Annotated in this window: 47 protein-coding genes, 1 tRNA gene and 1 riboswitch (1 of these 49 cut by a window edge); of the genes, 18 read left to right on the top strand and 30 right to left on the bottom strand. The window is 62.7% G+C overall.

Features of this window, described 5'->3' with window-relative positions:
• A protein-coding gene (locus tag J9889_RS11450; RefSeq protein WP_210556722.1) for an alpha/beta fold hydrolase crosses the window boundary here: on the bottom strand, positions 1–619 show its 5' portion. 176 nt of this gene lie to the left of the window's left edge; the window shows 619 of its 795 coding nt (coding positions 1–619); its start codon is at positions 617–619; its stop codon lies beyond the left edge, outside the window.
• A 106-nt stretch (positions 620–725) separates the two neighbouring features.
• On the opposite strand from J9889_RS11450, the gene J9889_RS11445 reads away from it, so the two are divergent.
• Genes J9889_RS11445 through J9889_RS11435 form a run of 3 tightly spaced genes read left to right on the top strand, consistent with a single transcriptional unit; the run spans position 726 to position 1,976 of the window.
• On the top strand, positions 726–1,097 hold the full coding sequence (locus J9889_RS11445; RefSeq protein ID WP_039038958.1) for an MmcQ/YjbR family DNA-binding protein: 372 nt from the start codon (positions 726–728) through the stop codon (positions 1,095–1,097).
• 3 nt (positions 1,098–1,100) lie between these two features.
• Positions 1,101–1,580 carry a GNAT family N-acetyltransferase gene (locus tag J9889_RS11440; RefSeq protein WP_128274285.1) on the top strand — a complete coding sequence of 160 codons (480 nt, stop codon included), beginning with the start codon at positions 1,101–1,103 and terminating at the stop codon, positions 1,578–1,580.
• A gap of 60 nt (positions 1,581–1,640) precedes the next feature.
• Positions 1,641–1,976 (top strand): DUF3802 family protein, encoded by a 336-nt coding sequence (locus J9889_RS11435; protein WP_210556721.1) that lies wholly within the window; start codon positions 1,641–1,643, stop codon positions 1,974–1,976.
• Positions 1,977–2,279: 303 nt separating this feature from the next.
• On the opposite strand, the gene msrA is transcribed toward J9889_RS11435, so the two are convergent.
• Complete coding sequence (msrA, locus tag J9889_RS11430) at positions 2,280–2,912, bottom strand: peptide-methionine (S)-S-oxide reductase MsrA (RefSeq protein WP_198497484.1); 633 nt, start codon at positions 2,910–2,912, stop codon at positions 2,280–2,282.
• Between the two features lie 251 nt (positions 2,913–3,163).
• On the opposite strand from msrA, the gene argA reads away from it, so the two are divergent.
• Both argA and lysC read left to right on the top strand, forming a co-directional pair.
• Entirely contained in the window at positions 3,164–4,492 is a 1,329-nt protein-coding gene (argA, locus tag J9889_RS11425; RefSeq protein ID WP_041215931.1) for an amino-acid N-acetyltransferase, read from the top strand.
• A gap of 109 nt (positions 4,493–4,601) precedes the next feature.
• A riboswitch (Lysine riboswitch) is annotated at positions 4,602–4,827 on the top strand.
• A gap of 87 nt (positions 4,828–4,914) precedes the next feature.
• On the top strand, positions 4,915–6,267 hold the full coding sequence (gene lysC / locus J9889_RS11420) for a lysine-sensitive aspartokinase 3 (protein ID WP_010674363.1): 1,353 nt from the start codon (positions 4,915–4,917) through the stop codon (positions 6,265–6,267).
• Positions 6,268–6,383: 116 nt separating this feature from the next.
• Here lysC and J9889_RS11415 read toward each other — a convergent pair whose 3' ends face one another.
• Entirely contained in the window at positions 6,384–7,478 is a 1,095-nt protein-coding gene (locus J9889_RS11415; RefSeq protein WP_010674362.1) for a hypothetical protein, read from the bottom strand.
• A 251-nt stretch (positions 7,479–7,729) separates the two neighbouring features.
• Here J9889_RS11415 and J9889_RS11410 point away from each other — a divergent pair, with 251 nt between their 5' ends.
• The gene (locus J9889_RS11410; protein WP_053288510.1) at positions 7,730–10,000 is read left to right on the top strand and encodes an LTA synthase family protein; all 2,271 of its coding nucleotides are present in this window, start codon (positions 7,730–7,732) and stop codon (positions 9,998–10,000) included.
• A 479-nt stretch (positions 10,001–10,479) separates the two neighbouring features.
• Here the strand turns inward: J9889_RS11410 and J9889_RS11405 are convergent, their stop codons facing one another.
• The 6 genes from J9889_RS11405 to J9889_RS11380 form a co-directional block, all read right to left on the bottom strand.
• A complete protein-coding gene (locus J9889_RS11405; RefSeq protein WP_010674360.1) occupies positions 10,480–10,797 on the bottom strand; it encodes a heavy metal-binding domain-containing protein in 318 nt (105 codons plus the stop codon).
• Positions 10,798–11,176: 379 nt separating this feature from the next.
• Positions 11,177–12,469: an NAD(P)/FAD-dependent oxidoreductase gene (locus tag J9889_RS11400; RefSeq protein WP_042015040.1), complete on the bottom strand. Its 1,293-nt coding sequence runs from the start codon at positions 12,467–12,469 to the stop codon at positions 11,177–11,179.
• Positions 12,470–12,543: 74 nt separating this feature from the next.
• Positions 12,544–13,083: an alpha/beta hydrolase YcfP gene (gene ycfP / locus J9889_RS11395; protein WP_005331594.1), complete on the bottom strand. Its 540-nt coding sequence runs from the start codon at positions 13,081–13,083 to the stop codon at positions 12,544–12,546.
• Positions 13,084–13,267: 184 nt separating this feature from the next.
• The gene (locus J9889_RS11390; protein ID WP_210556719.1) at positions 13,268–15,076 is read right to left on the bottom strand and encodes a M3 family oligoendopeptidase; all 1,809 of its coding nucleotides are present in this window, start codon (positions 15,074–15,076) and stop codon (positions 13,268–13,270) included.
• A 78-nt stretch (positions 15,077–15,154) separates the two neighbouring features.
• Positions 15,155–16,945, bottom strand: coding sequence for a M3 family oligoendopeptidase (locus J9889_RS11385; protein ID WP_210556717.1), 1,791 nt, complete (start codon positions 16,943–16,945; stop codon positions 15,155–15,157).
• 169 nt (positions 16,946–17,114) lie between these two features.
• Positions 17,115–18,026, bottom strand: coding sequence for a DUF808 domain-containing protein (locus J9889_RS11380; protein ID WP_039038966.1), 912 nt, complete (start codon positions 18,024–18,026; stop codon positions 17,115–17,117).
• A gap of 206 nt (positions 18,027–18,232) precedes the next feature.
• Between J9889_RS11380 and J9889_RS11375 the strand changes: the two genes are divergently transcribed.
• Positions 18,233–18,835, top strand: coding sequence for a DUF924 family protein (locus J9889_RS11375; protein ID WP_210556716.1), 603 nt, complete (start codon positions 18,233–18,235; stop codon positions 18,833–18,835).
• A 55-nt stretch (positions 18,836–18,890) separates the two neighbouring features.
• Here J9889_RS11375 and J9889_RS11370 read toward each other — a convergent pair whose 3' ends face one another.
• From J9889_RS11370 to hinT, 10 genes are all read right to left on the bottom strand, one after another.
• On the bottom strand, positions 18,891–20,510 hold the full coding sequence (locus J9889_RS11370) for a methyl-accepting chemotaxis protein (RefSeq protein WP_210556715.1): 1,620 nt from the start codon (positions 20,508–20,510) through the stop codon (positions 18,891–18,893).
• A gap of 249 nt (positions 20,511–20,759) precedes the next feature.
• Complete coding sequence (gene secF / locus J9889_RS11365; RefSeq protein ID WP_029314368.1) at positions 20,760–21,674, bottom strand: protein translocase subunit SecF; 915 nt, start codon at positions 21,672–21,674, stop codon at positions 20,760–20,762.
• A gap of 109 nt (positions 21,675–21,783) precedes the next feature.
• The gene (gene secD / locus J9889_RS11360) at positions 21,784–23,586 is read right to left on the bottom strand and encodes a protein translocase subunit SecD (RefSeq protein WP_029314367.1); all 1,803 of its coding nucleotides are present in this window, start codon (positions 23,584–23,586) and stop codon (positions 21,784–21,786) included.
• A 148-nt stretch (positions 23,587–23,734) separates the two neighbouring features.
• On the bottom strand, positions 23,735–24,202 hold the full coding sequence (locus J9889_RS11355) for a hypothetical protein (RefSeq protein ID WP_041212852.1): 468 nt from the start codon (positions 24,200–24,202) through the stop codon (positions 23,735–23,737).
• 106 nt (positions 24,203–24,308) lie between these two features.
• A complete protein-coding gene (locus J9889_RS11350; RefSeq protein ID WP_182935557.1) occupies positions 24,309–25,169 on the bottom strand; it encodes a DUF6279 family lipoprotein in 861 nt (286 codons plus the stop codon).
• A gap of 51 nt (positions 25,170–25,220) precedes the next feature.
• Complete coding sequence (locus J9889_RS11345; protein ID WP_203762242.1) at positions 25,221–26,084, bottom strand: phosphotransferase; 864 nt, start codon at positions 26,082–26,084, stop codon at positions 25,221–25,223.
• A complete protein-coding gene (gene lpoB, locus J9889_RS11340) occupies positions 26,074–26,670 on the bottom strand; it encodes a penicillin-binding protein activator LpoB (RefSeq protein WP_010674346.1) in 597 nt (198 codons plus the stop codon). Before lpoB ends, J9889_RS11345 begins: the two co-directional genes overlap by 11 nt.
• Positions 26,670–27,068 (bottom strand): YcfL family protein, encoded by a 399-nt coding sequence (locus tag J9889_RS11335; RefSeq protein ID WP_039038972.1) that lies wholly within the window; start codon positions 27,066–27,068, stop codon positions 26,670–26,672. Before J9889_RS11335 ends, lpoB begins: the two co-directional genes overlap by 1 nt.
• Before the next feature lie 68 nt (positions 27,069–27,136).
• On the bottom strand, positions 27,137–28,558 hold the full coding sequence (locus J9889_RS11330; protein WP_182935555.1) for a hypothetical protein: 1,422 nt from the start codon (positions 28,556–28,558) through the stop codon (positions 27,137–27,139).
• A complete protein-coding gene (gene hinT / locus J9889_RS11325; RefSeq protein WP_010674343.1) occupies positions 28,558–28,908 on the bottom strand; it encodes a purine nucleoside phosphoramidase in 351 nt (116 codons plus the stop codon). Before hinT ends, J9889_RS11330 begins: the two co-directional genes overlap by 1 nt.
• Positions 28,909–29,164: 256 nt before the next feature.
• Between hinT and J9889_RS11320 the strand changes: the two genes are divergently transcribed.
• Positions 29,165–31,177 (top strand): methyl-accepting chemotaxis protein, encoded by a 2,013-nt coding sequence (locus J9889_RS11320; protein ID WP_201894746.1) that lies wholly within the window; start codon positions 29,165–29,167, stop codon positions 31,175–31,177.
• 70 nt (positions 31,178–31,247) lie between these two features.
• Here the strand turns inward: J9889_RS11320 and J9889_RS11315 are convergent, their stop codons facing one another.
• On the bottom strand, positions 31,248–32,132 hold the full coding sequence (locus tag J9889_RS11315) for a 6-carboxytetrahydropterin synthase (protein ID WP_210556714.1): 885 nt from the start codon (positions 32,130–32,132) through the stop codon (positions 31,248–31,250).
• A 79-nt stretch (positions 32,133–32,211) separates the two neighbouring features.
• On the opposite strand from J9889_RS11315, the gene J9889_RS11310 reads away from it, so the two are divergent.
• On the top strand, positions 32,212–33,555 hold the full coding sequence (locus tag J9889_RS11310) for a dihydroorotase (RefSeq protein ID WP_039038976.1): 1,344 nt from the start codon (positions 32,212–32,214) through the stop codon (positions 33,553–33,555).
• Here the strand turns inward: J9889_RS11310 and J9889_RS11305 are convergent.
• Positions 33,545–33,859: a hypothetical protein gene (locus J9889_RS11305; RefSeq protein WP_139700317.1), complete on the bottom strand. Its 315-nt coding sequence runs from the start codon at positions 33,857–33,859 to the stop codon at positions 33,545–33,547. The genes J9889_RS11310 and J9889_RS11305 overlap by 11 nt on opposite strands.
• A 33-nt stretch (positions 33,860–33,892) precedes the next feature.
• Here J9889_RS11305 and J9889_RS11300 point away from each other — a divergent pair.
• The 3 genes from J9889_RS11300 to J9889_RS11290 all read left to right on the top strand — a co-directional run bounded on the left by J9889_RS11300 (position 33,893) and on the right by J9889_RS11290 (position 36,029).
• Positions 33,893–33,969: transfer RNA gene (locus tag J9889_RS11300), tRNA-Pro, on the top strand.
• 120 nt (positions 33,970–34,089) lie between these two features.
• Positions 34,090–34,566, top strand: coding sequence for a hypothetical protein (locus tag J9889_RS11295; RefSeq protein ID WP_041212844.1), 477 nt, complete (start codon positions 34,090–34,092; stop codon positions 34,564–34,566).
• A 203-nt stretch (positions 34,567–34,769) separates the two neighbouring features.
• Complete coding sequence (locus J9889_RS11290) at positions 34,770–36,029, top strand: dicarboxylate/amino acid:cation symporter (RefSeq protein WP_045525467.1); 1,260 nt, start codon at positions 34,770–34,772, stop codon at positions 36,027–36,029.
• A 73-nt stretch (positions 36,030–36,102) separates the two neighbouring features.
• Here the strand turns inward: J9889_RS11290 and J9889_RS11285 are convergent, their stop codons facing one another.
• On the bottom strand, positions 36,103–36,549 hold the full coding sequence (locus tag J9889_RS11285; RefSeq protein WP_010674336.1) for an isoprenylcysteine carboxylmethyltransferase family protein: 447 nt from the start codon (positions 36,547–36,549) through the stop codon (positions 36,103–36,105).
• Between the two features lie 179 nt (positions 36,550–36,728).
• Between J9889_RS11285 and alr the strand changes: the two genes are divergently transcribed.
• Entirely contained in the window at positions 36,729–37,955 is a 1,227-nt protein-coding gene (alr, locus tag J9889_RS11280) for an alanine racemase (protein ID WP_039038980.1), read from the top strand.
• Positions 37,956–38,009: 54 nt separating this feature from the next.
• On the opposite strand, the gene J9889_RS11275 is transcribed toward alr, so the two are convergent.
• From J9889_RS11275 to J9889_RS11245, 7 genes are all read right to left on the bottom strand, one after another.
• Complete coding sequence (locus tag J9889_RS11275) at positions 38,010–38,954, bottom strand: TerC family protein (protein ID WP_029314355.1); 945 nt, start codon at positions 38,952–38,954, stop codon at positions 38,010–38,012.
• A 436-nt stretch (positions 38,955–39,390) separates the two neighbouring features.
• Positions 39,391–40,386: a murein tripeptide/oligopeptide ABC transporter ATP binding protein OppF gene (oppF, locus tag J9889_RS11270; RefSeq protein ID WP_010674333.1), complete on the bottom strand. Its 996-nt coding sequence runs from the start codon at positions 40,384–40,386 to the stop codon at positions 39,391–39,393.
• Positions 40,387–41,367: an ABC transporter ATP-binding protein gene (locus J9889_RS11265; protein ID WP_039038983.1), complete on the bottom strand. Its 981-nt coding sequence runs from the start codon at positions 41,365–41,367 to the stop codon at positions 40,387–40,389.
• Positions 41,368–41,475: 108 nt separating this feature from the next.
• Entirely contained in the window at positions 41,476–42,387 is a 912-nt protein-coding gene (gene oppC / locus J9889_RS11260; RefSeq protein WP_010674331.1) for an oligopeptide ABC transporter permease OppC, read from the bottom strand.
• A 14-nt stretch (positions 42,388–42,401) separates the two neighbouring features.
• Positions 42,402–43,322 carry an oligopeptide ABC transporter permease OppB gene (oppB, locus tag J9889_RS11255; RefSeq protein WP_128313283.1) on the bottom strand — a complete coding sequence of 307 codons (921 nt, stop codon included), beginning with the start codon at positions 43,320–43,322 and terminating at the stop codon, positions 42,402–42,404.
• Positions 43,323–43,419: 97 nt separating this feature from the next.
• Positions 43,420–45,039: an ABC transporter substrate-binding protein gene (locus J9889_RS11250; protein WP_041212840.1), complete on the bottom strand. Its 1,620-nt coding sequence runs from the start codon at positions 45,037–45,039 to the stop codon at positions 43,420–43,422.
• Between the two features lie 280 nt (positions 45,040–45,319).
• On the bottom strand, positions 45,320–45,955 hold the full coding sequence (locus J9889_RS11245) for a YchE family NAAT transporter (protein WP_010674328.1): 636 nt from the start codon (positions 45,953–45,955) through the stop codon (positions 45,320–45,322).
• An 832-nt stretch (positions 45,956–46,787) separates the two neighbouring features.
• On the opposite strand from J9889_RS11245, the gene adhE reads away from it, so the two are divergent.
• The 5 genes from adhE to J9889_RS11220 all read left to right on the top strand — a co-directional run bounded on the left by adhE (position 46,788) and on the right by J9889_RS11220 (position 55,338).
• Positions 46,788–49,463, top strand: coding sequence for a bifunctional acetaldehyde-CoA/alcohol dehydrogenase (adhE, locus tag J9889_RS11240; protein WP_128313284.1), 2,676 nt, complete (start codon positions 46,788–46,790; stop codon positions 49,461–49,463).
• A gap of 328 nt (positions 49,464–49,791) precedes the next feature.
• A complete protein-coding gene (locus J9889_RS11235; protein ID WP_109113273.1) occupies positions 49,792–51,027 on the top strand; it encodes an HD-GYP domain-containing protein in 1,236 nt (411 codons plus the stop codon).
• A gap of 352 nt (positions 51,028–51,379) precedes the next feature.
• Entirely contained in the window at positions 51,380–53,071 is a 1,692-nt protein-coding gene (locus tag J9889_RS11230; protein WP_041212838.1) for a sensor histidine kinase, read from the top strand.
• Positions 53,068–53,772, top strand: coding sequence for a two-component system response regulator BtsR (gene btsR / locus J9889_RS11225; RefSeq protein ID WP_041215425.1), 705 nt, complete (start codon positions 53,068–53,070; stop codon positions 53,770–53,772). The genes J9889_RS11230 and btsR overlap by 4 nt, the downstream gene beginning before the upstream one ends.
• 144 nt (positions 53,773–53,916) lie before the next feature.
• On the top strand, positions 53,917–55,338 hold the full coding sequence (locus tag J9889_RS11220) for a carbon starvation protein A (protein ID WP_010674323.1): 1,422 nt from the start codon (positions 53,917–53,919) through the stop codon (positions 55,336–55,338).
• 62 nt (positions 55,339–55,400) lie between these two features.
• On the opposite strand, the gene J9889_RS11215 is transcribed toward J9889_RS11220, so the two are convergent.
• Positions 55,401–57,044: a mechanosensitive ion channel domain-containing protein gene (locus J9889_RS11215; RefSeq protein WP_053288523.1), complete on the bottom strand. Its 1,644-nt coding sequence runs from the start codon at positions 57,042–57,044 to the stop codon at positions 55,401–55,403.
• Between the last annotated feature and the right edge of the window lie 419 nt (positions 57,045–57,463).

Below are 57,463 nucleotides of genomic sequence, written 5' to 3'. Positions count from 1 at the left end.
CCATCACGTAGAGGGTGGGAATAGGCAGGGCCCGCTCGCGAAAGTAGCGCATCAGGGGGTTCACCTCGGTGGCGAGACGGAACCAGCGCTTGAACTCCTTCTGGCAGAGCTTGCGAGCCTCGCGCACGAAGAGGTTGCGGGACTCCTGATGGTGCTGGCGCGGCATGATGATGAAGGCGAACAGGCGGTAGAGCCACATGTAGGGCAGGAAGTGCTGGCCGAGGCGGCCAAGCTGTACCAGTACCCGGGAGCGGATGTCGAGACGCAGGATGGCGCCGCCGAGCACCATGCTCTTGACCCGCTCGGGGCGAAGCTCCGCCAGGTGGCGGATGAGGATGGTGCCAAGGGAGATGCCGACAAAATGGGCGTGGGGGATGCGCAGGTGATCCAGCAGGCGCAGGATGTCCTCGGTCACGGCCCGAAAGCTGTAGTGCCCCTTTACCACCTGCTGCAGCTGGTTGGACTGGCCGTGACCGCGAAGATCCAGCAGCAGCACGTTGAAGTGCTCCCGGTAGGCCCGCAACTGCTTGAACCAGATGGAGGAGCTGCCGCCCGCACCGTGCACGAACACCACCCAATCCCGATCGGGACCCAGTTCAAAGGCCTTGTGGTACAACATCTCATGGGCTCCCGGGGTGATGGGGGGTATACTCGGCGCGCATATTAACAGAAGGCTCACCCCGGTGAACATGCTTCCACCATGATCGGACCAGCCTGGAGTCCCCATGACCCTCGTTCAATTGCGTGAATTTTTGCTCAGCCAGCCCGGCGCCACCGAGGACACCCCCTTCGGCCCGGAGATCCTGGTCTACCGCATCGCCGGCAAGATGTTTGCCCTGGTGGACTGGCAGGCGGAGCCCCTCTCCATCAACCTGAAGTGCGAACCCGAGCTCGCCCTGCTGCTGCGGGAGATCCACCCCGAGGTGAAACCGGGCTGGCACATGAACAAGCAGCACTGGAACACGGTGACCCTGAGTGAAGGCCTGTCTGACGATCTCTGGCAGGGCTGGATAGTCCACTCCTATGAGCGGGTGGTGGCGGGTCTGCCCAGGGCGAAGCGGCCCCAGGCCCCCCGCGCGACCATCAGGGAGGGTTGACCCATGCCGTCTCTTTCTTCTTCTCGCATCGTCCCCCTCGAGGAGGCGCACATACCAAGGCTGCTGGATCTGTTCGAGCAGTCGGTACGCCGCCTGGGGCCTGCACACTACAGCCCGGAGCAGGTGGAGCAGTGGGCCAGGGGCGCCCATCACCCGGGGCTTGCCAGCCAGTTGCGCGAGCACCATGGCTGGGTCATCGAGCAAGACGATGTGCCCCTTGGCTTTGCCACCCTGAGCGATGACGGTCATCTCAGCCTGCTCTACGTGAGCGCGGATCATCCGCGCCAGGGGCTTGGCACCCTGCTGCTGGAGCGGGTGCTGGCAGCCGCCAGCCAGATGGGGCTTGGCAGCCTCACCACGGAGGCGAGCGCCTTCAGCCTCGCCCTCTTCCTGCGTCACGGCTTCCTGCTGACCGGATTGGAGACAGTGGAGCGCGGCGGTGTCCAATTTATCCGCCATCGGCTCCACTGCCGCTTGCCATGACGGGTTCAGCCACTAAAATACGCACCATTTCCCCAAGGCAATGAAGAAAGGGCAGCCATCATGGTGGTAGAGAGCGACGGTTACATTGCGCTGATCGAGTATCTGGTAGAGAGTCTGGGTCTGTTCGAGAGCCAGCAACAAGGCGGCGGCGCCCAGACCATCGAGGATCTGGTGAGCGGCCGGGTGGCCGACAACCTGATGGCCATCTGCGAGCAGAACCCCCAGCTCGACCCCAAGGTGCGCTTCCTGATCATGCAGGAGGCCGATGCCGTGGTCGCCGATCTGGAAGAGGTGCTCTCCGCCGTCTGGTTGTCCGCCCCCAGCGAAGCCCAGCAAGCCTTCCTCATCGAGTTCATCGACCTCATCAAGAACCTGTTCGACAGCACCATCAGCTGACCCCACCCCTGCCGTGACGGCAAGGGGACGAGATGCAATAAGGCGAGGAGTGAGGCAGGACGCCCAATGAAAAGGGCCGCCTCATCGGGCAGCCCTGCTTGCTAGCATTGTCAATTCATCGCGCTTGTCAGAGTAATGAATATCGGGGCAAAAAAATGTGTCTGGTCTTGGCAACCATCCGTGGTCGCTACCCTCTTGGTCAGCCAGGGTTCAGTTTAGTTCCCCACCTGACGCATTTTTTTCAATTATTTTTCATCACAATGACACGGGGGCCTGATGGCCCCCGTGGTATGCAATGACGCCTCAGCGATTCAGGCTGGGAGGCAGGCAGACGCCAATGCCCCCCAGGCCGCAATACCCCTCGGGATTCTTCTCCAGATATTGCTGGTGATAATCCTCGGCATAGTAGAAGGGGGCCAGCGGCAGGATGCGGGTGGTGATGGTGCGCCCGTCACCGCTCGCCGTCATGGCCTGCTGGTAGGCGGCCAGGCTCTGCTGGGCAATCGCCTCCTGGGTGTCGTCCCCGACGAAGATGACGGAGCGATACTGGGTGCCGATGTCGCCACCCTGGCGCATCCCCTGGGCCGGATCATGGTGTTCCCAGAACAGCTTGACGAGACCCCCGTAGCTGATGACCTTGGGATCGAACACCACCTGCACCGTCTCGGCGTGGCCGGTCAGGCCGCTGCACACCTCCTTGTAGGTGGGATTGGGGGTCAGCCCCCCCTGATACCCGGCGGCGGTGGAATAGACCCCGGGCTGCTGCCAGAACAGACGCTCCACCCCCCAGAAACAGCCCATGCCGAACCAGGCAAGCTCCATCCCCTCGGGCCAGGGCCCCTGGGTCGGGTGGCCGTTTACTGCGTGCACCTGGCCAATCTCCAGCGCTTCCCGCCGTCCCGGCAGCGCCTCTGCCGGTGAAATAATCTGCTCCATATGCCCTGTCCTTGTATAAAACCCCGCGCAATGCGGCTGACGAAAAGGAACACCGAAGATATCAGGTTATTAGCCCGGATCAACCAGGGAGCGGCCCCCGGGGCGACCCTCCCGCCCTCGCCTGCGTCTTCCCCCCCCACCCGCACTGGTCAAAATGGCGACAAAAAAACATCAAGTCGATATTTAGTCTTGATTTGTGAATTTATTTTCATATATTGGGCGAATTGCTGCTTTTTTATGGAATGAAACACGTGCGTGAACGCGAACCCAGCCTGGTCCATGCCTTTAGGCAATCCACCCCCTATGTCAATGTGCACCGGGGTGCCACCTTCGTCCTGATGATCGGCGGGGAAGCCATTTGTCACCCCAATTTCGCCAACATCGTCAGCGACATCGCCCTGCTGCAGACCTTGGGGATCCGCCTGGTACTGGTGTTTGGTTCGCGTCCGCAAAATGACGAGGCCCTGGCCCGCGCCGGCATCCAGGCCCAGTATCACAAGCGGATCCGGGTCACCGACGATGCCAGTTTCGCCATCATCAAGCAGGTGTGCGGCGGTCTGCAATACGACATCACCGCCCAGCTCTCCATGGGCCTCGCCAACACCCCCATGCAGGGGGCCCGCATCAGCGTGGTGAGCGGCAACTTCGTCACCGCCCAGCCGCTGGGTGTGGATGACGGCATCGACTTCTGCCACAGCGGCCGGGTGCGTCGCATCGATGTGGAGGGGATCACCCGCCAGCTGGATCAGCACGGCCTGGTGCTCATCTCCCCCATCGGCTGCTCGGTCACCGGCGAGAGCTTCAACCTGAGCTCGGAAGAGGTAGCCCGCCGGGTGGCGGTGGATCTCAAAGCCGACAAGCTCATCTGCTTTAGCAGCACCCAGGGGGTAATGGACAGGCACGGGGAAGCCATCTCCGAGCTCTTCCCCGAGCAGGCCGAAGAGCTGCTGGTGGCGCTGGAGCAGGCGGGGGAAGAGATGTCAGGCACCGCCCGCTACCTGCGCGCGGCCATCGCCTCCTGCCGGGGTGGCGTACCCCGCTCCCACCTGGTGAGCTATCAGGACGACGGCGCCATGCTGCAGGAGCTGTTCAGCCGCGAGGGGCTGGGTACCCAGATCGTGCGCGAAAGCGCCGAGCGGGCCCGGGCCGCCACCATTGAGGACATCGGCGGCATCCTGGATCTCATCCGTCCGCTGGAGGAGGAAGGGATCCTGGTGCGCCGCTCCCGGGAGCAGCTGGAGATGGAGATAGACAAGTTCACCATCATCGAGCGGGACGGCCTCATCATCGGCTGCGCGGCGCTCTATTGTTTCATGGAAGAAGCCATGGCCGAGATGGCCTGCGTCGCCATCCACCCGGAGTATCGCAACTCCAACCGGGGGGACACCCTGATCGCCAAGGTGGCCGAGCGGGCCAAGCGGCTCGGCATCCGTCGCCTGTTCGTGCTCACCACCCGCTCCATCCACTGGTTCCGGGAGCGGGGCTTCGATCCCCTGGAAGTCGAAGATCTGCCGGTGGAGCGCCAGCGCTTCTACAACTGGCAGCGTCGCTCCAAGGTTTTGTCCAAGACCATTTCGTAACTGATTGATCTTGTGCCTGGTTACCGTCAATTTTGTTCTTTTTTACGAACTCGATTGACAGTGCAATCCAGACCAAGGTATTTGTACATGCACGCCACCTGTCACAGGTGGCACCAGAAGAGGAGCGCTGCCCAGGCAGCCCAGGGGAGGACACCAGTGTCCGGTGAACTTGGGTCAGGGGGAGCAGCGCCGAGACGAGGCGAGTGACTGGACACCGCCACGCCGGCTGCGGGGGCTGAATCCCCCGGGTTGTCATCGGTAGTGGTCATCCCACACCGCGCCCCACCTTGGGGCGGGTACGGGATGGGCTCTGCAGGTGGAGTGCTTCTGGCCGGGATCCTCGCGTTTTCCTGCCATTTTTTGCCTCCTCCTCTCTATTTGCCCGATGAAACCGGATTTTCACCTTGAGACAGGAGTATGCAATGAACCCGATCAATGTCGCCAAGTTTGGCGGAACCAGCGTCGCCAATGCCGCGGCCATGAACCACTGCGCCGACGTGGTGCTGGCCAATCCGGCGACCCGGGTGGTGGTGCTGAGCGCCAGCGCCGGCGTCACCAACCTGCTGGTGAGCCTGGCTCAGGGTGAACTGGACGAAGCCGGACAGGATGCCCAGCTTGCCAGGCTTGCCGACATCCAGCTGGCCATTCTGGCCGCCCTTGGCAACCCGAGCGACGTGAGCGCCCTCATCCATGCCCAGCTCGGCGACATTCGCACCATGGCCCGTCAGGCCAGTCAGCACACCGACGCCGAACTCGCCGATCGCCTCATCGCCTGCGGCGAGCTGATGTCCACCCGTCTCTTCACCGAACTCCTGCACCAGCGCGGGGTCAAGGCCCAGTGGCAGGATGCGCGCCAACTGCTGCGCACCGACAGCCGCTTTGGCAAGGCCACCGTGGATCTCGCGGCGACCCGCGCCCTCTGCCAGCAGGCGGTGGGCCCGTTGCTGGGTGACAGCCTGGTCATCACCCAGGGCTTCATCGGTGCCGACGGCGATGGTCGCACCACCACCCTCGGCCGTGGCGGCTCCGACTACAGCGCGGCCCTCCTGGCCGAGGCACTGGACGCAGGCAGCATCGAGATCTGGACCGACGTGCCCGGCATCTACACCACGGATCCCCGCCTGGTTACCCGCGCCCGCCCCATCCCCGAAATCAGCTTCGTGGAGGCGGCGGAGATGGCCACCTTCGGCGCCAAGGTGCTGCACCCGGCCACCCTGCAACCCGCGCTGCGCCAGGACATCCCGGTGTTCGTGGGCTCCGCCAAGGACCCCGCCGCCGGTGGCACCTGGATCCGCGCCACCACCCGCAGCAACCCGCTGTTCCGGGCCGTGGCCCTGCGCCGCCAGCAGGTGCTGGTAACCCTGCACAGCCTCAACATGTTCCACGCCTACGGCTTCCTGGCCGAGGTATTCGGCATCCTGGCCCGTCACCGCATCTCGGTGGATCTCATCACCACCTCCGAGGTGAGCGTCTCCCTGACCCTGGATCACACCGGCAGCCAGAGCAACGGCGAACCCATCCTGAACGACAAGGTGCTGGCGGAGCTCGGCCAGCTGTGCAAGGTGGAAGTGGAGACCGGTTTCGCCCTGGTGGCGCTCATCGGCAACCGCATGAGCGAGGCGGCCGGGGTAGGCAGCCAGGTGTTCGACGCCATCCGCGAGCACAACATCCGGATGATCTGCTACGGCGCCAGCGCCCACAACCTCTGCTTCCTGGTCAAAGAGGACGAGGCGGGCCACATCGTCAATTGCCTGCACCGGGAACTGCTCGACTGAGTCGCCCCGGCGCTGGCACACCACAAGCCTCCTCCGCCCCATCACACCCGGGGCGGCCTTCCCCACTCAGCAAAGAGGGGCGCCGCGGCGCCCCTCTTGTCACTCTTCTTCCACCATCAGCTGGTGACCAGGGTGGCCCGGGTGGGCAGCAGATTGGCCCGGATCTGCTCGCGCAGCCCTCCCAGCCGTTGCAGCAACCCGGCCTGACCGAGCCCCGCTTCGTCAGGGGCCAGATTGTCCACCAGGGCCGGGAAGTGCTCCCGTACCGCCTGCTCCAGCCAGTCGAGGCGGCGCAGGGTGAGCGGGCCGCAGCTCTTGCCGCTGAGATCGTCCAGGATGTCGAGCCGATGGCTGCGGTACATGTCGCGCCACCAGTTGGCCGCCAGCGCCTCGTCGCTTGCCAGCGCCGCACTCCACTCCCCCACCAGTCCCTGCATCCGCGCCAGCACGGGGGCGCTCGCCCCCTCCCGCGACAGGTATTGCAGCTCTCCCCTGGCCCAGGCGAGGCAGAGCTCGCGCCAGCGGCGAAACAGCGGCAAGGGATCCGCCTCGTCCAGCCAGAGCCCGGAGAGGGTGCGGGTTTCCAGCCGCTCAGGCACGTGGAAGTCGGGATCGGTGAGGCCGTTGGAATTGAACTCGTGCAGGGGATCGAAGGGCCACATGTAGCCAAAATCGAACACCGAGATATGCTGGCCGTCATCCAGCAGGTTGCCCGGGCTCGGATCCCAGTCAAACCAGCCCCAGCGGGCCAGCTCCGCCTCCACCGCCAGCATCTGCGCCAGGTTGCGCTCGCAGAGCGTGCGCACCGGCTCCCCCCGCAGCCAGGGGGAGACCAGCACCCCGGCCCGGGCGGAGCCGAAACTGGTGCAGACCACGTTGGAGAGGATGGTGGGGTGCAGCTCCCGCAGGCTCTCTATCTCCCGACGCCGCTCCAGCTCGGTGAGAAAGGCGGTCTTGCCGTCCACATTGGCCACCAGAGAGTCCTGGCGGCAGCGTTTCAGGCACCAGTGGTGCCCCTCCACCTTGAGATGGAACACCTCGGCGGTGAGCCCGTGACCGTAGACCTTGACGACGTCCGGGTGATCCTCGGTCAGCCGGACGAGCTGGGGCAGCGGCAGGGGGCAGTCCCGCTCCCGCCCGATCCGGATCTCTTCTTTGCTCTCCAGCATCTGGAGCAATCTGGCCTGACGCGCCGCAACTTTGGGATTCATACATGTACCTCCAACCGTTACTGAGAGACTAAACAGCGCCCCCCTCCCAGACCAGCAGCAAAGGCTCATGATGACGCTTTCATCACAGAATGAGTGCCCCTGGCGGATCGGGATCACAAATTGCTTCACAGTGCTCATCACGGAATATTCATCTTGTTGTCATTAAATTGACATCATGGAACAAGCCACGCACCATCGGGTCAAAATAGAGGCAGTCGTCGCTGCCATGACCGCTCCAAGGATGAGCCCTTATGAATGCCCCCGTCACCGGCCACCGCCCCGCCTCCCAGCCCCTGGCCGGGCTGTTGCTGGGTCTGCTGACCGCCCTGCTGCTGCTGACCCTCGCCCTGCCGCTGCTCAACCCCGTCAGCTGGCTCGGGCGTGCCGCCCCCCTCATTCTGGGCCCGGCGGATCAGCCCATCGCGACCCTCAATCGCTACAGCCTGCTCTACAAAAGTGACAACCGGGGCTTCTATCTGGTGGTGCGCAGCCAGTGGCAACTGCTCAAACCCCTGCAGGAGGGGGACAAGGTGCGGGTGGAGCTGCTCAACGACAAAGGGGTGCGCATCGATCAGCTGAGCCAGGCGGTGGACAAGCGCCAGAAGTGCCGCAAGGAGCGCTGCACCCTGAGCCTCAACAGCGCCCTGCGCGCCCCCGACGACGCCCTGGACAGCCGCTACCAGCTGCGCATCGGGCTGCTGCTGGCAGACAGGCCGGAGAGCGCCGAATACAGCCAGATCCTCCAGACCCTGCCGGAGCGCGGTTTCAACCTCCTCTACCTGATGACCAGCCTGCTGCTGGTGCTGCTGGTGAGCGCCGCCGTGCTCAAGGCCCTGCTGCCGCGGCTGCGCCGAAGCTACCGCGCCCGGGTGGCAGGCAGCCTGCTGCTTGGCAACCTCACCTTCGTGCTGCTGCACGGCTTCGTGGTGTTCAAGCTGGGGGAATTCCTGTTCTGGTCGGGCTTTCGGCCAGAGCACTACTACCTCGCCTGGGGCAGCATGGTGCTGGGCTGGAGCCTCTGTGCCCTCGCAGGCTTCAGTCTCTATATGGGGCTGCTCTTTACCGCCCTCTCGGGCATCGGGCTGCTCGCCAACTTCATGAAGATCGCCATCTACGGGGTGCCGCTGGGGGGGGACGATCTGGGCAACCTGCTGGCCCTGCTGCACATCCTGCTCGATCAGCACCCTGTGGTGCCGGTGCTCGTCGTGCTGGGGCTCCTCTTTCTGGTGTGGCGCTTCGCCCTCTCCCGCTGGATCCTGCGGGGCTTGCTGCGCACCGCCGCCGCCACCGCCGCCTTCTTCGCCCTCTGCGTGTTCGCCACCCAAACCGGCAACAAGCTGCTCGGGGCCAACATCCGCTACGTGGACAGGGCGGTGAACTACCACAGGGACATCATCCGCGCCGGCCCCGGCCTCTACCTGTTCAACCTGGTGGACGAGATGCTGCAAAGCGGCAACGTGTTTCGCTACCCCTTGCAGATCAACGAGCGCACCCCGGAGCTGAGCCTGCCCGCCCAGCCCAGGGCTCCCCGCTTCGATCTGGTGATCGTGCTGCAATACGAGTCGCTCTGGCTTGACTGGCAGGGCCGTCTCTGCGCCCCCGCCCCCACCTTGAGCCTGCCCGCCAGCGTGGCCCAATGGCGCAAGACCATCCACTCCCCCACCACGGGCGGCATGACGGTGCTGGCGGAGTTCGAGATGAACACCGGCCTGCCGGTGGGCCTGCTCAAACAGGGGGTGGTGCCCTACTACTACCTCTCGGACAAGGTGCCCGGCCTTGCGCGCAGTGCAGCCCAAAGCGGCTACCAGACCCTGTTCGCCCACCCCTATGTGGAGAAGTTCTGGGGCCGCGCCAAGGCGATCCCGGCCCTCGGCTATGAGGAGCGCTGGTTCGATACCCGCTTCAGCGCCCTCGAGCACAAGGGGCTCTACATCTCCGACGATGCCCTCATCGATCACCTGCTCAAACGCAGCAACCAGGACGATCAGCCCCTGTTCGCCTACGCGGTCACCATGCAGGGGCACGGCCCCTTCGACGGGGATCGCTACCGGGCCCAGCAACGCAGCGGCGCCTGCCCGGATCAGAGCCCGGCGGATACCCAGTTGCTCAACACCTACTACACCGGGGTGGTGGACGCCATGGCCTCCCTGGAGCGGCTGCTCAAGACCCTGGACAACTCCGGCAAGCGCTACCTGGTGGTGGCCTTCGGGGACCACCAGCCCTTCCTGATGTCGGCGGGCAAGGGCATCCACGGCGCCAAACCGCCACGGGATGCCAGCTACCAGATCCCCATGATGGCCTTCACCCGGGCCGGGGACGGGCTGGATCTCGCCCGCCAGTTCGACCCGGTGCGCCAGCTCTACCAGATGGGCCAGGCAACAAGGCAGCTGCTGGCGGGGGACCTCACCCCCATCCGGGACCAACCCCTGCTCCACCCGGTGCTCGGGGAGGAGAAAGGCTTCGACCCCTCACCCCTGGTGCCGCAGATCCGCGCCAGCTTCCGGCCCGATGCATTGCCCTGATCGATTGAGACACGAGGGACACAGATCCTTGCAACACCTTCCGGGCCGATGCCCTGCCCTGATCCGCAGCGAACTAGCAGACGAAAAAGAGGTCGCCCGGGCGACCTCTTTTTATGGGCGGGATGCGAGTACAGTGCCGCCTGCACCTCGCCATGTTCGTCCCGACCTGGGCTCTGCGAGCCCTGACAGGTCATTTTTTGTTTAGATATATCAAACGATAACTCATTGTCGAATAGCAAAATTGAACAACTTTGCCGACCTTCAGGCCCTGTGCCTCCCCATGTTCCCGCACCTTCTCCGGGCCGGGCCATTTTCTCCCTCATTCCCGGCCAGCCCAGAATCATCGGAGCGTTCGATACGTTCAGGCCTTGAGCCCCACTCACTTGCGCCCACCTTTGCGCGTCACACCCAACAAAAAGCCGACCTCGGGGTCGGCTTGTGACGGGGCGTTTGGCCATGCAGGGCCGGGCACTGGCGGGCTAGATCACCACGGCGGTGCCGCTGATGCTGACCATCAGCATGCTGCCGTTCTGGCCCACCACCTCGTAGTCGATGTCGATGCCCACCACGGCGTTGGCCCCCAGCGCCTGGGCACGCTCCTTGAGCTCCTCGAAGGCGATCTCCCGGGCCCGGGCCAGCTCTTTTTCGTAGGCGCCGGAGCGGCCGCCGATGATGTCGCGGATACCGGCGAACAGATCCTTGAAAATGTTGGCGCCGAGGATGGCTTCGCCCACGACGATGCCGCGGTACTCGCGAATGGTCTTGCCTTCCAGGGTGGGGGTGGTTGAGAGGATCATGAGGTCTCCTGTGAGTTGGACTGGGTGCGCGAAGCACCGTTGCCGTCATGGTAGCAAGGCGTTTGCCAAAGCATAAGCCCGGCGTGGCCAGGGGCTTCAAGCACAGCGCCAGCCAGGTTCATCAAGGTGCCATCCATAGGGCCTGTGTCGTGACACTTTCCCCCGCAAAGCGACCTTGGGCACCGGTGCTGGGGAGAGGGCTTCCGACCACGATGAAAGCGGGGCCTTGATGCTGCAGACACGACGGCAGCTGCACCGGCCCTCTGCGTCTTCGCCCTGAACGGCGGCAGGCGCCGCCAGGAGCGCCCCGCGTCGGCCATAAAAAAAAGGAGAGGCAAGCCTCTCCTTTTTGATGTTCGCAGCGGCAGCCGCCATGCACTCAGTGCAGCTTCATGCTCGGGCGCAGCACCCGGTTGATGCGGCCCACCAGCATGATGAGGCCGGTCTTGATGTAGCCGTGCAGGGCCACCTGGTGCATCCGGTAGAGGGAGATGTAGACCAGGCGCGCGATGTAGCCTTCCACCATCATGGAGCCGCGCATCAGGTTGCCCATCAGGCTGCCCACGGTGGAGAAGCGGCTCAAGGATACCAGGGAGCCGTGGTCGTGGTAGCGGTAAGGCTTCATCTCACCGCCATTCATCTTGGCCAGGATGTTCTTGAACGCCTGGGTCGCCATCTGGTGGGCGGACTGGGCGCGGGGCGGCACGAACTTGCCGTCTGGCTGCGGGCAAGCGGCGCAGTCGCCGATGACGAAGATGTTCTCGTCCCGGGTGGTCTGCAGGGTCTCGTGGACCACCAGCTGGTTGATGCGGTTGGTTTCCAGGCCCGCGATCTCCTTCATGAAGTCCGGCGCCTTGATGCCCGCGGCCCACACCATGAGGTCTGCTTCAATCAGCTCCCCATCCTTGGTGTGCAGACCATCGCTGGTCGCCTCGGTGATCATGGTGGCGGTGCGCACATCCACGCCCAGCTTCACCAGCTCCTGATGGGCGGAGCCGCTGATGCGCTCCGGCAGGGCCGGCAGGATGCGAGGGCCCGCTTCCACCAGGGTCACCTTCAGGCTGTCTGTGGTGAGGTTCTTGAAGCCGTAGGCGTAGAGCTGCTCCACCGCGTTGTAGAGCTCGGCGGAGAGCTCGACGCCGGTGGCGCCGCCGCCGACGATGGCGATCTTCACCTTGTCACCGGGCTGGTATTCGGTGGCGAACTGCAGGAAGCGGTTCATCATGCTGTTGTAGAAGCGGTGCGCCTGGGAGGGGCTGTCCAGGAAAATGCAGTGATCCTTGATGCCCTTGGTGTTGAAGTCGTTGGAGACCGAGCCGATGGCCATCACCAGGATGTCGTAAGCCACTTCCCGCTCGTTGACCACCAGGGCGCCGCTCTCGTCGTGGATGGGGGCCAGCACGATGCGTTTCTCGTCGCGCTTGATGTCGGTCAGGCTGCCGAGCTGGAATTCGAAGCCGTGGTTCTTGGCGTGGGACTGGTAGCTCAGGGCATCGATGCCCGCATCCATGGAGCCGGTGGCCACTTCGTGCAGCAGGGGTTTCCACAGGTGGGTGCGATTGCGATCCACCAGGGTGATCCTGGCCTTGTTCTTCTTGCCCAGCTTGCGGCCCAGGCTGGTCGCAAGCTCGAGACCACCGGCGCCACCGCCTACAACGACAATATTCATCATGATGATTTTCCTTGGTTCCTCAAAACGAAAGGGAGCCATTGGCTCCCTAAAACGAAATCGGTTGACGTGATGGCTCAGGCTTCTTTGAAGGCCTTCATCCGTTGCAGATGGTGCGAGATGTTCTTGAACTTATGGGTCTCGCGCTCATCCCATACGATGTCGTAATAGTTCTTCAATTCACGTTCAGTGTCCCGATTATCGCGGATTTCATCCTGAACGGAAAGGATGCACAGGCAGTTTCCTGAATTTTTATTACGAAATTCGGTTACACACTTGGTGCCGATGTCCTCGTACTCCTCCGGCCTGTCGATCTTGCCCTGCATGTTCTCTTCCGGGTGCAGATTGGGGTTGAAGACCACCTGCTTGATGCCGCACAGAAACCCGATCCGCTCGCTCCAGTAGCCACCAAGGCCCACGCCGCAGATGAGGGGTTTGGGATCCGTGCTCATGTCGAGCTGCTTCTTCACTTCCTTGAGCAGATGGCTCATGTCGTGGCGAGGGTGAACCGTGCTGTAGTGCACGAAACGCACATCATCATCGATAAACTGCAACTGCAGCACTTTTTCATGATTGCCGGGGCTGGTGGCATCAAAGCCATGCAGATAGATGATCATGGACAAGACCTCAAAAACTGTGTCGGTTCTATCGAAACTACCCCAGCGACAGGGCCTTGCGCCACCAAAACATCCCACTTTCTTGCTTTGGATCACGCCCCTTCGGGCCACCAAACCGCGCGCCGGGGCCGCTGTGGCAGCGCCATGCCCCGGCGGGACATGGCGCAAACCGGGTCTGGCGAGGTTACCCGCCGCACTGGGCGAAGCGCGCCACCGCCGCTTCCACCAGGGCCAGGCTCCCCTGCCAGAAGGCGGGTTTTCGAATGTCCTGCCCCAAATGCCGTTCGACCAGTTCTTCGGCGCTCATGCGACCTGTGTCTCGCAGCAGAGCGCGGTAGGCCTTCGCCACCCCCGCCTCCCCTGCGGCCTGGCGGCTCATCAGCTGCTGATAGACCCCGAGGCTGAACAGATAGCCAAAGAGGTAGGGGTAGTTGTAAAAACCGAAGCCCGCGATGGAGAAGTGCGCCTTGGCGGCCCAGAACAGGGGGTGATAGCGGTCGAGGCTCTGCTCGTACCAGCGCCCCCAGGCCTCGTCGGTGAGCCCCTTGAGCCGGGCCGACGACACATAGCCCTGCTCGCGCTCGGCCACCAGGGCCCGCTCGAAGTCGAAGCGGGCCGGGATGTTGACCAGGAAGGTGGCGGCGCCGTCGGCATCCGCCCAGGCGATTGCCAGACGCTCCTCGGCGCTTCGGGCCTGCTCGTAGAGGGCGCTGCGCACCAGGGTCTCCGCGAAGATGGAGGCGGTCTCCGCGAGCGTCATGGGGTAGCTGCGCTGGCTCATGGGCAAGTCGCGGATGAGCCAGTTGTGCCAGGCGTGACCGAGCTCGTGGGCCAGCGTGATGACGTTGTCCATGGTGCCCGCATAGGTGATGAAGACCCGCGGCTCCACCGGCTCGGCAAACTTGGTGCAGTAGGCGCCGGTACGCCGGTTGGGGGTGGGGGCGGCATCAATCCAGCCGCGCTCGGCCATCATGCGGGCAAAGTCCCCCATCTCGGGGTCAAAGCGCGCGAAGGCCTGGACGATGATGTCGACCGCCTCCTCGAAGGGGATCTCCCGGCGGCTGGCGGCAGGGGGCGGCGCAAAGAGATCCTCCGGCCCCAGCACCTCGAGGCCGAGGTGACCGGCCATCAGCCCCAGGGCCCGCTGGCCCAGATGACGGGCCTGCCAGGTCTCCGCCATCAAGGTATCCAGGGTCGCCCGCTCGATGTGGCTCTGGTGGCAGGAAACGTCCAGGGCATCGAGGCGCCGGTGTTTGCCGCGCTGGCGCGAGAGCTCCAGGCGCCAGCCGTTGAGGGCGTTGAGGATGGCTGCCACCGTCTCCTGCTCCCCTTCCCAGCCGGCGCTGATGGCATCGAAGGCCTCTTTGCGCAGGGCACGATCCGGGCTGGAGAGCAGGTTGCTCGCCTCCGCCAGCCCCATCTCGCGACCCGCGATCACCAGCCTTATCTTGCCCACCAGATCGTTGTAGAGGTTGCCCCAGGCGTGCAGGCCATCGGTGCCAAGGCCGATGACCAGTTGCTCCGCCTCCACCGGCAGCCGCTGATCCTGCAGGCGGCGCTCGTGGCGCAGCCGGTACCCCTCCTCCCCGAGCAAGGGGTCAGCCATCAGTCGCTCAAACTCGGGCGCAGGCAGCCCCAGCATCAGATCTTCGATGGGGGCCAGCGTCTTGAACAGATCCGCATTGAGGGCACGGGCCCGGGAGGCAACCTGCTTGGCGAGGGGATCCCGGGCGTCCTGGCTCCCCTTGCAGGCGGCCAGCACGGCGATGTTCCAGCCGATGTCGCGAATGCGCCGGGCCCGCAGGCGTACCTCCCTGAGGAAGTCCTGCAAGGCACCTGGGGTGCGAGGAACCTGGGCCAGTCCCTCGATAAAACCGCTCAGCTCGGCCAGGCTGGCGCGGGCCAGGCTCATGTCCGCCTCGAGGACACAGCTGTCGAGGGAGGGGTAGATGTGATCATTTTGCCACTGCTGTGGATAGACTCGTTGTTGCATCGAACGCTCATCGTCAGGGACGGGCCTGGCCCGTCGTGAAATCCAGGTGGCCAGAGCCACCACCTTCGCGGGCAGGCTTCACACCAGCCGCTCGAGGCGCACCACCGCCTCTTCCACATAGCGCAGGCTCTCCTGCCAGAACCCGGGTTCGCGGATGTCGACCCCCAGGTGCTTCTCCACCAGCGCCTCGGCGCTCATGCGGCCGGTATCTCGCAGCAGGGCGCGATAAGCGGGCACAAACTCGCCCCCGGCCCGCGCATGCTGGGCATAGAGCCCCAGGCTGAAGAGATAGCCAAACAGATAGGGGTAGTTGTAGAACCCGGACTCGGCGATGGAGAAGTGACCCTTGCTGGCCCAGAACAGCTCGTCATACTGGCTGAGGGCGTCACCATAGCACTGCTGCTGCGCCGATTTCATCATCTCCCGCATCTGGCTCGCCCCCACGTAACCCGCCTCTCGCGCCGTCACCAGGGCACGCTCGAAGGCAAAGCGGGCGGGGATGTCGAGAAGCAGGCTCGCGGCCCGCTCCCCGTCCAGCCAGGCGATGGCCCGGCGCTGCTCCACCTTGTCGGTGGCGGCCAGCAGGGCATCGCGCACCAGGATCTCGGCAAAGAGGGAGGCTGTCTCCGCCAGCGTCTTGGGGTAGCCCCGCTGCTCGAAGGGAAGATCCCGCAGCAACCAGCTGTGCCAGGCATGACCGAGCTCATGGGCCAGGGTGATGACGTTGTCCATGGTCCCCTCGAAGGTGAGGAAGACCCTTGGCTCGGGCGGATCGGCATACTCGGTGCAATAGGCGCCGCTTCGCCTGTGCTCGCTCGGGGCGGCATCGATCCACCCCTTGTCGGCCATCATGCGGACAAACGCCCCCATCTCGGGATCGAAGGCGGCAAAAGCCTCCATCACCAGATTCAGCGCCTGCTCGAAGCCGAACTTGCCGTGCATGGCCTGAGGCGCCGGGGCAAAGAGATCCCAGGGGGCGAAGTCGGTGATCTGCTGGGCGCAGGCCATGGCCCGCAAGGCGCGGCGCCCGAGCTCCCTGTGCTCCCCGGCCGCCGCCATCAGGGTCTCCAGGGTCGCGCCCGTGATGTGCTCCTGATGGCAGGTGACCTCGAGGGCATCCAGCCTGCGCCCCTTGCCACGCTGGCGGCCGAGCTCGTTGCGCCAGCCGTTGATGGCGTTGAGAATGGCGGCCACCGTCTCCTGCTCCGCCTCCCAGGCGCCCTGGATGGCGTGCCAGGCACTGGCGCGCCGTGCCCTGTCCGGGTGGGCGAGCAGGTTGTCCGCCTGGGCAAGCCCCATGGGCACCCCCTCCACCACCGGCAGCAGCCGCCCCACCAGGTTGTCGTAGAGATCCCCCCACCCCTGCAGGCCGTCCACCGCCAACCCCTCGATGAGCTGCTCGCTCTCGAGCGAAAGCCACTGATCCTGCAGCGCTCTGTCGTGATGGATCTGGTAGGCCAGCTCGAAGAGCTCGGGATCTTGCAGCAGGGTGCGCACCAGTGACTCGGGGGCGCGAACCCAGAACAGGTCCACCGGCTTGCTGCGCTGGGCCAGGGTCGCCTCCAGCTGCTGGCTCCGGGAGAGCAGTACCCGGGCCTCCTCGTCGCGCCCGTTCTGGCTCAGCCGGTTGTAACCATAGACCTGGCTGTTCCAGGCCAGGGTCTTCACCCCGTTGGCCTCGCGGCGGATGGCCCGCAACAGGTGGCGCAGGGCATTGGCATCCGCAACGGGATGGGCGGGATCCGGCAGGTCCGCCAGGAGGGCGTCAAGCCGGGTAAGGGCGCGGGCAGCCTCCTGGAAGGCGGCCTCGATGGCAGGATCGTCGGGGGCGGCATAGATGTGATCATCTCGCCAAACGGGTGGTTTCATGGTTGTCCTTGTCTGTTTGCGTCCATATCGGGTCACCCCGCCTCTGCGGGCGGGTGAAACCGGATAGTACGAAGGGGGCCAGGCACTTGCCTAGCCCCCATTCGAGGCAACCAGCAGAAGAGCGCCCCCGGGTGCGACGGCCCCTGTCGGCCCTTCCCCGACAAGCGACCTATTTGGCGGGCTGAAGCTTGCTCACCAGGGTCATGGCCACCACCAGCACCAGCCCTGCCACCACGCCTGCCAGAGCGCTCAGCAGGGTGGGCGTCACCACGGCCAGTACCCCGCCGACCCCGGGCAGGGCGGCCACCGTGCCCGCCGTCCCTTCGATGAGGTGATGGAGGAAGGGCCAGCCATGGACCAGAATACCGCCGCCGACCATGAACATGGCGATGGTGCCCACCAGGGCAAGCAGGTGCATCAGACGGGGCGCCGTCACCAGCAGCCCCTGCCCCACCGCCCGGCGCACGGCGCCCCCATCGGGCTTTTGCAGCAGGTGCAGACCGATGTCGTCGAGCTTGACGATGAGCCCCACCAGGCCATAGACCCCGACGGTCATCAGCAGGGCGATGCCCGCTACCACGGCGATCTGCAGGCCCAGGCTCGACCCCTGCACGGTACCGAGGGCGATGACGATGATCTCCGCCGAGAGGATGAAATCGGTGCGAATGGCCCCCTTCACCTTCTGGCGCTCATAGGCCGCCAGATCCTCGGGCACCGGCGCCGCCTGATGCGCCTCCTCCTCGTGGGGCAGGAACTTGTGGACCAGCTTCTCCGCCCCCTCGAAACAGAGGTAGGCCCCCCCCAGCATCAGGAGCGGGGTGATGAGCCAGGGGATGAGGGCGCTGATGGCGATGGCGGCAGGCACCAGAATGAGCTTGTTGCGAAACGATCCCTTGGCCACCGCCCACACCACCGGCAGCTCACGCTCGGCCCGCACCCCGGAGACCTGTTCTGCATTGAGGGCGAGATCGTCCCCCAGCACCCCGGCCGTCTTCTTCGCCGCCACCTTGGTCATCAGGGCGACATCATCGAGCACGCTGGCAATATCATCGAGCAGGGTCAACAAACTGGCTCCGGCCATATCTGGCATTCCTTCTATTGAGTGGGACACATCCGGGCTGCCCCGGTCAGGGTGATGAGGGGGTCAGGGGATCACGGGCCCATCCGGGGATCACCCTTTGGGGCAAAAGATGGCACAGTGTAACGGGAAGCCGCCACGGCGGCAGCCCCCCATGGCAGATCCCCTGCTCCGCTTTCACTTCACGGCCACCGGCCCAAGGAGTTCCCATGCAACCCTGGCAACCTCTGCTCGATTTCTGGTTTGGCGATGACGCAGACGACGCTCCCCGTGCCGCCCGTCAGGCCCCCCTCTGGTGGGGCAAGAGCAGCGAGACCGATGCCCTGCTGGCCTCACGCTTCGGCGAACTGGCGGCCCGTGCCGCAGCGGGCGAGCTCGCCCGTTGGGAGGGCGATCCCGCAGGGCGCCTGGCCCTCATCCTGCTGCTGGACCAGCTGCCGCGAAACCTTCACCGCCACACCCCCGCCGCCTTCGCCCAGGACGACAAGGCCAGGGCGCTGTGCCTCAAGGGGCTCACCCTCGGGGTCGACAAGGGGCTCTCGCCGCTGGCCCGGGTCTTCTTCTATCTGCCCCTCGAGCACGCGGAGTCCAGAGAGCAGCAGGCCAGAAGCGTCGCCCTGTTCGAGGCCCTGGCCGACGAGCAGGCCACAGGCCCGGCCCGGGCCACCTTCGAAGGCTTTGCCGACTTTGCCCGGCGCCACCAGGTGATCGTCGAGCGCTTTGGCCGCTTCCCCCACCGCAACGCCATCCTGGGCAGGGCGAGCACGGAGGAAGAGGCCGCCTTCCTGCAACAGCCCGGTTCGGGGTTCTGACATAAAAAAAATCCCCGCCATGGGCATGGCGGGGAGAGAACAACCGATCCGCGCATCACTGGATGCGATAGCGGGAGATCTGCTGGTGGATATTCTCCGTGGTCACGTTCAGCTCCTCTGCGGCGGCGGAGGTCTCCTCCGCCGTGCTGCTGGTCTGCTGCACCACCTGGGCTATCTGCTCGACCTGGAGGGCGATGGATTCCGCCGCCGAGGTCTGCTCGCGGATGGCCAGGGTGATCTCGCCGACCTGATCCATGACGCGATGGGAGGCCTGGCGGATCTGGGTGATGATGGCCCCGCTTTCCGTCGCCATGGCCACCCCTTGCGCCACCTTCTCCTCCACCAGGACCATTCTGGCCACCGTGGCCTCGGACCCTTGCTGGATAGCCTCCACCGTCCTTGAGATCTCCTGGGTCGACTGGGCCGTCCGCTCCGCCAGCTTGCGCACCTCGTCGGCGACCACCGCAAAGCCGCGTCCCTGCTCACCGGCCCGCGCCGCCTCGATGGCGGCGTTGAGGGCCAGCAGGTTGGTCTGCCCCGCCACATCGTTGATGACGTTCACCACCCCACCGATGCGGGAGATCCCCTCCCCCAGTGCCGTCACATCGCGGGAGGCCTGACGAATGGCGTCGGCGATGTCGTTGATGGCGAGCACAGTGCGCTCTATGGTGGCCCCGCCGTCACTGGCGAGCTTGCCGGATTCATTGGTGATGCGGCTGGTCTCCTGGGTGCGCTGGGAGATGTCCGTGATGCTCACGCTCATCTCCTCCACCCCGGCGGCGATAAGGCTGGTGGCGTCATTGGCCTGACTCGCCGACTCCGCCATGTGCTGGGCCGCCTGGGAGAGGGACTCTGCCGTGCTCTTGATTTGCAGGCTGCCCACCGAGAACTCGGTGAAGGTCTGCTGCAAGGTGTCCAGCAGGCGGTTGACCGCCGTCAGCGTCTGGCCGATCTCGTCCTGCTGGCTCACATTGGCCCGCAGGGTGAAGTTCAGGTCGCGCTGGATCTCGGACAGGGTCGCCATGGCCAGACGGAGGGGATTGGCGACCTGCCTGAACAGCCAGAGAAAGAGCACCAGCGTGAGGGCACCCGTGCCCACCGAGATGAACAACAGGGCCTGCATGCTGCTATCGGCATTCTGCTCGCCTCGCAGCTTGACGGCGTCACCTTGCTGGATGTTGAAGTGGACGTGCTTGTCGATGGCCTGGGAAAGCTGCTCAAACAAGGGGGCAAGCTCCTTGTCGATCGCCTCTCTGGCCTCCACATTCTTGTTCTCGCGGGACAGGCGCAGGACGTCTTCAGAAGCCTTGCCGTACTGGGCAACCAGGCGCCGATCATCGGCGACGAGCTGCCTGTCCTCCTCATTGGAGATCATCCCGCTTTCATACTGGCTCAGCAGGGCGTCCATCTTGGTGTGAAGGGATGCAATGCTCTGCTCTATCTGACTCATCTTGCCGTCGTCGGTGTTGAGCACGTGCGCCTGGATCAATGAATGCAGGGCGTAGAAGTCTGTTTGTATCTCCTTGATCGTGGAAATGCTGGGGACTGTGTTGTCTGTTACATAGCTGAGATCCGCATTGGCGGAGGAGAGTCTGCTGATACTGAACCAGCTGAGACACCCCAGGGCCAGCATGACCAGCAGGGCAATGAGTTGAAGCCGACGAGCGATATTCATGAGTGCTTACTCCATCCATAGACTCCCTGCCAGGGTAGCCGATGCGGGCCCCGAAAATAGCGCCTAAAACATGCATTTCATTACACTTTTCAACTTCTGCTCGGCCGCGTCACACCCGCCGCCCCAACCCGGCCTTCGGGACCGCCGCCCCCCTCTGGCAGAATGGAAAAAGGAAGGCATTCGCCTTCCTTTTTTGCCCGGGGCGGCCGCACTGGCCGCCCATGAGCCCCGTGACAGGGCGCTCGCCGGTCACGCCGCCTCGGCCAGCTCCTCCTCTTTTTTCTGGTAGGCCTGGGGGGAGAGCCCCAGCAGCTCCTGCACGGTGGAGGCCACCGTGATGGAGGAGAGCGTCCCCACCAGGATGCCGGCGAACAGGGTGAAGGAGAAGCCGTAGAGGGCGTCGCCGCCGAACAGGAGCAGGGCCCCCACGGTGAAGAGGGTGGTGCCCGAGGTGATCATGGTGCGGCTGAAGGTGGCCTTGATGGCCACGTCCGAGCACTCGTGGATCCCCATGCGGGTACGCGACCCCAGCAAGTCCCGCAACCGGTCCGAAATGACGATGCTGTCGTTGAGGGAGTAGCCTATCACCGCCATCAGGCCCGCGATGACGTTGAGGTCGAACTCGATGTCAAAGAGCGCGAGCAGCCCGATGGCCACCAGACCGTCGTGCAGTACCGACACCAGGATGCCGATGGCCTGGCGCCACTCGAAGCGCACCGCCAGGTAGGCGGAGATGGCGAGCGAGGCCACCAGCACCGCCAGCATCCCCTGCTGGAATAGCTCCGCGCCCACCTGGGGCCCGACGATGGTGGTGCGCAAGAGCTCCACCGGCAGGGCGAGTTGCTGCCCCAGCATGGTCGCCAGATCCTCCGCCGCCCAGGGCAGTGCGTGGGGGGGCAGCTTGATGAGCCACTCGCCGGGCACACCGGCGCCGTGCAGCTCCACCACCCCCGCCAGGGGCGCCGTCAGCAGAGCATTGAGCTCATGGGCCTCTTTCAGGGTCTGGATGCGAAACTCCAGCAGGATCCCGCCGGTGAAATCGAGCCCGAGGGCGAGCCCTTTTGTCGCAAGGACGGCCACGCAGGCCAGGGTCAGCAGCACGGAGGCCCACAGCCCGATATAGCGCCAGCGGGTCAGCCCCATGGCCAGGATCATTCTCAGCATTGTTCTTCCCTCGACGTCAGGTGGTACAGGCTTCCCGGCAGGAAGCGGTCGGTGCGCAGGTCATGCAGACTCACGGGCGCGGCGTCATGGTGATGAAGTCGGTTCATGGTCATACCCTCAGCAGCTTGGCGCGGCTGTTGCCCCACAGGGGGTTGATGATGGCGCGGGTGCCCCAGATGCCGGTCACCATGCTGGAGATGAGCCCCAGGATCAGGGTGATTGAGAAGCCTTGCAGCGGCCCGGAGCCGATGGCATAGAGCACCACGGCGCAGATGAGGGTGGTGATGTTGGCATCGAAGATGGTGCGAAACGCCGAGCGATAGCCAAAGTCGATGGCGTTGGCCAACGAACCCCCTTCCCGCAGCCGATCCTTGATCCGCTCAAAAATCAGCACATGGGTGTCCACCGCCATGCCCACGGTGAGCACCAGACCGGCGATCCCCGGCAGGGTCAGCACGGCGCCAGGCAATACCGCCAGCATGCCCACCTGCATCAGCAGGTTGGCGACCAGCGCCGTGATGGCGACCCAGCCGAACTTGCGATACCAGGCCATCATGAACAGCATCATGCCCGCCATGCCGAACGCCAGGGCGGTGAAGCCCGCCTCGATGTTCTGCAGACCCAGGGTCGGGCCTATGCTGCGCTCCTCCAGGATCTTCAGCGGCGCGGTGAGGGCCCCGGCCCGCAGCAGCATGGCAAGCTCCTGGGCCTCGGGCAGGCTGCCAATCCCGGTGATGCGGAACTGGTTGCCAAGGGCGGTCTGGATGGTGGCGACGTTGATCACCTCGCTTCGGGCGCGCAGCTTGCCTTCGGCGTTGGTCTTGTACTCGGTGAAGACGGTGGCCATGGGCTTGCCCACGTGCTGGCGGCTGAACTGGTTCATCTTGCTCCCCCCCAGGGTGTCGAGCACGATGTTGACCTGGGGCTGCCCCATCTCCCCCATGTTGGCGCGGGCATCGACGATGTGCTCGCCGCTCAGCACCGGCTGGCGGGCCAGCCCCACTGCCTGGCCGCTGCGATCCGCCATGAAGAAGCGGCTGTCGGCCTTGGCTTCATAGAAGGCCAGGGACGCTGTGGCGCCAATCACCTCTTTCGCCTGCTTGGGGTTGTGCACCCCCGGCAGCTCGATGCGGATGCCGTCCTGCCCCTGACGCACCACCGAGGCCTCGACGATGCCGAGCTCGTTGATCCGCTTTTTCAGGATCGACAGGTTCTGGGTCACGGCGTTGTTCACCAGCAGGGTGCGCTCGGCGTCGCTCAGCACCAGGGTCAGTGCGTTGCCGGAGCGGCTCAGTGTCCACTGATCCTGGCGGGTACCGGCACTCTCCTTGATGATGGAGAGCCAGGCCTCCTGCCCCGCCACGTCGGGCAGGGTGACGGCCACGCTCCCCTGGGCGGTGCGCATCACGCTGGCACCGCGCAGGTTGGCCTCGCGAAAACGGGTGCGCAGGGTATCCACCAGGTTCTTGGTCTGGTTGTCGATGACGAAATCCACGTCCACCCCGATCAGCAGCTGGGAGCCACCGCGCAGGTCCAGCCCGAGCTTGATGGGGTCGGCGCCGAGCCGGCTGATCCAGGCCGGGGCGTTGGAGTAGAACTCCAGGGTCAGGGCGGCGCTGTCCAGCCCCTGCTGCTCCAGCAACTGCTTGGCCAGTTGCTGCTCCCCCTGACTGGCGAACACCAGCGCCATCCGGCCACCCTGGGCGATCTGCTTGAGGGGGTCGATGTGGTTCTCGGCCAGCAGGGTGCGCTGCGCGTCGCTCAGGCGCGACTGGCCGTGCAGACCGAGGGAGGGCTGCTCACCGAAGAAGGTAGGCAGGGAATAGAACGCGAACGTGACCAGCATCAGCAGCAACAGGGCGTACTGCCACAGGCTCATGCGGTTCAACACGGTATGACTCTTTTTTCTCATGAAATCGGCCTCTGTCAGGCGATGGCAAGGGGCGACACCGGGGTCGCACCGTGCAAAAAAATGAAACAAGACAGCCTAGCCGTTCACTAAAAGTGAACAGCAACAGAGAGAAGATGAGGCAACAGGTGGCAAGCTGACCCCATCGGGGTCAGGCGAGGAAACTCTGGGCGAAGCGGTACTGCAGATGCCGGCGCTGCAGGCGGCGCCTGTGAATGCCAGCGAAGTGATCGCGAAAGCTCGTCCCCGGGTAGAAGAGGGCGGCATAGAACAGCAGGCCGCACAGCAGCAGCAAGATGGCCTGCTGGGACCAGCTCATCACCAGCTCGTAGACCACGCTGCCGGGCTGATGATCGCGGCTCAGGGAGTGCTCGAGGCGCAGCAGGTGATTCTGGTGGGAGCCGACGAACTTGACGATGCCATCGTCACTGCCGCTGACGCCGTGGGCCGCCGGGCTTGCGTCGGCAGGTGCCGCCCCCTCCGCCAGCGAGTGGGCCTGCTGGGCCGAGGGCTGGAACGCGGGTACCTTGACCCCCTCCACCGAGAGGGTAGAGAACAACAGTGCGAGGGTGATGAGCAGGGTCATCGCCGCCAGTTTCACGTTGTCGGTCAGGTTCAAAAGTTAATTCCCACACAATAGAAAGGGCAAGCTACCACAGCCTGCCCCACAAGAACAAGGGCGGCAGGCCCGGGGCCCGCCGCCCTTGTGTTGTCTCACCGCGTCCTCAGCGGTTGCGGGTCATGCCCTCGAAGTCCTCGGCATAGTCCTTGAGCAGGGTGTAGAGGTGGGCCCGCTGGGAGAGATCCATGGAGTGGCTGAGATCACTCAGCCACTGGATGGTGCGCTGGCGGGACTGGTCCGTGTAGCCGGTGAAGCGGCCATCCATCAGGCCGTCCCCCTGCTGGAGCAAGCGGGTCAGCTCCTGGCCGAAATCCGGGCTCTGGCGCTGTTTCATCAGCCGATCCAGCTCCTTGGTCCAGGCCTCCTGAAAGTCGAGCCAGGGGGCCATCATCTCGTATTGCCACTCGGCCCACTGCGTGATGAGGGGCTCCTGGGCCGGCTTCACCTTGCCAATCCAGAACACCAGGCGCTCGTTCATCTTCTCCCGAAAGCCCTTGATCATCTCGGCCTTCGACTGGGTGGCAAAATCGTGCTGGCGCTCCTGCTGGCGCTTCACCCGATCGGCCATGAAGCGAGCCACCTGCTCGTCAGTCAGGGTCTTGGCGAGGCGCACCGTGCGGGGAATGGCATTCTCCAGAGTACGGGTCAGGCTCGCCTGGGTTCTGTCCAGATGCAGGGTCACCTGGGCCGGGCTCATGGGGCTGGCCACCGCCTTGGCCAGGGCGTCGAGATCCCGGGCATAGATGGGCAGCTCATGCTGCCGGTGCCAGGCCATCAGCCCCTTCACCTCCTGGTCCAGCAGCTTCTTCTGGCTACGGTCCAGGGAGAAGTAGTCGTCCAGTTGCCAGACGATGGCCGAGTCGAGCCAGTAGTAGATCACCCGGGTGGCGCAACCCGTCAGCAGCAGGCAGAGCAGCAGCAGGCTCCAGCTACGCGGTTGACGCCATGAGAATGTGGTCACCATGCATGCCTCCCATTCATTGAATACACGCGTCGCGTGGGCCGTTGCCGGGCATCACTCCAGGCGCTGGCGGTTGATGTCGATCAGGGCCTGATACTCGGGCCCGGGTTGCTGTTCGGCCATCAGCAGCGCCCACAGCAGGCCGATGTAATCGACCCAGGGCAGGAAGGCATCGGCCTGGAATCCCCGGGGCCCCGGCCCCGTCGGTGCCCCGTCCATGGCTTCAAGATAGCAGCTCTCCAACTGGCACCGCTGCTCTTCGCTCCAGCCATGGGTACGCTGGATGCTGGCGACCTCGAACCCAGGATGACCGGCGGCGCCGTACTCCCAGTCGATGACCCAGGGTCGCGCCCCCAACAAGTTAGCCGGATTGAGATCGTGATGGCAAGGGAGCCAGCAGTCGTCCGGCTCCCGGCTCGCGAGCAGGGCCCGCTCCAGCGCGGGCAGCCAGGGAGGGATATGGGCCAGACGCTGCCGATACCCGCCGCTGTGGGCCCGCACCGCCATCACCACGGTCGGCACCGGCAGGCGGTGCAGCCGTACCAGCACCTCCGCCATCAGGCGGGGTTGCGCGGCGAGAGGCGGCGCCTGCTCGGCCCAGTTGGGTTCGTCGCACCACGCCAGCAGCATCAGGCCGGTGGCGGGATCGCCGTGATGACAGGGCAACGCCAGCCCCTGCCCCACCGCCCCCTGGTAGAGCTGCCACTCGGTGGCCCGGTCGATGCCAAGGCGCACCGGATCAGGATGACCGCGGCGCAGGAAGGCCTGCTCGCCAGTGGGGAGGCAGAGCCGGTAGTTGCCGTTGGTCAGGCCCTGGCCCAGCGGCTCAAGGCGCCCCAGATCCCAGGGCGCCGGCAGGCTGGCGAGGAGCGCCAGCTCCGCCAGATCCCCCTGCCCCCGCGGGTCCTCACCAGCCAAAGGTGGACTTCTTGGCCTGTTTGCGGATCTCTTTCTGATCGGCCCACAGCAGCTCGCCGTTCTCCACATCCATCAGGTTCATGGTCATCTGGTAGTAGACGTCCTTCACCTTGCCGTTGTCCTTGACGATGCTGGCGAGGTTGCCATAGACCATGTAGCGGGCACCGGTCTGCTTGCCGAGCCGCACCATGGTGGCGGGATCCACCATGCCGCTGCCCTGCTGGTATTCGAGCTGCTGCTTGACCGCCGCCACCTTGCTCATGTCCACGAAGCGGAACTTGCCCGAGCGCAGCAGCTTGGTGCGGATGGTGTCGGTGATGGCCTCGGTGTCGATGTGCTCCGAGGTCTTGTTGCGGATGGAGTCCATGAACATCACGGGGCGGCCCCCGGCGGTGATCTCGCTGGTGGCCGGGGACGCCAGCATGGAATCCGCCATCTTGTCGGCGATGGCCTGCAAGTCGGAGGAGCCGTAATCGACGGTCACCGTCTCGGTCTCGGTGGGATCGCCATAGCTGACGGTGGTGCTGGAGCAGCCGCCCAGCAGCAGGGCGCCGGTCAGGATCAGCAGGGCATGATTCATTTTCATCAGTAGGATTCCTCCATCACTTCGCGAACGTAAATCCGGTAACCCCGTGCAGCCGGGCTCGGCGCCAGGGCGGACAGGGTGCGGGTCTGGTAGCCATGCAGCTTGAGGGGGGTCCAGCCGCGGCCATCGCTGGCCACCTCCTGCCCCGCGTCGTCATACCAGTAGAAGAGATATTGCAGCCTGTTGTCACCACGCTGGGTACTGGCCGCCGCCACGTTGACCTGCAACAGGCCGTTCTGCTGGCGCCGGCTGAGTTCGGTCAGGGTGACGTTGACGTTTTGATGCTGCTCGGCCACCGCCGCCGCACCGGCCGCGCCATAGAGCGCCACGCCGGAAGTATTGGTGGCACAGCCCGTCAGCAGCAGAACCAGGCCCAGGGCCAACCCTTGTGCTTTCATCTTGTTCTCCTTGCCGGTGGCCGTCGGCCCGACCGGTCATTCATCTGAGTTGCCATATCCGGTTCCCCCTAGAGGGGCATCACCCGGGTCGTGAGCCCGCTCCCCAGGCGCTGTACCCACACCAGGGTGGTACGCCCGGCGTGGACGCTGAGTGGCAGGGTACGCATGGCGCTGCCCGCCCCCAGGGTCAGGGTGACGTTCCCGGCCGGGACCATCCCCTGCCAGCTCGAGGCCTTGGCGGGCAGCGTCAGCCAGCTGCGGGTATCCGCCCGCTCCGAAAGGGTGTTGAAGATCCCCACCAGGATGTTGCCCACATCCCCTCCTTCCTTGGCGGCAGTGCGCCGCACCTGCTCCTTGGCCACCAGCCGCAGGGCCTGCCGGGTCAGCATGCCAGGCAGCCGCTCCTGCAGATCCTTGGCCGCCAGCGCCTCCAGCCTCACCAGCTCGCTGGTCTGCGCCACCCCCCTGCCCACCGACAGGGTGAGCGGGGCGCCGTCGCTGGCCCGATTGTCGTAATAGGGCACCGCCACGGTAAAGGTACGAAAATCGCCGCTGGAGGTGGAGATGGGCAGCGGCAGGAAGAGCTCCCGGCGCGCCGGGATGAGGCCATCTTCAAACAGCACCACCAGCTGGCCCTGATCCTTGGCCAAGGGCGGCGCTTTGCGGCCCATCCGTTGCTCGGTCTCCTTGAGCTCTTCGGGAGAGCCGCGAAGCCGGGCCAGGCGCAGCAAGGCATCCTGCAGGCTCTGGTTGTCCGGCGCTATCTGGTAGCCGCGCTGGTAATCGACCCAGGCATCGTTGAGATCCCCGGCCGCCTCGTAGAGCACGCCGGAGAAATAGAAGGTGTAGGCGTTCTGGAAACCGTTTTTCACCTGGCCTATCAGGCGATCGAGCTCGGGGGCGCCGCGCGACATCAGCTGGCGCATCTCCCCGGCTTCGTCCTCCTGCTCGCCCTCCTGCGCGGCCTTGCGCACCTCGTCGGCCCGCCGTTTAAGGGCCTGCTCCTGCACCTGGTTGGCACGGCGTACCTCTACCAGGGCGCCGTCGGCATCCCCGCGCTGCAAGTAGTTGAGCGCCAGATAGTGGTGCAGCATGGTGCGCTCGTAATCGGGCGCCTGGTAAGCCAGGGTCTGATCGTTGGTGAGCAAGCTGCCCGCCTGGGCCAGTCCCTGGCTCAGGCGGTACTCGGCCTGATTGTCTTCCCACGCAAGCCGGCTGTCGGCGGCGGCAAAGGCCTGCTTGCTGGGGCCGTCCTGACCCGCCAGCCAGGCGATGCGCCCCTTCTCCAGCTGGTCGAGCACGAAGGTGTCGTCCCCCGGGGTCGATTCGCGCACCTCGGGCAGGGCCTCGGCGGCATGGCCCAGCAGCAGCTGGTTGCGCAGGGGCACCATCTGATCCGAGTAGGAGACGAACATGTCTTTCCACTGGGAGGCACAGCCCCCCAGCAGCAGACCGGCCAACAGCAGGCCGGTCGACGGGACGAGGCGCATCACAGGCTCAGCAGGGGTCCCAGGGGCTCGCCACCGACCAGGTGCAAGTGGATGTGATAGACCTCCTGCCCGCCGTGGCGGTTGCAGTTCATGATGAGGCGGTAGCCGTCCTCGGCGATGCCCGCGTCGCTGGCGAGCTTGCGGGCCACGGTGAACATCCGGCCCAGCGCCAGCTCGTGATCCGGCTCCACGTCGTTGACGGTGGGGATGAGGACGTTGGGAATGATCAGGATATGGGTCTTGGCCTTGGGCTGGATGTCGCGAAACGCGGTCACCAGATCGTCTTGATAAAGGATGTCGGCGGGGATCTCCTTGCGGATGATTTTGCTGAAAATGGTTTCTTGCGCCATGGGTAACTCCTTTATAGGAAAAAGAAAATTCAATACAAAGCTCAAGCGGCTCCCAAACAGGCCGCCGCAACGCGCCAAGTGTGACACAAGCCGACATTTGGCACAGCCGTTGTCCCAATTGCTTCAGTTATTGTGAAGAATACCGATAGCGAGGAGACGTCCCGCGAACCACAACGGCATCCCCTTCGGGGCATGCAGGGTATCAAAGGGACGGGGTACTCAGGCAAGGGACTTTTGCACAGACAGCGGGACAATAATGAAACAAACAATGTCAGACCTCTCGATCTTACAGAGAGTCTATCTGGGCTTTGCCATCCTGGTCGCCGTCATGGTCGCCAGTGCGGTACTGACCTTTCGCGGCCAGAGCGAACTCAGCGGCGCCCTGGATCAGGTGACCCAGGAGTCCATGCCGCTGGTACTCGCCAGCAGCCAGACCCAGATAAGCCTGCTCAGCGCCAACAAATGGCTCACCGACGTGCTGACCGAGCAGGATCTCAAGCAACTGCCTGCGGAAGTGGCCGAGTTGCAACAGGCCAAGGGCCAGGTCGACAAGATGGTCGCCAGCCTCAAGCAGCAGGTGGCGGTTCATCCCCAGTTGCAGGCGGACATGACTGCCCTCGTCAAGCTGGTGGATGACTACCTGCAACTGACCCAGACCCTGCCCGGCGAACACGAGGCCCTGCTCACCCGGCTGCACAAGGTCAATCAGGCCAAGGGCCAGTTCCAGGTCAGCCTGCCCCAGTTCAAGAAGAACCTGGGGGACATGATGGTCACCATCGACGACAGCTTCATCAAGATGCTCTCCGAGACCCTGACCACCAAGCTCTCCGCCATCGAGCTCTCCACCATGGATGCCCTCAACCAGAGCATCCCCGCCCCCATCGAGGCGGCGCTCAAGCGCAACAAGATGCAGATCGAGGGCTTCAACAGCACCATCAAGGATCTCCAGGGGGAGCTCAAGGACTTCGACAACAACATGGGCCACTACGTCCATGGCTTCGTGCGCGACACCACGGGTAATGACGGCGTGCTCTCCCAATACCTGGCCCTGATGAAGCAGCAGCAGGCCATGCGCGAGCAGAGCAAGCAGGCGAGCCAGCTCATCCTCAGCATCCAGAACAAGCTGGAGGGGATCACCGCCCAGAGCCAGCAGCTGATGAACGCCAGCATCCAGGCCTCCGATCGGGTGCAGACCCAGAGTACCCTGACCCAGGGGATCAGCATCGCCATCGCCATCTTCGTCGCCATCCTGGTGGCCTTGACCCTGGGCAAGGCCATCCGCCGCCCCCTGAAAGAGCTGCTGCGGGTGCTGACCGAGGTGACCCAGGGTGACATGACCCAGCGCGTCGGCTTCAAGAGCCAGAACGAATTCGGCCAGCTCGCCAGCCAGATCAACCTGCTGATCCACCAGATGGGGGATGTGCTCAAGCAGCTCTCCCAGGCGTCGACCCAGCTCAACAGCGCCGCCCACGACAACCGCCACACCACCGAATCGGTGCGGGCGGATCTGGAAAAACAGCGTCAGGAGACCGCCTCGGTCGCCGCCGCCATGACCCAGATGGAGGCCTCGGTGCGGGAGGTGGCCCAGGCCGCCAACCAGACCCTGGAGCGGGTGCAGGATGTGGAGAAGGCCTCCGAGATGGGGCGCAAGGTGATGGCAGGCAACATCACCACCACCCATCAGCTCGCGGGCAAGCTGCAGCAGACCGGCAAGGTGATTGGCGACGTGAGCGCCATGAGCGGCCAGATTGGCAACATCCTCGACGTCATCCGCGGCATCGCCGAGCAGACCAACCTGCTGGCCCTCAACGCCGCCATCGAGGCGGCCCGTGCCGGCGAGCAGGGACGCGGGTTTGCGGTGGTGGCCGACGAGGTGCGCAACCTGGCCGGTCGCACCGCCCAGTCCACCAGCGAAATCCAGACCATGATCGAGAACCTGCAGCAAGGCGTCGCCCGGGCGGTCAACGTGATGCAGGAGTGCTCCCGCGAGATGGACAGTTGCGTGGATCAGAGCTCCCAGGCCAACAACGCCATGGAAGAGGTGCAGGGCATCGTGGTGCTCATCAGCGACATGTCGAGCCAGATAGCCTCCGCCGCCGAGCAGCAGCAGGCCACCAGCGCCGACATCGCCACCAACCTCAACCGCATCTCCGACATCTCGGATCTCAACTATCAGGGCATAGAGCGGGTCGCCGAGACCAGCCAGCAGCTCGACTCCCTTGCCGAGCAGCAGGAGGGGCTGGTCCAGCGCTTCCGCCTCAGTGCCTGATGGCCACGACCCGATACGACAAGGCCCCGCATTGGCGGGGCCTTGTTTTTTACTGGCATGCGGCGCGGGATCAGGCGTAGGCGATGGCGCCCTTGCCGACCCCTTCATAGGCGACAATCTTGACGAACTTGTCCCCTACCTGCTTCTTCACCTCGCGGGCGATGTAGTGGGCCAGCAGCTCGATGGTGGTGTCGGTGTCGATCATCTCCACCTCCGCCGCCGGCATGGCGAGCTGGAACAGCCCCTGGGGCGCCACATACTTGAAGCCGATGTAGTGAGCGTCCCCTTCTTTCAGTGACGCCTCGGCCCGCTCGCTCAGGGCGAGTTCGCCAAGGGCCACCCTGTCCTCTTCGGTGCCCAGGTAGATGTCGGCCCAGCGCTCGGCCCAGTTGAACTCCAGCTCCTCGTCACGCTCTCCATCCACCAGGATCTCGACGGGAGAGCGGTGGCCGTGGGCGATGCGCTGGCAGTTGCCGTCGTGCTTCTTGAGGCCGTGGCTGTAGTGGTAGAAGGCGCCCTCGATGCGCTCCGAGCGCAACGTCAGGGAGAGATCCTTGATGTTGCCGGGCAGACGCTTGGCCAGTACCCCCAGCAGATAGCGGGTCACCGACTCTTTATCCACCTGGGGGGCGGGAATGAAGGCGAAGCCCTGGGTCGGGCAGCGCAGGTGGATGGCGCGACCCGGACGCAGCAGATCCACGGTGCTCTCGTCGTTCTCCAGCGCGTGGACATGGACCAGGGGACATTCCGTCGGCACCAGCAGCTTGTGATCCACCTCTTCATCGATGATCGACTTGATGAGTTTCTTCACCCGACCGAAGTCCAGCAACATGCTCATCTCGTTGAGCTTGCCACTCATCTCGATGTCCACCAGCCAGCTCTCGCCCACCATGCCGCGGCGCTCGCATAAATAGCTGGAATCGATCACAGTCAAATCTCTAACAAATAACTTCATTACTCAGGCCTTGCTACAGAGAAAGTGCAGTTTGCGATATTATGACCCCGGATTATCGGCAAAGGAACTGGAACCCCCCATGAACAAATTGCTTATCAAGAATGCCACCCTGGTCAACGAAGGCCGCATCTATGCCTCCGACGTCCTGATCGAGGGTGAGCGGATCGCCCGCGTCGCCCCGGACATCAGTGCCCCCGATGCCGTGGTGATCGATGCAACGGGCCGTCATCTCATCCCCGGGATGATCGATGATCAGGTCCACTTCCGGGAGCCCGGCCTGACCCACAAGGGAACCATCGCCAGTGAATCCCGGGCCGCCGTGGCCGGTGGCACCACCAGCTTCATGGAAATGCCCAACGTCAATCCCCAGACCACCACCATCGACGCCCTCGAAGCCAAATACCAGATCGCCGCCAACTCCGCCGCCGCCAACTACAGCTTCTACCTGGGTGCCACCAACGACAACCTGGAAGAGATCAAGAAACTCGATCCCAAGCAGTCCTGCGGCATCAAGATCTTCATGGGGGCCTCCACCGGCAACATGCTGGTGGACAACCAGGAGACCCTGGCAGCCATCTTCCGCGAAAGCCCGGTGATGATCGTCACCCACTGCGAGGACACCCCGTCCATCAAGGTGCTGGAAGACGAAGCTCGCGCCAAGTGGGGCGAGGATGTGCCGATGCGCGAGCACGGCCGCATCCGCAGCGCCGATGCCTGCTACAAGTCCTCCAGCATGGCGGTCTCCCTGGCCAAGCAGTACGGCGCCAAGCTGCACGTGCTGCACCTGACCACGGCGAAAGAGCTCTCGCTCTTTACCGCCACCCCGGATCTGAAGGATCTCAAGGACAAGAACATCACCGCCGAAGTGTGCGTCCACCACCTCTTCTTCAACGAGGCGGACTACGACACCCTGGGCAGCCAGATCAAGTGCAACCCGGCGGTGAAGAGCGCTGCCGACCAGCACGCCCTGCTGGATGCGGTACGCAACGACGTGCTCGACATCATCGCCACCGACCACGCTCCCCACACCTGGGAAGAGAAGCAGAACAGCTACTTCAAGGCGCCGTCCGGCGTGCCCCTGGTGCAGCACTCCCTGCAGGCGCTGCTGGAGCTCTACCACAACGGGGTCTTCAGCCTGGAAACCATCGTCAAGAAGACCTCCCATGCGGTGGCCGAGCGCTTCCAGGTGCAGGATCGCGGCTACATTCGGGAAGGCTACTTCGCCGACCTGGTGCTGCTGGATCTCGGCAAGCCCTACGTGGTCACCGACAGCAACCTGCTCTACCTGTGCGGCTGGTCCCCGTTCAACGGCTACCGCTTCCAGAGCACCATCGAGATGACCCTGGTGAACGGGCAAATAGCCTGGCAGAACGGCCAAGTCACCGACAAGGTATTGGGCAAGCGACTCACCTTCAACCGCTGATCTGGATGATGACCGCTTCCAGCGCGCCCTGCTTGAGATGACCCAGGTCAACGGGCAAATAGCCTGGCAGAACGGTCAGGTCACCGACAAGGTATTGGGCAAGCGCTTGACCTTCAACCGCTGATCTCGGCTTGAGAACATCACGCCAAACGGCCACCTCCGGGTGGCCGTTTTTCCTGCAAGACAGCGGTGAGGTGCCGACAAAATGCACCACTGGTCGCACTTTGATCCGAAGTTGCTCGCAAAGCAGGCAAACGATCTCGAACCTGAATTTCCCCTGTTGACAGGGTCGGGGCATCTCCATAAACTCCCTCCCCGTCAGCCGAGCTGACTCCGTCGGTGTGTAGCGCAGCCAGGTAGCGCATCTGCATGGGGTGTAGAGGGTCGGAGGTTCGAATCCTCTCACACCGACCAAATTCCCCGAGAAAGGCCTTGTCAGACGACAAGGCCTTTTCTTTTATGGTCTTCCGCCGCGATTGTCTCTCCAACCCCTTTGTGCTGTAGTAAAACCCCCTTTGCCAAGCGGCCCGCATCATGTTGCCTTCCCTTCGTACTTTCTGCACCCTTGCCCTCAGCGCCCTGCTGGTCGGCCAGCTCGCGGGCTGCGCCACCGCCTATGACAGTGAAAAATCGTTCTGGAATGGCCAGACCGGTTTTTCACAGACCCAGCTTGGCCCGGCCCGCTGGCAACTGGAGTTTGTGGGCAACGATCTGGTGGACAGGGAAACGGCGCGCAAATACGTGCTCAAGCGGGCCGGTGAGGTGGCACTGGCAAAGGGATACCCCTGGATTCGGGTCGAGACGCTGACCCTGTCGCGGGATGCCGTCAGGGTCACCCCGACCCGCCCCCAATTCGGGTTCGACGAGTACGAGCCAGACACCTTCATGGACGACATGCAGGTGGAACATCGCACCTCGGCCCTACTCGTCTTCACCCTGGAGGCCAGCCCCCGGGACGCACAGAGCATGGAAGCCGTTTATCTCGCAAAAATTAAAATAAACAGCGATTAATACAAATAAATCACAAGATGCATATCAAATGCAGCTAACAACAGCGCAAAACTCCGAAACAAGTCACTGGATTTCCCCTTCGCGATTAGGCATGCTCCAGCACACCGGCTGTCTGGATTCCACCGCCCGGATCACAAAAAAGGACTGAGGCGGCCCCTCGCCGCCTGCACAGGCATTGCACCTATCGAAACCGGAACTCCCCCATGAAAATGAACAAGTTGACCGTTGCCATCCTCATTGCGATGTTGCTTGGCATCGTGACCGGGCAGGGTTATCGCCTGCTCGCGCCCGCACAGGCCGCAGGCTTTGCCGATGACATCACCCTGCTGACCGACATCTTCCTGCGCCTCATCAAGATGATCATCGCCCCCCTGGTGTTCACCACGCTCGTGGTCGGTATCGCTAAGATGGGCGACACCCGCACCGTGGGCCGCATCGGCGTCAAGACCCTGGGCTGGTTCATGCTCGCCTCCCTGATGTCCCTGACCCTGGGGCTGGTCATGGTCCACCTGATGCAACCTGGGGTGGGGCTCTCCCTCTCCCTGCCCGATGACGGCACCAGCTCAGGCGTGGTTGCCACCGCCATCTCCCTCAAGGATTTCGTGACCCACGCCATCCCGAAAAGCGTGGTCGAGGCGATGGCCACCAACGAGATCCTGCAGATCGTGGTCTTCTCCCTCTTCTTCGGGCTGGCCGCCGCCGCCCTGGGGGACGACGCCAAGCCCGTGGTCAAGCTGATGGCCAGCGGCGCCGAGATCATGCTCAAGGTGACCGGCTACGTGATGAACTTCGCCCCGTTCGCGGTGTTTGGCGCCATCGCCGCCATGGTCGCCAAGGAGGGGCTCGGCATCCTAGCAACCTATGGCACCTTCATGGCCCAGTTCTATCTGGCGCTCGGCTGCCTCTGGCTGCTGCTCATCGCCATGGGCAGCCTCTTCATCCGCCGCCGCATCCTGACTCTGCTCGCCCTCATTCGCGAACCCATCCTGCTGGCCTTCTCCACCGCCAGCTCCGAGGCCGCCTACCCCAAGACCCTGGACAGGCTGGAGAAATTTGGCTGTGACAAGCGCATCGCCAGCTTCGTGCTCCCCATGGGCTACTCCTTCAACCTGGACGGCTCCATGATGTACTGCACCTTCGCGGTGATGTTCATCGCCCAGGCCTATGGCATCGAGCTCTCCACGGCCCAGCAGATCACCATGCTGCTGCTGCTGATGGTTACTTCCAAGGGAATGGCCGGGGTGCCCCGCGCCTCCCTGGTGGTGATTGCCGCCACCCTCAACCAGTTCCACATCCCGGAAGCGGGCATCTTGCTGCTGCTCGGTATCGACCACTTCCTCGACATGGGGCGCTCCGCCACCAACGTGCTGGGCAACGCCATCGCCGCGAGCGTGGTGGCCAAGAGCGAAGACAGCCTGGGTGAGACCGCCCCCCTCGGCGAGGTGGACACCGCCAAGGCGTGATCCCCCCTGACACCCATGACAACGGCCCGCTTCTGCGGGCCGTTGTCATATGCCTGATGGGGCACGCCGCGCCTCAGCACCAGCGCCTGACCTGTCGGCAATAGTCGTCATAGGCATCGCCGAATTGTCGCCGCAGCGCCTGCTCCTCCGCCAGGATCTGGAAGCGGGTAAGCCAGCCCCAGAGCAGCAGCGGCCCGAGCCACACTGCCATGCCTCCCAGATAGCACGCCAGCGCCAGGGTCCAGCAGAGCAGCCCCAGGTACATGGGATTGCGGCTGATGCGATAGACGCCCCGGGTCACCAGTACCCGGCTGCTCTCCAGCCGCTGGGGGTGCACAGTGGTGCGCTGCTGCCAGAAATGCAGAAGCGCACCGCCCCCCAGCAGGGCTCCCGCCAGCCACAGCGTGGCGACCAGCACCAGCCACAGGGGCGCCGCCCTCCCCTCGCCCCGCCCCAGCCACATGGCGAGCACGATGACGACGAACAGCAGCAACGGTGGAATCCGCAACGTCAGCTTCATATTTTCTTCCTGCAACACGTGCCACGATTGACGCCGTTGAGATACACTCCCAGAGTCGGCATCTGGATAAAAAGTGAAATATATCATTAGCATAGCAACATGCTATGACCAGCCCTGCCGCAGCTCGCCTCAGCGATGAGCCCAGCCTCAACTCAAGACAATAAGAAAGGACTTGCCCCATGCACAAGAAAACACTGCTCGCGACCCTGATCTTTGGCCTGCTGGCCGGCCAGGCGGTCGCCGCCCCCTATCTGCCGCTCGCCGACGACCACCGCAACGGTCAGGAACAGACCGCCGCCAACGCCTGGCTGGAAGTGGATCTCGGCGCCTTCGAGCACAACATCCAGACCCTGAAGAATCGCCTCGGTGACAAGGGCCCGCAGATCTGCGCCATCATGAAGGCGGACGCCTACGGTCACGGCATCGACCTGCTGGTCCCTTCCGTGGTCAAGGCAGGCATCCCCTGCATCGGCATCGCCAGCAACGAAGAAGCACGTGTTGCCCGCGAGAAGGGCTTCGAAGGTCGCCTGATGCGGGTGCGTGCCGCCACCCCGGATGAAGTGGAGCAGGCCCTGCCCTACAAGCTGGAAGAGCTCATCGGCAGCCTGGAGAGCGCCAAGGGGATCGCCGACATCGCCCAGCGTCATCACACCAACATCCCGGTGCACATCGGCCTGAACTCCGCCGGCATGAGCCGCAACGGCATCGATCTGCGCCAGGACGATGCCAAGGCCGATGCCCTGGCCATGCTCAAGCTCAAGGGGATCACCCCGGTCGGCATCATGACCCACTTCCCGGTGGAGGAGAAAGAGGACGTCAAGCTGGGGCTGGCCCAGTTCAAGCTGGACTACCAGTGGCTCATCGACGCCGGCAAGCTGGATCGCAGCAAGCTCACCATCCACGCCGCCAACTCCTTCGCTACCCTGGAAGTGCCGGAAGCCTACTTTGACATGGTGCGCCCGGGCGGCATCATCTATGGCGACACCATTCCCTCCTACACCGAGTACAAGAAGGTGATGGCGTTCAAGACCCAGGTCGCCTCCGTCAACCACTACCCGGCGGGCAACACCGTCGGCTATGACCGCACCTTCACCCTCAAGCGCGACTCCCTGCTGGCCAACCTGCCGATGGGCTACTCCGACGGCTACCGCCGCGCCATGAGCAACAAGGCCTATGTGCTGATCCATGGCCAGAAGGCTCCCGTCGTGGGCAAGACCTCCATGAACACCACCATGGTGGACGTCACCGACATCAAGGGGATCAAACCCGGTGACGAGGTGGTCCTGTTCGGACGCCAGGGTGATGCTGAAGTGAAACAATCCGATCTGGAGGAGTACAACGGTGCCCTCTTGGCGGACATGTACACCGTCTGGGGCTACACCAACCCCAAGAAGATCAAGCGCTAAGCAAATTGCTGACATGAAAAAGGGCTCCCGAGGGAGCCCTTTTTATTGCACCGTTCACGCCGCCTTTTTGCGGGTCATCAGCAGACTCAGCCCCATGGAGGCCAGCAGGATCAGCGCCACCACGCCAAGGGCGATGCCGGTCGGTATCTTGAAGATATCGAGCAGCAACATCTTGACCCCGATGAACATCAGGATCAGCGCCAGGCCGTATTTGAGCAGGGCGAAGCGATCGGCCACCCCGGCCAGCAGGAAGTACATGGCGCGCAGCCCCATGATGGCGAAGATGTTGGAGGTGAGCACGATGAAGGGATCCGTGGTCACCGCGAAGATGGCCGGGATACTGTCCACCGCGAAGATGAGGTCGCTCACCTCCACCAGCACCAGGATGAGCAGCAGCGGGGTCGCGTAGCGCACACCGTCACGCCAGACGAAGAACTTCTCCCCCTCCAGCGTCTCGGTCACCTTGAAGCGACGACGCATCCAGCCGAGCAGGGCATTGTTCTCGAGATCCGGCTCCTTGTCGGCCGCCCACAGCATCTTGGCACCGGTCAGCAGCAGGAAGGCCCCGAACAGGTAGAGGATCCAGTGGAACTGCTCGATGAGCCAGCTGCCCGCGAACACCATGCCGGCGCGCATCACGATGGCCCCCAGCACCCCGTAGAGCAGGACCCGGCGCTGCAGCTCCGCCGGGATGGCGAAGTAGCCGAACAGCATCAGCCAGACGAAGACGTTGTCCACCGCCAGTGCCTTTTCGATGAGGTAGCCGGTGAGAAACTCCAGCCCCTTCTGGTTCGCGATTTCGCGCCCGGCACTGTGATCCAGCCAGAGCCAGATGGCCAGGTTGAACAGGAGCGCCACGCTGACCCAGATGAGAGACCAGATGCCCGCCTCTTTCAGGGACACCTTGTGCGCCTTGCCGCCACCGACAAAGCGGATATCAATCCACAACAGGACCAGCACTATGCTGAAGAAACCGGTCCACATCCACCATTCACCCATTTTCACTTCTCCCAAAACGACAAAACCCACGGCCGGGAGGCAGTGGGTTCGCGTTTGGAGCAGATACACCTTGCCTCTCGGCAAGGTCTCACTTACAGCCGATTGACATCGACTGCCCGGCTGCCGGGTGCACTGCAGGATATGGGTGCACCGTAATGACGACAAACCGGCGAGAAGTTACTCCCCTTGTGCGGCGGATAGTAACAGTCCGGGAAGATGGCGCCAAGAGGCATCTTATCCCCCATGCAATAAAAAGAGCGCCAGCACGCGCCCTTCTCGATACGGTTCTCCTTAGAACCTGTTTACGAGCTGTCGCGAGAGGTCGTCAACAAGGTAAAGAGCAGCGCAGGAACCGGAATGTATATGAATACATGAGGATTCCGAGCAGCGCATGAGGCCTTGATCACGGCCTCGCAGCAAGATCGTTAACAGGTTCTCAGAGCGGGTCCACCTTGAGGCAGGAGACCGCGTGGTCGAAGTTGCCCTCGAGCTGGGGCCGGGTCTTGGCGCACTCCGGGCCTGCCACCGGGCAGCGGGTACGGAACACGCAACCGGAGGGCGGATTCATGGGGGATGGCAAATCCCCTTCCAGGATCTGGATGACCTTGCTGCGCTCCAGATCCGGATCCGGGATGGGGACCGCCGACATCAGCGCCTTGGTATAGGGGTGCAGGGGATTGGCGAAGATCTCCTTGCCGGTCCCCAGCTCCACCGCGTTGCCCAGGTACATCACCAGCACCCGATCGGAGATGTGTTTGACCACTGAGAGGTCGTGGGCGATGAAGATGAGGGAGAGACCCATCTCCTTTTGCAGGGATTTGAGCAGGTTCACCACCTGAGCCTGGATGGAGACATCCAGCGCCGAGACCGGCTCGTCACAGATGATCATCTTGGGCTCGAGGATGAGCGCCCGGGCAATGCCGATGCGCTGGCACTGGCCGCCGGAGAACTCATGGGGGTAACGGTTCACCAGGTTCGGCAACAGACCCACCTTGGTCATCATGGCGCGCACCTTCTCCTTCACCTCTTCCCTTGGCAGGGTCGGGTAGAAGGTGATGAGGGGCTCGGCGATGATGTCCCCTATGGTCATGCGGGGGTTCAGGGAGGCCAGCGGATCCTGGAAGATCATCTGGATCTCCTTGCGCTTCTCCCGCAGGGCGTTCTGCTCGAGCTTGGTCAAGTCCTGCCCAAGCCACACCACCTTGCCGTCGGTGGCCGGTACCAGGCCGATGAGGGCACGGGCGAAGGTGGATTTGCCGCAACCGGACTCCCCCACTACGCCCAGGGTCTCCCCTTCGTAGAGGCGCAGGGTCACCCCGTCCACCGCCTTCAGGGCGGAGGGCTTGGCCCAGGGCCAGGCCTTGTCACTCTTGATATGGAAGTGAACCTTGAGGTCGGACACTTCCAGCAGCAGTTTCTTGTCAGTACCCATTTAGTTCACTCCCTTGATCATGGCATCCGATACCCAGTGGCACGCCCGCTCCCGACCGTCGTTGAACGGTGTCAGGATCGGCGATTGCTGGCCACAAATCTCGCTCACCCGGTGGCAACGCTCCTGGAAGGGGCAGCCGGTGGGCAAACGCAGCAGGTTGGGCGGATTGCCCGGAATGGTGGGTAGCTCTTCCCCCTCGGTGTCGAGGCGGGGAATGGCGCGCAGCAAGCCTTCGGTATAGGGGTGGCTCGGGCGATAGAAGATATCGTTGACCCGGCCGTACTCCATGGTCCGGCCTGCGTACATCACCAGCACCTTGTCGCAGATGCCGGCCACGACGCCAAGATCATGGGTGATCATGATGATGGCGGTGTTGAACTCGCGCTTGAGCTCGTTCATCAGGGTCATGATCTGGGCCTGTACCGTCACGTCCAGCGCCGTGGTCGGCTCGTCGGCGATGAGTAGCTGCGGCCGGCACAGGAGCGCCATGGCGATCATCACCCGCTGGCGCATGCCGCCGGAGAACTCGTGGGGGTACATGTTCATCCGCTTGCGCGACTCGGGGATCTTCACCGCGTCCAGCATGCGCACCGACTCCTCGAAGGCGGCAGCCTTGGTCATCCCCTTGTGCAGCATCAGCACTTCCATCAGCTGATCCTTGACCTTCATGTAGGGGTTCAGCGACGTCATGGGGTCCTGGAAGATCATGGCGATCTTCTCGGAGCGGATCTTGTTGAGCTTGTGCTCCGGCAGATTGAGGATCTCGTCCCCCTGAAATTTGGCCGAGCCGGTGATGACACCGTTCTTGGCCAGCAGCCCCATGATGGCAAAGGCAGTCTGGGACTTGCCTGAGCCTGACTCCCCGACGATCCCCAGGGTTTCGCCGGCAGAAAGAGAAAAGTTGAGGTCGTTGACGGCCACCACATTGCCGTCCGGGGTCTTGAACTCGACCCGCAGATCTTTCACATCCAGTAATTTCATCTCAGTACTCCTTATCGCGCTGTCGTGATGGGGGCCTGCCCGTGGTGAACGCGGTGCGTTCCCTGAACGGGTCTGATGGCCCCTTGGCGTCTTGCCGGTCCCTGGGTATCAGCGATCCTTGGGATCCAGGGCATCACGCAGGCCATCCCCGAGGAAGTTGAAGCAGAACAGGGTCACCACCATGAAACCGGCGGGGAACAGGAGTTGCCAGATGGCCACTTCCATCGACTTGGAGCCTTCATCCAGCAGGGCGCCCCAGCTGGTCATGGGCTCTTGCACGCCCAGACCCAAGAAGCTCAGGAAGGATTCGAACATGATCATCCCCGGCACCAGCAGGGTGGCGTAAACCGCCACTATGCCGAGCACGTTGGGCACGATATGACGGGTGATGATCTTCCACTTGGAGACGCCGCAGACGTGGGCCGCCTCGATGAACTCCTTGCTCTTGAGACTCAGGGTCTGGCCGCGCACGATCCGCGCCATGTCGAGCCAGCTCACCGCGCCGATGGCGAGGAAGATGAGGGCCAGATTGCGACCGAAGAAGGTCACCAGCATGATCACGAAGAACATGAAGGGGAAGGCGTTGAGGATCTCAAGCACGCGCATCATCAGGCTGTCGACGCGACCGCCGATAAAGCCTGACGCGGCGCCGTAGAGGGTGCCGATGATGACGGCCACCAGGGCCCCCATGATGCCGACCATCAGGGAGATGCGTCCGCCGAGCAGGGTACGCACGAACAGGTCGCGCCCCAGGCTGTCGGTGCCGAACCAGTGGCCGGTCTCCATGTCCGGGGCACTCTGCATGGCCCCCCAGTCCGGGTCATCGAACGTGTACTGGGACAGGTGGGGCCCCACGATCACCGCCAGACCGATGATGGTCAGGATGATGAGGCTGGTCAGGGCCGCCTTGTTGCGCAGGAAACGGCGACGGGCATCCTTCCACAGGGAGCGTCCTTCCACCACTTCCACTTTCTGGGCGAACGCCTCGACGGCTTCGCGCTTTTCAGTTGTGACTACCATGATGTACTCCCGGCTTAGTAACGGATCTTGGGATCGATGACGGCATAGAGAATATCGACCACGGCGTTAAAGGTGATGGTGAGGCCGCCGACCAGAATGGTCAGACCGAGCACCATGGAGTAATCACGGTTGAGGGCACCGTTGACGAACAACTGGCCGATCCCCGGCAGGCCGAAGATGGTCTCGATGACCACGGAGCCGGTGATGATGCCCACGAAGGCCGGTCCCAGGTAGGAGACCACCGGCAGCATAGCCGGGCGCAGCGCGTGCTTGAGGATGATGTGACGCAGGGGCAGCCCCTTGGCGCGGGCGGTACGGATGAAGTTGGAGTTCATGGTCTCGATCATGCTGCCGCGCATGATGCGGGAGATGGCCGAGATGTAGTACATCATCATGCCGAACACCGGCAGTACCATGAACTGGGCGCCGCCCCCCTGCCAGCCCCCCGCCGGGAACCAGCCCAGATAGATACTGAAGAAGAGCACCAGCAGCGGTGCCAGCACGAAGCCGGGGATCACCACCCCGGCCATGGCCGACGACATCAACAGGTAGTCGATGAGGGTGTTCTGTTTCAGGGCCGCAATGGTCCCGAAGGTGACCCCCAGGGTCACTGCCAGCAGGAAGGCGACCGAGCCTATCTTGGCGGAGACAGGCAGGGCCTGGCTCACCAGATCATTGACGGTGAAGTCCTTGTATTTGAAGGAGGGCCCCAGATCCCCCTGGACCAGGTTGCCGAGGTAAGTGAGGTATTGCATGCCGATGGGCTTGTCCAGGCCATATTTGGCTTCGATGTTGGCCAGGACTTCCGGCGGCAGGGCGCGTTCGCTGGTAAAGGGGTTACCCGGGGCGAAGCGCATCATGAAGAAGGAGACGGTGATCAAGACCAGCAGAGTCGGGATCGCTTCCAGTAGACGTTTAAGGATGAATTTCAACATAGACATTTCCTGTCCTGTACTGCTTCCAAAGGGTCGCGGTTGTAATAAAGGCCCGCCGTCTGGCGGGCCCTGCTTGTTATGCGACTTGTTTCTTTACTCAGTGAGCAACGATGTACATGTCTTTGCTGTAGATGTTGTCCAGCGGGTTGGCCGGGTAGCCGCCCACGTAGGGCTTGACCATGCGGGAGGTCACGTACTGATAGATGGGGGCGATCGGCATGTCCTTGGCCAGGATCTCTTCGGCCTGGACATAGAGCTTGTTGCGCGCCTCGGCATCCACCTGGTTGCGGGACTCGCTCATCAGCTTGTCGAACGTCGGGTTGGAGTATTTGCCGTCGTTGTTGCCGTGAGTGGTCTGCATCAGATCCAGCATGGAGGAGGCTTCGTTGTAGTCCGCAATCCAGCCGGCGCGGCCCACGTCGAAGTTACCCTGCTTCTTGGTCTCCAGGTAGGTCTTCCACTCCTGGTTCACCAGGCTCACCTGCACGCCGAGCTTCTTCCACATGGAGGCGACGGCCACGGCCACCTTTTTGTGGTTGTCGTCGGTGTTGTAGAGCAGCTCGAACTTGAGCGGCTTGCCCGGGCCGTAACCGGCTTCGGTCAGCAGCTCTTTCGCCTTGGCATCGCGCTCTGCCTGGGTCAGCTTGGACCAGGCCGGCGCCACCGGCTTGAAGCCATCTACAAAGTCAGGCACGAGCGTGTAGCCCGGGGTTTCGCCCTTGCCCATCACCTTGTCGGCGATCACGTTGCGATCGATGGCATAGGATAGGGCGGTACGCACCCGCACGTCGTCAAACGGCTTGTGCTTGAAGTTGTACTGGTAGTAGTAGGTGCCCACATAGCCGCTGACCTTTACTTCGTCCGGCAGCTCTTTCTTCATCTGCTTGAAGCGTTCGATGGGCATGTTGTAGGTCAGATCCACTTCGCCAGCCAGATAGCGGTTCAGCTCGGCGTTGGTGGACTGGATGGGCAGGTAGGTCACCTTGTTGATGACGGTCTTGCCGTTGTTCCAGTAGTTGGGGTTGCGCTCGACGTCGACGCGCTCGTTGACCACCCAGTCCTTCAGCACGTAGGCGCCGTTGGATACCATGTTGCCGGGCTGGGTCCACTTGTCACCGAACTTCTCGATCACCTTCTTCGGGACCGGATAGGTGGTGGTGTGGGAGAGCATGCTGACGAAGTAAGGCACCGCCTTCTCCAGCTGCACCTCGAAGGTATGATCGTCCACCGCCTTCACACCCAGAGTGTCGGCCGGCTTCTTGCCCGCGATGATGTCGGAGGCATTGATGATGGTCGGGATCTCCATGTACCAGGAGTAGGGAGAGGCCGTCTTGGGATCCACCGCGCGCTGGAAGGCAAAGACGAAGTCATGAGCGGTGACGGGATCCCCGTTGGACCACTTGGCATCCTTGCGCAGGTGGAACACGTAATGTTTGTTGTCCTTGGTTTCCCAGGACTCGGCGACGCCGGGCAGGGTCTCACCCTTGGGGCCGGAGGAGACGAGACCTTCGAACAGGTCACGCAATACGTTGGATTCGGGGGTACCTTCCACTTTCTGGGGATCCAGGGTGGCGGGTTCGGAACCATTGCCTTTCACCAGGGTTTGCTCGGGAGCAAGCTTGGTACCGGCGGGGACATCGGCGGCGTGAGCCAGGGTGGCGCCACCGAAAAGTGCAGTCAATAAAAGGGTATTAATAATTGTTTTTCTATGAGTCATTTCCATACTCCAACAAGAACATTCCATGCATTTGTTATCCACGAGACAAACACCTCGCTGCCCGCATAATTCCCTGACAATTCTGATAATGCAATAGATATCATCAGGAACAGGCCGCTTTCATGGTCAAAAAAACAACTTAAAACCATTTATTCAGCATTTAAATATCCCGCAGCGGTCATTTTTCGTACAAGGCCGCTCGATTCTAGGAAATGACCAACAAAAAAGAAACAATAAAAAGCCGGTCACAAGGACCGGCTCCGACAAAAACGGACCTGGCTCACACCAGACCGGGGAAGACTCCCTTGATGCCCGCCACGATGATCTCGATGCCAAGGGACATCATGATGAGACCCATGATACGGGTCACCACGTTGATGCCGGTGTTGCCCATCAGCTTGAACAGCAGGGGAGCGGCGCGGAAGATGAGCCAGGAGCAGCAGGCAAACGCCACCACCACCACGAACATGCCGGCCATCTGGGGCAGGGTCTTCTGGCTGGCATAGACGATGGAAGAGGAGATGGCACCGGGTCCGGCCATCAGCGGCAGAGCCAGGGGCACCACGGCAATGGATTCACGCGCAGCCAGTTCACCCTTCTCCTGCTTGTTGTGCTTCACCTCCCCCAGCTTGCCCTGCAGCATCGACCAGGCGATCAGGGTGATCAGCGAGCCACCAGCAATGCGAAACGACGCCAGGGAGATGCCGAAACTGTCGAGGATGAGCTGTCCCATGCACATGGAGACCATCAAGATGATCATCACGGCAATGTGGGCGGTGGTGTTGGTCTTGCGTCGCTCCTCCGGCGACATGTGGCCCGTCAGGCTCACAAAGACCGGCAACAGACCCAGCGGGTTGATGATCGCAAACAGGCCGACGAAAAATTTCAGGTATAAAGAGAAGTCTATTGCTGCCATAGGCGCCATCCAGAACCAATACGAGCCACAAGGGGCCAACCCCCAAACTACGCGTAAATTTACACCATGGCTTTTCCCTTCTCCAATCAAATAATCTCACCCTTACCGGGGCTTTTTAGTTAGTTCCGCTAATGTATCGACAAAATTCAACATATCGGGTTGTTAAGGGAGAGTGGCCACCATTAACATCGCCGGGTGCCATGACAGCGCGTTATATCAACCCTCAGCCAAGAAACGATATTTTCGGCAAATGGCACCCTTGCTTCTCACCACACCTGCTTGCCGCCCCCACCCGCTCCTGTGACCCCGATTTTGGCCTTTCTCACCCTGGTGCGGTGCCAGTGGGGCCGGCTGTGCAGAGGTGACAAGCTCCCTGCCACCGCCAGATGTGCTGTTTCGCCAGGGCGACTGGATGAAAACAACAACCCCTTTCTCAACATAAATGAAACGTCAGGGGGCTAGGCGTTCTGCCGCCATCATGGCAATGCCACCTTCCCCCATCCCGGTCAAGGCGAGAATTCATCGGATCCCCTTCCCTGAGCAGATATTTCAAGGGCGCGTGACAGCAGCTCGTGATGCCAAGAAAGGATGACACACTCCCGTAACATAGTGGTGCGATAAGGGGTGAAACAAAATTTCTTTTGTTCTTTTGTTACATATGATCCAGATCAATCTTTTCTGACACATCCCGACCCTATAATCGAGTCAGAAAACAGTTTACTAAGGCATGTAAATACCCCGTTATGGTGATTCTCGCCTTGACAAGGTGGCTATAATTGCCGGGCATTGCCAAGGTCTTACTAAACAGTTTTCAAATCATCAGGAGATAAACATGGCAGTAACCAATTTGGCTGAACTGGATGCACTGGTTGCCCGCGTCAAAGAAGCACAGCGTCAATTCGCCAGCTTCTCGCAAGAGCAGGTAGACAAGGTCTTCCGCGCCGCCGCTCTGGCCGCCAGCAACGCCCGTATCCCCCTGGCCCAGATGGCCGTGGCTGAATCCGGCATGGGTATCATCGAAGACAAGGTTATCAAGAACCACTTCGCCTCCGAATACATCTACAACGCCTACAAAGATGAGAAGACCTGCGGCATCCTCAGTGAAGATGACGAGATGGGCACCATCACCATCGCCGAGCCGGTAGGCATCATCTGCGGTATCGTACCGACCACCAACCCGACTTCCACCGCGATCTTCAAGGCCCTCATCTCCCTGAAGACCCGCAATGCCATCATCTTCTCCCCGCACCCCCGCGCCAAGAACTCCACCAATACCGCTGCCAAGCTGGTACTGGATGCTGCCGTGGCTGCCGGTGCGCCGAAAGACATCATCGGCTGGATTGATCAACCCTCCGTCGAACTCTCCAACGCCCTGATGCGTCACGACGACATCAATCTGATCCTGGCCACCGGTGGCCCGGGCATGGTGAAGGCCGCCTACTCCTCCGGCAAACCCGCCATCGGCGTGGGTGCGGGCAACGTGCCCATCGTCATCGACGAAACCGCCGACGTGAAGCGTGCCGTCGCCTCCATCCTGATGTCCAAGACCTTCGACAACGGCGTGGTCTGTGCCTCCGAGCAGGCTGTCATCGTGGTCGACTCCATCTACAACCAGGTCAAGGAGCGTTTCGCGACCCACGCCGGCTACATCCTCTCCAAGGACGAAGCGGACAAGGTGCGTAAAGTGCTGCTGATCAACGGCGCCCTGAACGCCGACATCGTGGGCCAGCCTGCCACCAAGATCGCCGCCATGGCCGGTGTGACCGTGCCTGCCACCACCAAGATCCTCATCGGTGAAGGTCTGGAACTCTGCGCGGAAGACGAGTTCGCTCACGAGAAACTCTCTCCAACGCTGGGTATGTTCCGTGCCAAGAACTTCGAAGAAGCCGTCGAAATGGCCTGCGACATGGTCAACATCGGTGGTATCGGCCACACCTCCGGTCTCTATACCGACCAGGATCGCAATGCCGACCGCATCAAGTACTTCGGCGACAAGATGAAGACCGCCCGTATCCTCATCAACACCCCCTCCACCCAGGGTGGTATCGGTGACCTGTACAACTTCGCGCTGGCCCCGTCCCTGACCCTGGGTTGCGGCTCCTGGAGTGGTAACTCCATCTCCGAGAACGTCGGTCCCAAGCACTTGATCAACAAGAAGACAGTCGCAAAACGGGCAGAAAATATGCTGTGGCACAAACTTCCGAAATCCATCTACTTCCGTCGTGGTTCCCTGCCGATCGCCCTGGGCGACCTGGAAGGCAAGAAGCGCGCCATGGTGGTGACCGACCGATTCCTGTTCAACAACGGCTATGCCGATGAAGTGGTTCGCCTGCTCAAGAAGCTGAACATGGAAGTGGAGATCTTCTACGAAGTGGAAGCCGACCCCACCCTGTCCGTGGTCCGCAAGGGCGCCGAGATGGCCAACTCCTTCAAGCCGGACGTGATCGTCGCCCTGGGTGGTGGTTCACCCATGGATGCCGCCAAGATCATGTGGGTCATGTACGAGCACCCGGATACCGCGTTCGAAGACCTGGCCATGCGCTTCATGGACATCCGCAAGCGTATCTACAAGTTCCCGAAAATGGGCGTGAAGGCCGAACTGGTCTGTATCACCACCACGTCCGGTACCGGTTCTGAAGTGACCCCGTTTGCGGTCGTGACCGACGACGCCACCGGCATGAAGTACCCGCTGGCCGACTACGAGCTGACCCCGAACATGGCCATCGTGGATGCCAACCTGGTGATGGGCATGCCCAAATCCCTGTGTGCCTTCGGTGGTATCGACGCAGTGACCCACGCCATGGAAGCCTATGTCTCCGTGCTGGCCAACGAATACTCCGACGGTCAGGCGCTGCAAGCCCTGAAACTGCTCAAAGAGTACCTGCCCTCCAGCTACATCAACGGCGCCAACGACCCGGTTGCCCGCGAGAAGGTGCACAACGCCGCCACCATCGCTGGTATCGCGTTTGCCAACGCCTTCCTGGGTGTGTGCCACTCCATGGCCCACAAACTGGGTGCGGAGTTCCACATCCCCCACGGTCTGGCCAACGCCCTGCTGATCAGCAACGTCATCCGCTACAACGCGAACGACAACCCGACCAAGCAGACCGCGTTCTCCCAGTACGACCGTCCGCAGGCTCGCCGTCGCTACGCCGAAGTGGCTGACCACCTGGGCCTGACCGCTGCCGGTGACCGTACCGCCGCCAAGATCGAGAAGCTGCTGACCTGGCTGGACGAGCTGAAGGCCACCCTGGGGATCCCGGCCTCCATCCGCGAAGCCGGCGTGAACGAAGCGGACTTCCTGGCCAAGGTAGACCAGCTGGCGCTGGAAGCCTTCGATGACCAGTGCACCGGCGCCAACCCGCGCTACCCGCTGATCACCGAGCTGAAAGCCATCCTGATGGACACCTACTACGGCCGTCCCTTCATCGAGGAAGCCCCTGCTGCCGCCCCGGTTGCAGCCAAGGTCGACACCAAGGTGGACAACAAGAAAAAATCCAAGGCCTGATAAACGCCACGGATGACAAGAGCCCGCGCACATGCGCGCAATGCTGTTCACTTAAGAGAATTTGAGTTCCAGTCCACGTAGTATCAGGACAAAAAAGCGAGGGAGGCATGATGCCTCCCTCTTTCTATTGCAAGCCCCGCTGGATAAAGGCTGGAGGAAGATCGACTGGACACAGCCTTGCCCCCTCAACTCAAATCCAATTTATGAATAATCAGTCAAAAAAGTGCTTATCTGAACAGCATTGCGCACATGCGCGGGCTTTTTTGTTTGTCTATCTGTTTAATTTTGCTAGCTTGTTGATAGGCAAATTCGACAGAAGAGCTAGTCCATGGCGCTGATACAGGCCTCCATCGAGCAGTTGAGAGTCGGCCACTACATCCATCTTCCCACGGGATGGACGAGCCACCCTTTCATGTTCAACGCCTTCAAAATCAAGGACCAGCAACAGCTCGACATCATCCGCCACCTCGACCTGACCCTGCTGATGGTGGATCCCGACAAGAGCGATCTGCCGGTCGAGCCCCTGCTGCGGGCCGAACCCGTCCCCTCTCTTGAGATGAGCGACACGGGGGATACCACCTCCTCTTCTGAGGGCCCCACCTTCGACGAAAAGGCGTTCAGGCGCTCCCTTCGCATCGCGGACAAGGCGTTCGGTCAATCCCTGTCAGATCTTCGCGACGCCCTTGGCGCCCTCAACCTCAAACCGGACGAAGGCTTGGCCAATACCGTACAGATAGTGCGCAGCACCGCCGCCCGTCTGGCAGAACACCAGGGGCCGCTCGGTCTGCACCTTATCCGCAGCCAGAACACGGATATCCTGCTGCAACACAGCCTGAGCGTGGCCTTCATCGCCATGCTGATGGCACGGGAGCTTGGCATGAATCCCGTCGAGATCGAGGAGACCGGTCTGGCGGGCCTGCTCCACGACATCGGCGAGCTCAAGATCCCGAGCCAGATCATCCAGAAGCGGGGGGAGCTCAGCAAGGCGGAGCAGAATTTCCTCAACATGCACCCCCAGTACGGACTGGAGATGCTCAACCAGTTGCAGGCTTTCGAACCCAGGATCCGCGAGGTCGCCTACCTGCATCACGAACGCCTCGATGGCAGCGGCTTTCCCCTCGGGCTGAAGGGCGACAAGATCCCCCCCCTCGCCCGACTCATCGGGCTGGTGGATCACTATGACGAGCGGCTTCATCCGCGCAGCGGCCTCAACCCGCCGGGGCCCAGCCAGGTGATCGGCCAGCTCTACAAGCTCTCCCAGAAGAAGTTCGAGCAAACCCAGGTCAGGTTGCTGATAAAGGTGCTGGGGGTCTATCCGCCGGGTTCCCTGGTGCGCCTGGATGACGATGCCCTGGCCCTGGTGCTCTCCACCGAGCCCAGCATGCCCCTCAGACCCAAGGTGCTGCCCTACCTCAAGGGGCAGCGGCCGGAAGGGGTGGCCATGATCGATCTGCGGGAAGATGCGCGAAGCATCGTCGCCACCCTCAGACAGGAAGAGCTGGACGACGCGCAACGCGCCTTTTTCGGTCTGGGTCGGCGGGTCTGTTACTATTTCGCCTTCTGAGTTATCCCCAGAAGCTGGGGATAACTCATTGGACAAACCTGAATAATTGCTCAGGTCCCCTCGAAATCGTCCACCATTGGAGCTGGATAAAAAACGCCCAGCCGATGGCCGGGCGGAGCATGCCACCTCCGTGTGGCGTATCCGGTGGATACCTTCATGCTCGCATCAGCAATATCAAGCGGGCATCGATTACACAAATATCAATTTAACGTGCTGATTTTATATGGTTTTATTTTTCCATTCTGGCAAACTGCCGCAGCGTTCAGCCCGCAGCCCGCATCAAGACGGGCTCAGGCTCACCCTGCGTCATGACAACGCCCGGCTCCGGCGTGGTGTTTGAGGAAGCTTTTTTATGCAACTAGTCCTCTCTCTGCTCCAGCAGATGAGCGTCAGCCTGGTCATCGCCTACCTTTTTTCCAAAAGCCCCCTGTTGCGTCCCCTGGCCAACTACTCCGTCAGGCTGCCCCACAAGGTGCTCATCTATGTCATCTTCTCCTGCTTTTGCATCCTGGGAACCTATGTGGGCCTCGACATCGATGACGCCATCGCCAACACCCGGGCGGTCGGTGCCGTACTGGGGGGACTGCTGGGCGGCCCCCTGGTGGGATTCCTGGTGGGGCTGACCGGCGGCCTGCACCGCTATACTCTGGGGGGGTTCACCGATCTCGCCTGCGCCATCTCCACCACCTGCGAGGGGCTGTTGGGGGGGCTGGTGCACTGGCGGCTGATGCGGGCAGGCAGGGTCAATGACCTCTTTGCACCCAGGGTCGCCTTCTTTACCACCTTCGTGGCCGAGATCATGCAGATGGTGATCATCCTGCTGGTCGCCACCCCCTTCGACAAGTCCCTGCTGCTGGTGCGCACCATCGCCACCCCCATGATCCTCGCCAACTCCTGCGGGGCGGCGCTCTTCATCAGCATGATCCGCGACCAGCAGCGGATGTACGAAAAGTTCTCCCGGGTCTTCTCCGCCAAGGCGCTCACCATCGCCAACCGTACCGTCGGCATCATGAGCCAGGGGTTCACTCCGGAGGCCAGCGGCAAGATAGCACATATCGTTCAGGAAGAGACCGGCGTCGGCGCCGTCGCCATCACGGACACCGACAAGATCCTCGCCTTCATCGGCACCGGAGAAGATCACCACAAGCCGGGCACCCCCATCACCTCGGCGATCACCCTGCAAGCCATCGCCCAGAACAAGGTGCTGTTCGCCGATGGCAACAGCCAGCCCTATCGTTGCAGCATCTCCCCCCAGTGCCAGCTCGGCTCCGTGCTGGTGATCCCCCTGCAGGGTGACGAGGGGGTGATCGGCACCATCAAACTCTATGAGCCCAAGAAGCGGCTCTTCCTCAAGATCAATCACACCCTGGGAGAAGGGATCGCCAACCTGTTGTCCCAGCAACTGCTGGCAGGCCGCCTGGAGCAGCAGCAACGCCTGCTGGTGCAATCCGAGCTCAAGCTGGTGCAGGCACAGATAAACCCCCACTTCCTGTTCAACACCCTCAACACCATCAGCGCCATTACCCGCCGCGATCCGGGACGGGCACGGGAGCTGCTGCTGCACCTCTCCCGCTTCTTTCGCAACAACCTCAAGCGCCAGAGCGGCCTGACCACGCTGCGTGAGGAGCAGGAGCACTGCCTCTCCTACCTGGAGATAGAGCAGGCCCGCTTTGGCGAGCGGCTCACCGTCATCAACGAGATCCCGCCCCACCTTGCCGAGGTGCAACTGCCGAGCTTCACCCTGCAGCCCCTCATCGAGAATGCCATCAAGCACGGCATCTGCTCCCTGCTGGGAGAGGGGCGACTTCGCCTCTTCGCGAGGGAAACCCCCGAGGCGATCACCCTTTGCGTCGAAGACAACGCCGGGGCCTGGCAGCCATCCGGCCAGGGGGATGGTCTGGGGATGAGCCTGGTGGACAAGCGCCTCAAGAGCGCCTTTGGCGAGCGCTATGGCATTGACGTCCAGTGGGAGCCGGAGCAATGGACCCGGGTCTCCCTGACACTCCCACGACAACCCCGCACCACCGCCAAGGAGATGACATGATCCGCACCCTGATCGTCGATGACGAGCCCTATGCCCGCGAAGAACTGGCAGAGCTGCTGGCCAGCGATCCCGACATCGAGATCCTGGGCATGGCGGGCAACGCCATCGAGGCGCTCGGCCTCATCCAGCAACTCAAGCCGGATGTGGTGTTTCTCGATATCCAGATGCCCAAACTCAGCGGCATGGAGCTGGTGGCCATGCTCGATCCCCTGCCCCGCATCGTCTTTGTCACCGCCTTTGACGAGTACGCCATCCAGGCGTTCGAGGAGAACGCCTTCGATTACCTGCTCAAGCCGGTGGAGCCGGCGCGCCTCGCCAAGACCCTGGCGCGGCTCAGGCAGGACATCACCCCGCAACCGGTCGGGACCCTGGCCCCGACCATCCACCATATCCCCGGATACCTGCACAACCGGGTGCGGCTGCTCCCAACCTCCCAGGTGGAGTACGCCTTCTCCGATCTCGGCGGCGTCCATGTCGCCTGCCAGGGCGAGCTGTTTCACACCCAGCTCACCCTCAAGTCCCTCGAGGAGAAGACCCCGCTGCTGCGCTGTCACCGCCAGTATCTGGTGGCCCCGGCCGCCATCTTCGAAATCCGTTTGCTGGAGAATCAACTGGCGGAGATCGTGACCCCGAGCGGGGCCCGGGTACCGGTCAGCCGCCGCTACCTCAAGGAGCTAAAAGACGAGCTGGGACTGGAATAAAGCGGGGTGCGATGTGCGCCGGATCACAGCGGGCAACCACTCGGGTCGCCATGTCGCCGCTCACCCCCTTTCACCTGCCGTTAACAGAAGTCCCCACCTACACTGGCTGCGCACACCAAAAAATAACAAAGCAGGAGCGTAGCAATGATCTGGTTCTTCCTCTGTGTCGGCTTGTTGATAGCCGGCTACTTCATATACGGCAAATTCATCGAACGGATATTCGGGCCCAAACCCGAGTTGAAGACCCCCGCCATCACCATGGCGGACGGGGTGGACTATGTCCCCATGTCGGACAAGAAGGTCTACCTGGTTCAACTGCTCAACATCGCCGGCGTCGGCCCCATCTTCGGCCCCATCCTGGGTGCCCTCTATGGTCCGGTCGCCATGCTCTGGATCGTCTTTGGCTGCATCTTCGCCGGTGCGGTCCACGACTATTTCTCCGGCATGCTGTCGGTACGCGCCAGGGGCGCCTCGGTGCCGACCGTGGTCGGTGAGCACCTGGGCACCGCCGCCAAGCACTTCATGAACCTCTTTGCCGTGGTGCTCCTGATGCTGGTGGGCGTGGTCTTCGTCCTGAGCCCGGCGGGCCTGCTCGCCAACCTCACCTCCACCGATCTGGTCTACTGGATTGCGGCCATCTTCGCCTACTACATCCTCGCGACCATCGTCCCCATCGACAAGATCATCGGCCGCTTCTACCCCATCTTCGGTGCGCTGCTGGTCTTCATGTCGGTCGGCCTCATCATCGGCCTCATCGTCTCCGGCAAGGGCTTCTACAACACCGGGATGGACTTCTCCAACCTGCACCCGACGGATCTGCCGCTCTGGCCGCTGCTGTTCATCACCATCGCCTGTGGTGCGGTCTCCGGTTTCCACGCCACCCAGTCCCCGCTGATGGCGCGCTGCATGCAGAACGAGAGCTCCGGCCGCTTCATCTTCTACGGGGCCATGATTGGGGAAGGCATCATCGCCCTCATCTGGTGCACCCTGGGTCTCTCCTTCTACGACAGCACCGAGGCACTCAACGCCACCCTGGCCAGCGGCGGCCCCTCTGCCGTGGTGCACGAAGTCTCCACCAGCCTGCTCGGTACCGTGGGCGGCATCCTGGCGATCCTCGGCGTGGTGATCCTGCCCATCACCTCCGGTGACACCGCGTTTCGCAGCGCCCGCCTCATCGTGGCGGACTTCCTGAACCTGACCCAGAAGCCCATGGCCAAGCGTCTGCTCATCGCCATCCCCATGTTCATCCTTGGCTTCATCATCTCCAAGGCAGAGTTCGGGGTGATCTGGCGCTACTTCGGCTGGGCCAACCAGACCACCGCCGTCATCATGCTGTGGGCTGCGGCCGCCTACCTCATCAAGGAAGGCAAGCTGCACTGGGTATGCACCATTCCCGCCATCTTCATGACCGCAGTGGTCATCACCTACCTGGCCAACGCCCCCATCGGTTTCGGCCTCGAGATGAATGTTTCCACCATCATCGGTCTGGTGAGCACCGCCCTCATCACCCTCGCCTTCCTGGTAAAATTCAGGCCCTCCCAACTGAGAGAGGCCAAGGAGAGCTGAGGCATCAGCTTCTCTTCATGACAAGAGGCCCGGCATTGCTGCCGGGCCTCTGTTTTTTGTGGTCACTCTCTGGCGGGGGGCTCGGCGGAATCGGGCGCCCGGGCCGGCGCCTGATACCACTGCTCCCTGGCCACCAGCACAGCCTGTTCCGGCTGGGCAATGAAGTTGGGGGACATGATCTGCACCCCGAACTCGTTGAAGACATCCTGAATATGGCCATGAAGCTCCGTCTTGACCACCGCAGGGAGTTCGCTTGCCTTCATCCTCACCTGCAACTCGTACTCCACATACCAATCCTGCAGATGCAACTGCCGCACCAGGGGAGCTTCATCCTGATTGAGCCGGGTGCAGCGCCGCGCGGCCAGCTCCAGCATGGCATGTACCTGACGCCAGGGGGTGTCATAACCGATGGTCACCTTGGTCAACAGGGCCACCCCCTTCTCGCCCGCCAGCCGTGTCAGGTTCACCACCTTGCCCCCCACCACCACTGCATTGGGCAGCGTGACCTCGTGATCCTGGCGCGTCACCAGCTTGGTCGAGAGGGCATTGAGCTCGCTCACCATCCCCTCCACCTCGCCGATCTGCACCAGATCCCCTGGCCGCAGTGCGCGGGAGTAAATGAGCACCAGGCCGCTCATGGCATGGTTCATGATACCGGCCGATCCCAGTGTCACCATCAGACCGAAGAAGACGCTGATCCCCTTGAAGGCATCGGAATCCGCACCCGGCAGATAGGGGTAGGCCACGGTCAGGGCAAACAGCCAGATCACCACTGACAGCAGTCGCCGGGTGGCGCCTATGGTCTCGGCGTGCAAACCCTGCACCCGAAACTGGCCACGCTCGATGCGGTCGAAGAGGATGGCCAGCATCTTGATGAAGAAACGGGTGATGACCACGATAAGCAACACGGTTACCAGACCGGGCATGGCGGCAATCATGCCCTCCAGCATGTCGCCACACAGGGCAAACAGGGATTCCCCAAGCTGATAGCTCCAGGCCCGGGTCTGGGGGAACAGGCCGAGCACATAGGTCAGCCAGCCATAGGTGAGCATGAAGATGAGCAGCAGCGTGATGAGGCCGAGCAAGCGGACCTCGACATTCCCGGTGACCTGGCGCCAGGAGTGGGGGACCAGCCCCTTCTGCAGCAACAGGCGGTTGGCCAGCCACTTTCTGACTCGCCGATGCCCCCGCTGCAACAGCCAGATGAGGCCGAAGAAGATCAGGCTGACCACCACCGCCAAGCCGACGGCTCTGAGCAAATAGGGGGTCGAGTGCAGCTCGAGATACTTGATGCGCACGCCGTCGAGCCGATGCAGGACACGTTCGGCCGCCTGATCCAGGGTCAGCTCGTCGAATTCATCAAGGTCCCCTTCCAGCAGCACCAGAATGCGCTTGCCATTGACCAGAAACTCCCGGCTCTCCTGGCCGTGTCGACTGCCTTTCGTCACGGCCACAGGCGTCATGAGGTCGCTTGGCTCCATCCACTGAACTCGCTCATGGGCCAGCCGTACCCTGGCCGCCCCATCCAGGTTGCCATATTTAGCCGTCAGCATGACGATGGGTTCATGAAGCAGGACCAGGGTCTGTGCCAACTCCTGCTCATTGGGCTCCATTCTGGGTTCGGCGGTCCAGCCGAGGCGGGACCACAACAGGCAGATCAGCAACAGGCCAAGCCGCCATCCTTTGCCACTGCACCATTCGTTCATCAGGTTCACCTCTCACCTTGCCCGGGCATCCATTGCTGCTTGATTTTATCTAACCAAATCAATTTTGTGTGTTAAATGAGCAACCGATGAACCATGCCTGTACCGCCACACCAACTCTCCGATTGCAGACTTGCACCGACGGCATATGCTGTCATTATTGCCGAAGCCTCGACTCGACAATCGAAGCATTGTTAGCGACTCAGACGGGAGAAATCGATGGTACTTGACTACATTGCCCTGGGGATCCTGGTGTTTGTCGTCTTGGTCATGTTCTTTGACATCCTCCCCCACCTTAGCGCTTCGCGTCACAGGAGGGGGATTCCCATTACTGGGTGATAGCTGCTCGCGCAGTACCGGGTTCCTGCTTCATCGGGCGGCCTGATTGCACCACGCCTCCACAGGCTAAAACGGCGTGTCCC

This window comes from Aeromonas sp. PrichA-15 (assembly GCF_017939245.1).
Classification (GTDB): Bacteria; Pseudomonadota; Gammaproteobacteria; order Enterobacterales; family Aeromonadaceae; genus Aeromonas; species Aeromonas caviae.
This window is presented reverse-complemented; position numbering and strand designations above follow the sequence as displayed.

Coding starts and splice junctions, on each gene's coding strand:
- J9889_RS11435 (WP_210556721.1), top strand. CDS start 1,641: ATGGTGGTAGAGAGCGACGGTTACATTGCGCTGATCGAGTATCTGGTA.
- secF (WP_029314368.1), bottom strand. CDS start 21,674: ATGCTGAGAATGATCCTGGCCATGGGGCTGACCCGCTGGCGCTATATC.
- J9889_RS11230 (WP_041212838.1), top strand. CDS start 51,380: ATGCAACTAGTCCTCTCTCTGCTCCAGCAGATGAGCGTCAGCCTGGTC.
- J9889_RS11320 (WP_201894746.1), top strand. CDS start 29,165: ATGAAACAAACAATGTCAGACCTCTCGATCTTACAGAGAGTCTATCTG.
- J9889_RS11285 (WP_010674336.1), bottom strand. CDS start 36,549: ATGAAGCTGACGTTGCGGATTCCACCGTTGCTGCTGTTCGTCGTCATC.
- J9889_RS11290 (WP_045525467.1), top strand. CDS start 34,770: ATGAAAATGAACAAGTTGACCGTTGCCATCCTCATTGCGATGTTGCTT.
- lpoB (WP_010674346.1), bottom strand. CDS start 26,670: ATGAAAATGAATCATGCCCTGCTGATCCTGACCGGCGCCCTGCTGCTG.
- J9889_RS11370 (WP_210556715.1), bottom strand. CDS start 20,510: ATGAATATCGCTCGTCGGCTTCAACTCATTGCCCTGCTGGTCATGCTG.
- J9889_RS11405 (WP_010674360.1), bottom strand. CDS start 10,797: ATGATCCTCTCAACCACCCCCACCCTGGAAGGCAAGACCATTCGCGAG.
- J9889_RS11335 (WP_039038972.1), bottom strand. CDS start 27,068: ATGAAAGCACAAGGGTTGGCCCTGGGCCTGGTTCTGCTGCTGACGGGC.
- J9889_RS11215 (WP_053288523.1), bottom strand. CDS start 57,044: ATGAACGAATGGTGCAGTGGCAAAGGATGGCGGCTTGGCCTGTTGCTG.
- J9889_RS11275 (WP_029314355.1), bottom strand. CDS start 38,954: ATGGGTGAATGGTGGATGTGGACCGGTTTCTTCAGCATAGTGCTGGTC.
- oppF (WP_010674333.1), bottom strand. CDS start 40,386: ATGGGTACTGACAAGAAACTGCTGCTGGAAGTGTCCGACCTCAAGGTT.
- secD (WP_029314367.1), bottom strand. CDS start 23,586: ATGAGAAAAAAGAGTCATACCGTGTTGAACCGCATGAGCCTGTGGCAG.
- J9889_RS11380 (WP_039038966.1), bottom strand. CDS start 18,026: ATGGCCGGAGCCAGTTTGTTGACCCTGCTCGATGATATTGCCAGCGTG.
- J9889_RS11305 (WP_139700317.1), bottom strand. CDS start 33,859: ATGGAGATGCCCCGACCCTGTCAACAGGGGAAATTCAGGTTCGAGATC.
- alr (WP_039038980.1), top strand. CDS start 36,729: ATGCACAAGAAAACACTGCTCGCGACCCTGATCTTTGGCCTGCTGGCC.
- J9889_RS11440 (WP_128274285.1), top strand. CDS start 1,101: ATGCCGTCTCTTTCTTCTTCTCGCATCGTCCCCCTCGAGGAGGCGCAC.
- J9889_RS11265 (WP_039038983.1), bottom strand. CDS start 41,367: ATGAAATTACTGGATGTGAAAGATCTGCGGGTCGAGTTCAAGACCCCG.
- ycfP (WP_005331594.1), bottom strand. CDS start 13,083: ATGATCATCTATCTGCATGGCTTTGATGCCACCAGCCCCGGCAATCAT.
- oppB (WP_128313283.1), bottom strand. CDS start 43,322: ATGTTGAAATTCATCCTTAAACGTCTACTGGAAGCGATCCCGACTCTG.
- J9889_RS11385 (WP_210556717.1), bottom strand. CDS start 16,945: ATGAAACCACCCGTTTGGCGAGATGATCACATCTATGCCGCCCCCGAC.
- J9889_RS11220 (WP_010674323.1), top strand. CDS start 53,917: ATGATCTGGTTCTTCCTCTGTGTCGGCTTGTTGATAGCCGGCTACTTC.
- J9889_RS11445 (WP_039038958.1), top strand. CDS start 726: ATGACCCTCGTTCAATTGCGTGAATTTTTGCTCAGCCAGCCCGGCGCC.
- hinT (WP_010674343.1), bottom strand. CDS start 28,908: ATGGCGCAAGAAACCATTTTCAGCAAAATCATCCGCAAGGAGATCCCC.
- J9889_RS11400 (WP_042015040.1), bottom strand. CDS start 12,469: ATGATGAATATTGTCGTTGTAGGCGGTGGCGCCGGTGGTCTCGAGCTT.
- J9889_RS11315 (WP_210556714.1), bottom strand. CDS start 32,132: ATGAAGTTATTTGTTAGAGATTTGACTGTGATCGATTCCAGCTATTTA.
- J9889_RS11250 (WP_041212840.1), bottom strand. CDS start 45,039: ATGACTCATAGAAAAACAATTATTAATACCCTTTTATTGACTGCACTT.
- J9889_RS11310 (WP_039038976.1), top strand. CDS start 32,212: ATGAACAAATTGCTTATCAAGAATGCCACCCTGGTCAACGAAGGCCGC.
- adhE (WP_128313284.1), top strand. CDS start 46,788: ATGGCAGTAACCAATTTGGCTGAACTGGATGCACTGGTTGCCCGCGTC.
- oppC (WP_010674331.1), bottom strand. CDS start 42,387: ATGGTAGTCACAACTGAAAAGCGCGAAGCCGTCGAGGCGTTCGCCCAG.
- J9889_RS11295 (WP_041212844.1), top strand. CDS start 34,090: ATGTTGCCTTCCCTTCGTACTTTCTGCACCCTTGCCCTCAGCGCCCTG.
- J9889_RS11235 (WP_109113273.1), top strand. CDS start 49,792: ATGGCGCTGATACAGGCCTCCATCGAGCAGTTGAGAGTCGGCCACTAC.
- J9889_RS11410 (WP_053288510.1), top strand. CDS start 7,730: ATGAATGCCCCCGTCACCGGCCACCGCCCCGCCTCCCAGCCCCTGGCC.
- J9889_RS11330 (WP_182935555.1), bottom strand. CDS start 28,558: ATGCGCCTCGTCCCGTCGACCGGCCTGCTGTTGGCCGGTCTGCTGCTG.
- J9889_RS11350 (WP_182935557.1), bottom strand. CDS start 25,169: ATGGTGACCACATTCTCATGGCGTCAACCGCGTAGCTGGAGCCTGCTG.
- J9889_RS11245 (WP_010674328.1), bottom strand. CDS start 45,955: ATGGCAGCAATAGACTTCTCTTTATACCTGAAATTTTTCGTCGGCCTG.
- J9889_RS11390 (WP_210556719.1), bottom strand. CDS start 15,076: ATGCAACAACGAGTCTATCCACAGCAGTGGCAAAATGATCACATCTAC.
- J9889_RS11415 (WP_010674362.1), bottom strand. CDS start 7,478: ATGAATCCCAAAGTTGCGGCGCGTCAGGCCAGATTGCTCCAGATGCTG.
- btsR (WP_041215425.1), top strand. CDS start 53,068: ATGATCCGCACCCTGATCGTCGATGACGAGCCCTATGCCCGCGAAGAA.
- J9889_RS11375 (WP_210556716.1), top strand. CDS start 18,233: ATGCAACCCTGGCAACCTCTGCTCGATTTCTGGTTTGGCGATGACGCA.
- lysC (WP_010674363.1), top strand. CDS start 4,915: ATGAACCCGATCAATGTCGCCAAGTTTGGCGGAACCAGCGTCGCCAAT.
- msrA (WP_198497484.1), bottom strand. CDS start 2,912: ATGGAGCAGATTATTTCACCGGCAGAGGCGCTGCCGGGACGGCGGGAA.